This is a genomic window from Caulobacter sp. AP07 (genome assembly GCF_000281955.1).
GTDB lineage: Bacteria > Pseudomonadota > Alphaproteobacteria > Caulobacterales > Caulobacteraceae > Caulobacter.
On sequence record NZ_AKKF01000037.1, the window covers coordinates 1 to 44,745 of the forward strand.

The 44,745-nt window shown below is 64.8% G+C and carries 33 protein-coding genes; 14 read left to right on the forward strand and 19 right to left on the reverse strand.

Annotated features, from left to right (window positions below; translation table 11 throughout):
• Positions 1 to 75: 75 nt before the first annotated feature.
• Positions 76 to 1,824 carry a GMC oxidoreductase gene (locus tag PMI01_RS03350; protein ID WP_007663009.1) on the reverse strand — a complete coding sequence of 583 codons (1,749 nt, stop codon included), beginning with the start codon at positions 1,822 to 1,824 and terminating at the stop codon, positions 76 to 78.
• Between the two features lie 176 nt (positions 1,825 to 2,000).
• Between PMI01_RS03350 and PMI01_RS03355 the strand changes: the two genes are divergently transcribed.
• Complete coding sequence (locus PMI01_RS03355; protein ID WP_007663011.1) at positions 2,001 to 2,855, forward strand: 3-keto-disaccharide hydrolase; 855 nt, start codon at positions 2,001 to 2,003, stop codon at positions 2,853 to 2,855.
• Between the two features lie 35 nt (positions 2,856 to 2,890).
• On the opposite strand, the gene PMI01_RS03360 is transcribed toward PMI01_RS03355, so the two are convergent.
• Genes PMI01_RS03360 through PMI01_RS03380 form a run of 5 tightly spaced genes read right to left on the reverse strand, consistent with a single transcriptional unit; the run spans position 2,891 to position 7,745 of the window.
• The gene (locus PMI01_RS03360; RefSeq protein WP_007663013.1) at positions 2,891 to 3,253 is read right to left on the reverse strand and encodes a c-type cytochrome; all 363 of its coding nucleotides are present in this window, start codon (positions 3,251 to 3,253) and stop codon (positions 2,891 to 2,893) included.
• Positions 3,254 to 3,280: 27 nt separating this feature from the next.
• A complete protein-coding gene (locus PMI01_RS03365; protein WP_007663015.1) occupies positions 3,281 to 4,336 on the reverse strand; it encodes a sugar phosphate isomerase/epimerase family protein in 1,056 nt (351 codons plus the stop codon).
• Positions 4,333 to 5,475 carry a Gfo/Idh/MocA family protein gene (locus PMI01_RS03370; RefSeq protein WP_007663016.1) on the reverse strand — a complete coding sequence of 381 codons (1,143 nt, stop codon included), beginning with the start codon at positions 5,473 to 5,475 and terminating at the stop codon, positions 4,333 to 4,335. Before PMI01_RS03370 ends, PMI01_RS03365 begins: the two co-directional genes overlap by 4 nt.
• Positions 5,475 to 6,479, reverse strand: coding sequence for a sugar phosphate isomerase/epimerase family protein (locus PMI01_RS03375; protein WP_007663017.1), 1,005 nt, complete (start codon positions 6,477 to 6,479; stop codon positions 5,475 to 5,477). Before PMI01_RS03375 ends, PMI01_RS03370 begins: the two co-directional genes overlap by 1 nt.
• 3 nt (positions 6,480 to 6,482) lie before the next feature.
• Positions 6,483 to 7,745 carry an MFS transporter gene (locus tag PMI01_RS03380; protein WP_007663029.1) on the reverse strand — a complete coding sequence of 421 codons (1,263 nt, stop codon included), beginning with the start codon at positions 7,743 to 7,745 and terminating at the stop codon, positions 6,483 to 6,485.
• A 182-nt stretch (positions 7,746 to 7,927) separates the two neighbouring features.
• Between PMI01_RS03380 and PMI01_RS03385 the strand changes: the two genes are divergently transcribed.
• Positions 7,928 to 8,941 carry a LacI family DNA-binding transcriptional regulator gene (locus PMI01_RS03385; RefSeq protein WP_007663030.1) on the forward strand — a complete coding sequence of 338 codons (1,014 nt, stop codon included), beginning with the start codon at positions 7,928 to 7,930 and terminating at the stop codon, positions 8,939 to 8,941.
• Here the strand turns inward: PMI01_RS03385 and PMI01_RS03390 are convergent.
• From PMI01_RS03390 to PMI01_RS25970, 6 genes are all read right to left on the reverse strand, one after another.
• Positions 8,938 to 9,729, reverse strand: coding sequence for a 3-keto-disaccharide hydrolase (locus PMI01_RS03390; protein ID WP_007663031.1), 792 nt, complete (start codon positions 9,727 to 9,729; stop codon positions 8,938 to 8,940). The two genes, PMI01_RS03385 and PMI01_RS03390, sit on opposite strands and share 4 nt — an antisense overlap.
• 181 nt (positions 9,730 to 9,910) lie before the next feature.
• Entirely contained in the window at positions 9,911 to 11,014 is a 1,104-nt protein-coding gene (locus PMI01_RS03395; protein ID WP_007663032.1) for a hypothetical protein, read from the reverse strand.
• Between the two features lie 14 nt (positions 11,015 to 11,028).
• Positions 11,029 to 11,643, reverse strand: a complete 615-nt coding sequence (locus tag PMI01_RS03400; protein ID WP_007663033.1) for a 5-bromo-4-chloroindolyl phosphate hydrolysis family protein — start codon at positions 11,641 to 11,643, stop codon at positions 11,029 to 11,031.
• A gap of 83 nt (positions 11,644 to 11,726) precedes the next feature.
• Positions 11,727 to 13,286 (reverse strand): substrate-binding domain-containing protein, encoded by a 1,560-nt coding sequence (locus tag PMI01_RS03405; RefSeq protein ID WP_007663034.1) that lies wholly within the window; start codon positions 13,284 to 13,286, stop codon positions 11,727 to 11,729.
• A complete protein-coding gene (locus tag PMI01_RS03410; protein ID WP_007663035.1) occupies positions 13,283 to 14,368 on the reverse strand; it encodes a toxic anion resistance protein in 1,086 nt (361 codons plus the stop codon). Before PMI01_RS03410 ends, PMI01_RS03405 begins: the two co-directional genes overlap by 4 nt.
• A gap of 112 nt (positions 14,369 to 14,480) precedes the next feature.
• Positions 14,481 to 20,138 carry a M10 family metallopeptidase C-terminal domain-containing protein gene (locus PMI01_RS25970; protein WP_007663036.1) on the reverse strand — a complete coding sequence of 1,886 codons (5,658 nt, stop codon included), beginning with the start codon at positions 20,136 to 20,138 and terminating at the stop codon, positions 14,481 to 14,483.
• Between the two features lie 564 nt (positions 20,139 to 20,702).
• Between PMI01_RS25970 and PMI01_RS03420 the strand changes: the two genes are divergently transcribed.
• Entirely contained in the window at positions 20,703 to 21,254 is a 552-nt protein-coding gene (locus tag PMI01_RS03420) for an antitoxin Xre/MbcA/ParS toxin-binding domain-containing protein (RefSeq protein WP_081497631.1), read from the forward strand.
• A gap of 62 nt (positions 21,255 to 21,316) precedes the next feature.
• Here the strand turns inward: PMI01_RS03420 and PMI01_RS03425 are convergent, their stop codons facing one another.
• Together PMI01_RS03425 and PMI01_RS03430 are read right to left on the reverse strand one after the other, a co-directional pair.
• Positions 21,317 to 21,616, reverse strand: coding sequence for a helix-turn-helix domain-containing protein (locus tag PMI01_RS03425; protein ID WP_035034305.1), 300 nt, complete (start codon positions 21,614 to 21,616; stop codon positions 21,317 to 21,319).
• Positions 21,617 to 21,815: 199 nt separating this feature from the next.
• Entirely contained in the window at positions 21,816 to 22,199 is a 384-nt protein-coding gene (locus PMI01_RS03430) for a hypothetical protein (RefSeq protein ID WP_007663038.1), read from the reverse strand.
• A 72-nt stretch (positions 22,200 to 22,271) separates the two neighbouring features.
• On the opposite strand from PMI01_RS03430, the gene PMI01_RS03435 reads away from it, so the two are divergent.
• The 3 genes from PMI01_RS03435 to PMI01_RS03445 are packed head-to-tail and all read left to right on the forward strand — an operon-like array spanning position 22,272 to position 25,614.
• Positions 22,272 to 23,837: a recombinase family protein gene (locus PMI01_RS03435; RefSeq protein WP_007663039.1), complete on the forward strand. Its 1,566-nt coding sequence runs from the start codon at positions 22,272 to 22,274 to the stop codon at positions 23,835 to 23,837.
• Positions 23,834 to 24,715: a plasmid partitioning protein RepB C-terminal domain-containing protein gene (locus PMI01_RS03440; RefSeq protein WP_007663040.1), complete on the forward strand. Its 882-nt coding sequence runs from the start codon at positions 23,834 to 23,836 to the stop codon at positions 24,713 to 24,715. Before PMI01_RS03435 ends, PMI01_RS03440 begins: the two co-directional genes overlap by 4 nt.
• A gap of 2 nt (positions 24,716 to 24,717) precedes the next feature.
• The gene (locus PMI01_RS03445; RefSeq protein WP_007663053.1) at positions 24,718 to 25,614 is read left to right on the forward strand and encodes a plasmid partitioning protein RepB C-terminal domain-containing protein; all 897 of its coding nucleotides are present in this window, start codon (positions 24,718 to 24,720) and stop codon (positions 25,612 to 25,614) included.
• Positions 25,615 to 25,994: 380 nt separating this feature from the next.
• Here the strand turns inward: PMI01_RS03445 and PMI01_RS26925 are convergent, their stop codons facing one another.
• The 5 genes from PMI01_RS26925 to PMI01_RS28165 form a co-directional block, all read right to left on the reverse strand.
• On the reverse strand, positions 25,995 to 27,947 hold the full coding sequence (locus tag PMI01_RS26925) for a hypothetical protein (protein WP_007663064.1): 1,953 nt from the start codon (positions 27,945 to 27,947) through the stop codon (positions 25,995 to 25,997).
• Positions 27,947 to 28,909, reverse strand: coding sequence for an ATP-binding protein (locus tag PMI01_RS03450; RefSeq protein WP_007663074.1), 963 nt, complete (start codon positions 28,907 to 28,909; stop codon positions 27,947 to 27,949). Before PMI01_RS03450 ends, PMI01_RS26925 begins: the two co-directional genes overlap by 1 nt.
• Complete coding sequence (locus PMI01_RS03455; protein ID WP_035034307.1) at positions 28,902 to 31,091, reverse strand: Mu transposase C-terminal domain-containing protein; 2,190 nt, start codon at positions 31,089 to 31,091, stop codon at positions 28,902 to 28,904. Before PMI01_RS03455 ends, PMI01_RS03450 begins: the two co-directional genes overlap by 8 nt.
• On the reverse strand, positions 31,088 to 31,945 hold the full coding sequence (locus PMI01_RS26340; protein ID WP_157223660.1) for a TnsA endonuclease N-terminal domain-containing protein: 858 nt from the start codon (positions 31,943 to 31,945) through the stop codon (positions 31,088 to 31,090). The genes PMI01_RS03455 and PMI01_RS26340 overlap by 4 nt, the downstream gene beginning before the upstream one ends.
• Positions 31,946 to 32,170: 225 nt before the next feature.
• A complete protein-coding gene (locus tag PMI01_RS28165) occupies positions 32,171 to 32,458 on the reverse strand; it encodes a helix-turn-helix domain-containing protein (protein ID WP_081497630.1) in 288 nt (95 codons plus the stop codon).
• Between the two features lie 297 nt (positions 32,459 to 32,755).
• On the opposite strand from PMI01_RS28165, the gene PMI01_RS03465 reads away from it, so the two are divergent.
• The 8 genes from PMI01_RS03465 to PMI01_RS03500 form a co-directional block, all read left to right on the forward strand.
• Complete coding sequence (locus tag PMI01_RS03465) at positions 32,756 to 37,525, forward strand: DUF3320 domain-containing protein (RefSeq protein WP_007663086.1); 4,770 nt, start codon at positions 32,756 to 32,758, stop codon at positions 37,523 to 37,525.
• Positions 37,522 to 38,280, forward strand: coding sequence for a tellurite resistance TerB family protein (locus PMI01_RS03470; RefSeq protein ID WP_007663089.1), 759 nt, complete (start codon positions 37,522 to 37,524; stop codon positions 38,278 to 38,280). The genes PMI01_RS03465 and PMI01_RS03470 overlap by 4 nt, the downstream gene beginning before the upstream one ends.
• Before the next feature lie 230 nt (positions 38,281 to 38,510).
• Positions 38,511 to 39,302, forward strand: a complete 792-nt coding sequence (locus PMI01_RS03475; RefSeq protein WP_007663092.1) for a hypothetical protein — start codon at positions 38,511 to 38,513, stop codon at positions 39,300 to 39,302.
• Positions 39,299 to 39,877, forward strand: a complete 579-nt coding sequence (locus tag PMI01_RS03480) for a hypothetical protein (RefSeq protein WP_007663103.1) — start codon at positions 39,299 to 39,301, stop codon at positions 39,875 to 39,877. The genes PMI01_RS03475 and PMI01_RS03480 overlap by 4 nt, the downstream gene beginning before the upstream one ends.
• Position 39,878: 1 nt before the next feature.
• On the forward strand, positions 39,879 to 43,271 hold the full coding sequence (locus PMI01_RS03485) for a UvrD-helicase domain-containing protein (protein WP_007663108.1): 3,393 nt from the start codon (positions 39,879 to 39,881) through the stop codon (positions 43,269 to 43,271).
• A 57-nt stretch (positions 43,272 to 43,328) separates the two neighbouring features.
• Positions 43,329 to 44,054, forward strand: coding sequence for a multiubiquitin domain-containing protein (locus tag PMI01_RS03490; protein ID WP_051989886.1), 726 nt, complete (start codon positions 43,329 to 43,331; stop codon positions 44,052 to 44,054).
• Between the two features lie 4 nt (positions 44,055 to 44,058).
• Positions 44,059 to 44,499, forward strand: a complete 441-nt coding sequence (locus tag PMI01_RS03495) for a Mov34/MPN/PAD-1 family protein (protein WP_007663116.1) — start codon at positions 44,059 to 44,061, stop codon at positions 44,497 to 44,499.
• Positions 44,499 to 44,745: hypothetical protein (locus PMI01_RS03500; RefSeq protein ID WP_007663119.1), on the forward strand; the 247-nt coding region annotated here is incomplete at its 3' end. The genes PMI01_RS03495 and PMI01_RS03500, both read left to right, overlap by 1 nt.

Below are 44,745 nucleotides of genomic sequence, written 5' to 3' on the forward strand. Positions count from 1 at the left end.
CTCGTCCGCCCCAGCCGGTCGCCGCCACCCCGATCGTCAGGGTCAGGCCGCGGATCGCATCGCGTCGGCTCAGCATCAGAGATCACCCCTCTTGCGCGCCTGGACGGCATGGTCGCAGGCCCTGGCGGTCAGCGCCATATAGGTCAGGGACGGGTTCACGCAGGACGCCGAGGTCATCGCCGCGCCGTCGGTGACATAGACGTTCTTGCACTCATGAACCTGGTTGTGGGCGTTGAGCACCGAGGTCTTCGGATCCCGGCCCATGCGCGCCGTGCCCATCTCGTGGATGCCCAGCCCCGGCGCATAGCCGTCGTCGCGTCCACGAACGTTCTTGAAGCCCGCCGCCTCCAGCATCTCCACGGCCGCGGCCTGCATGTCGCGGCGCATGGCCAGTTCGTTCTCGCGGATCGTGACGTTCATCGACAGGGTCGGCAGGCCGAACTCGTCCTTCTTGTCGTGGTTCAGGGTGATCCGGTTGTCTTCGTAGGGCAGGATCTCGCCGAACCCGCCCAGCCCCATGGTCCATGGTCCGGGCTGGCTGAGGGCGGCCTTGCGCGCCGCCCCGAAGCCGCTGCCGTCAGGACCGCGCCTGTTGAGGTCGCGGTCCCATCCGGGCCGGCTGGCGCCGCCCTGGTAGCCGAAGCCGCGCAGGTAGTCGCTACGCTTGGTGGCCGCGTCGCCCAGGTTGCGGAAACGCGGCACATAGATCCCGTTCGGCCGGCGGCCCGAATAGTACATCTCGGCGAACTCGGGCGCTTCCGCGCTGGCCCCGACGCCCAGGTGATGGTCCATGACGTTGCGGCCCAGCTGGTCACTGCCGTTGCCGAAGCCGTTCGGGAACCGCGAACTGGTCGAGTTCATCATGATCCAGGCCGAGTTGAAGGCCGAGGCGCACAGGAACACGACGTCGGCGTAGAACTCCTCCTCCTGGCGCGTCGTCGCGTCGAGGATGCGCACGCCGGTCGCCTTGCCAGCCTTCTCGTCATAGATCAGCGAGGTGACGATCGAGCCCGGGCGGATCACCAGGTTGCCGGTGCGCTCGGCCGCCACGAGCCCTCCGGAGTTGGAGCTGTAGTAGCCGCCGAACGGGCAGCCGCGGATGCACATGTTGCGGTACTGGCACTTGGTCCGGCCGAGGCTGAGCTGCTCCTCGGTGGGCTCGGTCAGGTGCGCGGTCCGGCCCATGGTGATCCGCCGCTCGGGGAATCGCGCCTCGGACTTGGCCTTGAAGGCCTTCTCGACGCAGTTCATCTCCATCGGCGGCTGGTATTGGCCGTCGGGGAGCTGGGCCAGGCCCTCGCGCTGGCCCGAGACCCCGATGAACCGCTCGACATGGTCGTACCAGGGCGCGAGTTCCTCGTAGCGGATCGGCCAGTCGACGCCTATGCCGTCGCGGGCGTTGGCCTCGAAGTCGATGGGGCTGTGGCGATAGCTCTGGCGCCCCCAGGTCAACGACCGCCCGCCCACCTGATAGCCGCGGATCCAGTCGTAGCGGCTTTCCTCGGTATAGGGGTTCTGGTCGTCGCGGACGAAGAAGTGCTTGGTGTATTCCGTCAGCGTGTAGCCGGTGCGCTGCTGCACCGGATAGTGAGCGTTCAGCTCGTCCGACGGCAGCTGCCCTCGCGGGTACTTGGTCTGCCAGGGGTCCATGACGGCGGTGGGATAGTCCTCCAGGTGGCGCACCATCGGGCCGCGCTCGAGCACCAGCGTCTTCAGGCCCTTCTGGGTCAGCTCCTTGGCCGCCCAGCCACCGGTTATGCCGCTGCCCACGACGATCGCGTCGTAGGTGTTCTCTTGGCGCGCGCGACCATTGAGGTTGGCCATGTTTTCTCCCCGTTTGGCGCGCCCGGTGGTACGGCGCCGCTGCTTCGCAGCGGGACGCATCGCCCTCGGGGAACCCTTCATTGTTGGCCTGGAAGCTTCCATGAAATGGGTTACATTGCAAGAAAGCTCGCTAATCTGCTGCAAAATCGTCGAGCCAGGGAGGAAGACGGAAAACCATGATCCAGCTGAGCCAGTTCGTTCGCGCGCGCCGCGCGCCCATGATGGGCCTTGTCAGAATGGGGGCGCTGCTCGGCGGCCTGGCGCTGTTGGCCGGTCCGCAAGCCAACGCCGAGACGGTGAAGGCCGGGCCGTGGCGCTCGATCTTCGACGGGCGCACCCTGAACGGCTGGACGCCGAAGATCGCCAAGCATCCGGCCGGGGAAAACTACCGCCAGACCTTCGTGGTCGACCACGGCGCGATCCGGGTTTCCTATGCCGGCTATGAAAAGCTCGACGGCCAGTTCGGGCACCTGTTCTACAAGACCCCCTTCAAGGCCTACAGGCTGCGCCTGACCTACCGCTTCCTGCCCGAGGGCGGCCTGCCGGACACGCCCGTCTGGGCGCGCAGCAACAGCGGGATCATGTTCGCCAGCCAGAGCCCGGAGAGCATGACGGTGGAGCAGCCCTTCCCCGTCTCGGTCGAGTTCCAGTTGCTGGGCAAGGAAGGCGATGCGCCCCGCCCCACCGGCGCGGTCTGCACGCCGGGCACCACCATCACCATCGACGGCGCCAAGGTCAAAGAGCACTGCACGCCGCCGGCCAACGCCCCGACGATCCCCAACGGAACCTGGGTCAAGGCCGAGCTGGAAGTCCTGCCCAGCGGCGCGATCACCGAGAAGATCAACGGCGTGGCCGTCCACCACTATGCGGACGTGGCCCTGGACCCCGACGACACGGTCGCCGGCGGGGCCAAGCCCTACATCCTTGCCAAGGGCGCGCAGCCGGTGACCGAGGGCTATATCGCCCTGCAGAGCGAGGGCCACCCGATCGCGTTCAAGGACATCGAGATCCAGGAACTGACGGCGCACTGAGGCGGCCGCGGGTCCCTTGGGGGGCTCCCTCGAGGCTATTTCTTGAGGGAGCCCAGATACTGGACCACGGCGGCGCGTTGCGTCGCGTCCGGCGCCCCGATCAGCATCTTGGTGCCGGGAACCATCTTCCCCGGTCCCTTCAGGAAGGTGTCGAGCGCCTCGGGGGTCCAGGTGACGCCCGAGGCCTTCAGCGCGCTGCTGTAGGCGTAGCCGCCGGCCGTGCCCGCCTTGCGGCCGGCGACCCCGGCCAGGGGCGGACCCATCTTGCCCGGGGCCGGCTGGACGGAATGGCAGACCGAACAGCGCTGCTCGAACACGGCCTGTCCGGGGGACGGCGCGGCGGCGGCGCTGGTCGCCGTGGCGACCAGAACGGCGGCGAGCATGAACTGGAACTTCATCAAGTGATCTCCCTCGGAGGTAATGCTTCAGAGGCCCAGGAGCCGTCGGTTGCGGTCGGCGTCGGGGGCGCTGCCGGCGAAGTCGTCGAACGCCCGGTCGGTCACCTGGATGATGTGGTCGCGAATGAACGGCGCGCCTTCGCGGGCGCCCTGCTCGGGATGTTTCAGGGCGCATTCCCATTCGAGCACCGCCCAGCCGGGATAGTCGTACTGGGCCAGCTTCGAGAAGATCGCCTTGAAGTCCACCTGGCCGTCGCCCAGCGAGCGGAACCGGCCGGGACGGTCGACCCAGCCCTGGTAGCCGCCATAGACGCCGGACCGGGCCGACGGCCGGAACTCGGCGTCCTTGACGTGGAAGGCGCGGATCCGCTCGTGGTAGCGGTCGATATAGCCGAGGTAGTCCAACTGCTGCAGCACGAAGTGGCTGGGGTCGTAGAGGATGTTGGCCCGGGCGTGGCCGTCGACCTCGTCCAGGAAACGCTCGAAGCTGGCCCCGTCGTGCAGGTCTTCGCCCGGATGGATTTCGTAGCAGACATCGACGCCCTCCTGCTCGAAGGCGTCGAGGATCGGACGCCAGCGGCGGCCGAGTTCGGCGAAGGCTTCCTCGACCAGACCCGCCGGTCGCTGCGGCCAGGGGTAGAAATACGGCCAGGCCAGGGCGCCCGAGAAGGTGGCGTGGGCGTTCAGGCCCAGCCGCCGGCTGGCGACGGCGGCGGCCTTCAGCTGCCCCACCGCCCAGGCCTGGCGCTCGCTGGGCTTGCCGCGAAGTTCGGGCGGCGCGAAGCCGTCGAACAGCTCGTCATAGGCCGGATGGACGGCCACCAGCTGCCCCTGCAGATGGGTCGACAGCTCGGTGATCTGCAAACCATGGCTGGCCAGCAGGCCGGCGATGTCGTCGCAATAGGTCTGACTTTCCGCGGCCAGCGCCAGGTCGAAGAACGAATCCGCGCCGCCGGTCGGCATCTGCACGCCGACATAGCCGAGATCGGCGACCCAGGCGGCCATCGTCTCCAGCCGGTTGAACGGCGGCTCGGCGCCGATGAACTGCGCGAGAAAAATGCCCGGTCCCTTGAGCGTCTTCATCGCCCCTCTCCTTCCAGCGCCACCCAGCCCGCGTCCGCCAGGCTGGCGGCCACGGCGCGCTCGACGAAGGCCATGCCGCGCACGCCTTCCCCGATGTCGGGCACGAGCCCGCCGTCACGCCCCTGAATGGCGTCGGCGAAGTCGCGATAGAGGTTGGCGAAGGCCTCGATGAAGCCTTCGGGATGGCCGGTCGGCAGCCGCGTGGCGGCGTGGGCGCCCGCGCCCAGATAGGCCGAGCCGGCATGCAGCACCTGACTGGGCCCATCGAGCCAGTCCAGGGTCAACTCCGTATGGCGCTCATGCGACCAGGTCAGGCCGCCCTTCTCGCCATAGACGCTGATCTTCAGCCCATTGCGCGCGCCCGCCGAGATCTGCGAGGCGATCAGCACGCCGCGCGCGCCGCCCTCGAACCGCAGCAGCACGTTGCAGTCGTCGTCCAGATTACGGCCAGGAACCACGGTGGCGACGTCGGCGCAAAGGCGCTCCACGCGGCTGCCCGTGATGAACTCGGCGATGTTGAAGGCGTGCACGCCGATGTCGCCGATGCAGCCGCCGACGCCCGACTGGGCCGGATCGGCGCGCCAGTCCGCCTGCTTGTTGCCTTCCCGCTCCAGCGGTCGCGACAGCCAGCCTTGCGAATATTCGACGACGACCTTGCGCACTGGGCCCAGGTCGCCGCGCGCCACGATCTCCCGCGCCTCGCGGACCATCGGATAGCCCGTATAGGTATAGGTCAGGCCATACAGCTTGCCGGACGCGGCGACGATGTCGGCCAGGTCCCGGGCCTGCCCCAGGTTCAGGGTCGCGGGCTTGTCGCTCATCACGTGCAGGCCGCCACGCAGCGCAGCGGCGGCGACGTCGAAATGCAGATGGTTGGGCGTCACCACCGCGACGAGATCGACCCCGTCGCCGCGCGCCCGCTCGGCCTCGATCATCGTGTGATGATCCGGATAGACCCGGTCGCGCGGCACGCCCCAGCCGTCGGCGGCCTGGGCGTTCTTCTCGGGATCGCGGCTGAACACGCCCGCCGTCAACCGGATACGGCCATCCAGCTCGGCGGCCATCCGGTGCACCGGTCCGATGAACGAGCCGGGGCCGCCGCCGACCATGGCCAACCGCAGGGGTGTCCGACCGCTCATCAGGCCGCGACGCCCGCCAGGTAGTCGAAGCTGATCTTGGCCGACTCCAGCCGGCTATGGGCGAACGGCGGCTCCTGCTCGACGAAGAAACGCCGGACCCCGGCGGCGTAGGCGGCCGGCAACAGCTTGGGCCAGTTGATCATGCCGCCGCCGACCTCGGTCGGATCCTGCTGCAGCACGAAGTTGGGCTTGGTGCTGGCCTTGATGTCCTTGACGTGCATCTGGGTGAACCGCCCCGAGTGCTTTTTCAGCATGGCGAACGGGTCGTGCCCGGCCGCCGTGACCCAGCCCGCGTCCATCTCGAAGGTGACCAGGTTCGGGTCCGTGCCCTTCAGCAGGATGTCCATGCCGTTGGTGTCGCCCCCCTTGGTGTCCTTCAGCGGCGCGAACTCGAAATTGTGGTTGTGGTAGCCCGTCACGATGCCGGCCTTCTTCAGCACGGCGGCCTTGGCGTTGAGGAAGTCGGCGTTCCACTTCCAGTCGTCGGCCGTCATCTGTGCGCCGGCCTGGCGCAGATCGGCGCCGCTGAAGCGATCGGGGATGTAGAGGATCGGCATGATCGCCGACGTCACGCCGATCACGTGCAGCTCGTCGGCCAGCTTGGCGAGATCGCCGCTGAAGCTGGGGCCGTTGGCGCTCTTGGGCGAGATGTGGGCGCTGGGGCAGACCAGGCCCGCGCGGTCGAAGGCGGCGCGCAGCTCGGCCGGCGTGCGGCCCAGATAGCCGGCCAGTTCCACCGACTTGAAGCCGATCTTGGCCACCGTGGCGAGCTGAGCGTCCAGCTCCTTCTGAAGGTCCGGACCCAGGGTGTAGAGCTGGATGCCGAGCGGCAGGTCGCGACGCTGGAAGAACGACTTCCCGGCCGCGCTGGCGACGCCGGCATAGGCCGCGCCCAGAGCGGCGGCGCCGGCGGCCAGAAGGCCGCGCCGCGAAAGGTCGGCGCCGGCGGCCGGGTTCTTGAGAGCTGTTGAGCGCACGAGGCTTTCCTCTTTCTGAATGGGCATGGGTCAGGCCTGGGCCGGGCTGGTCGCGCCGGTGGGCGCGGCTTCGTCGGTTTCTGCGACCGGACCTCGCGTCGGCGGCTTGAAGAACACGGCCAGCAGAACCACCGCCGCCAGGGCCAAGCCGGTGGGAACCATGAACAGGCGGGTATAGTCGACCGTCGCGATCCCATCGGCCCCGGCGTGGGTCAGGCGGCCGATCAGAGTGGGGAACAGGAAGCTGGCCACCACATTGCCGACGCCCAGGATCAGCAGGTTGAACAGCCCTTGGGCGCTGGAGCGGACATCCTTGGGGAAGACCGCGTCGACGAAGATGTAAACCGTGGCGAAGAAGAAGGCGTAGCAGATCCCGTGCAGCAGCTGCACGGCCACGATCACCGGGATGCTGTCGGCGAAGAAGGCGAAGACCGCGAAGCGCGCGGCGTGGCCCAGCACGCCGACCATCATGGTGACCTTCCATCCCAGCCGCACCAGCACGCGGCCCAGCAGGAACATGGTCAGGATCTCGGCCACCTGGCCCAGGCTCAGCACCACCATGCTGAGATTGCCGGCGATCCCGACCCGGTTGGTCAGGAAGGCGTCCGCCATGACGAAATAGCCGTTGTGGATCACGGAATCGATGAAGGTGACGATGAACAGCACCAGCACGAACGGCGCGGCCAGCAGCTTGAAGGCCCGCCGCCAGGCCAGCTTGTCGATGCCCGCCGCGTCCTTGCGGGCCGGCGTGTGCGGCAGGGTCAGGGCGTAGCCGGCGAAGGCGAAGGAGATGATCGCCGCGACCAGGAAGATCCACCGCACCTGCTCGGCCGTGGCGTGGGCGCCCAGCAGGAAGACGAAGGGCCAGCTGACCAGCACCCAGCCGACCGTGCCGCCCATCCGCACCGCGCCGAAGTCGGCCGCCGGATCGCGCAGGTTGGCGAAGGCGATCGAGTTGGTCACCGACAGGGTCGGCACGTAGAGCAGGCTGAAGAGCAGGTAGCAGGCGAAGAACGGCCAGAAACTGGTCGAAAACGCCACCCCGACCAGGGCCAGGCCGCCGATCAGGTGGCTGACCGCCAGGAAGCGCTCGGCCGCGAAATTGCGGTCCGCGAACTGGTTCGAGAAGAAGATGCCGACCAGCGCGGCCACGCCCCAGGCGCTGCCGACCAGCGATTGCTGCCAGGGCGCGAAGCCCAGCATGCCCATGTAGGGGAATATCTTCGGCGCCCAGGCGCCCCAGATCGCCAGCTGCAGCACCATCATCAGGAAGAGTCGGAAGCTCGTCTTCATGTGTCCTGGCCCTCCCCGACCAGCATAGGCGGCCGTTTTCGACCCGTTTGGGTCTCGACCGCTCCAATGTAATCGAAATCATCGATAACAGGGGTCCGCCGAAGCGGCAACCGTCTAACGACGGAGAGGCGCTCCACAGCTGCGCCTTGCAAAGGGGGCGGCATGCCGCCAGTGTCGCGCCGATGGCCACCATTCAAGAAGTTGCGCGCGACGCAGGTGTCTCGACGGCGACGGTTTCGCGAGTGTTCAGCGCGCCCGAACTGGTGCTGGAAGCGACCCGCAAGAAGGTGATCGAGGCGGTCGCCCGCCTAGGCTACGAGCCGAACTTCGCGGCCAAGAGCCTGCGAACCCTGAGAACCGAGAAGATCCTCGTCACCGTGCCGGACATCTCCAACCCCTTCTTCTCGCAGGTCATTCGAGGGGTGGAGGAAGCGGCGATGGCGGCCGGCTACTCCGTTCTGCTGGGCGACACGCGTCACGAGGAAGCGCGCGAGGAACAGTATGCGGCGATGTTCCGGCGCAAGGAGGCCGATGGCCTGATCTTCCTGGGACACCGGCTTCCCGACACCCTAGCCGAGATCGTCGCCGCCAAGGGACCGCGAACGCCCATCGTCAACGGATGTGAATTTCGCCCGGGCCTGGCGGTGTCCAGCGCCCACATCGACAACGAGGGCGCCGCCGCCGAGGTCATGGAGCACCTCTACGGCCTGGGACACACCCGCGTCGGGGTGGTGACCGGCCCGCTGGTCAGTCCGATCAGCAGCGACCGCCTGGCCGGCGTGCTGGCGGCGGCCCAGCGCCATGGCCGGGCCAGCGCCCTGCGCATCGCCATCGGCGACTTCTCCATCGAGTCCGGCGTGCGCCGGACCGGCGAACTGCTCGACGAGCCCGGCCGGCCGACGGCCGTCTTCTGCTTCAGCGACGAGATGGCGATGGGCGCGCTCGAGGCGATCCGCCAGCGGGGCCTGCGCTGCCCTCAGGATGTCTCGCTGGTCGGCTTCGACGACATCCGCTTCGCCCAGTACCTGAATCCGCAGCTGACCACGGTCAGCCAGCCGATGGAGCAGATCGGCCACGAGGTCGTCCGGCTGCTGCTCGACATCCTGGCGGACCGCGCCGGCGCCCTGCAGAACGTCACCCTGCCCCACCGCCTCGTCGTCCGATCGAGCACGGCCCCGCCGCCCGGCCCGGGTTAACCCCGCGGCGGCAGTTCGCGGACCCAGATGTCGCGGAAGCTGATCGGCGCGCTGGGGTCGCCATGGGCCTGAAGCTTGATCGGCGCCGGCCCGTGGGGCCGATAAGCGGGCTTGCCGACGTACACGGTCTCGCCGGCCAGGACCGCGTTGTCCTGCACCAGCACGCCGTTGTGGAGCACGGTCGCCGTGGCGGGCGAGACCAGCGCGCCGTCCGCGCCGAACACCGGCGCCCTCCAGACCACGTCATAGGTCTGCCACTCCCCCGGCTTGCGGCTGGCGTTCGCCAGGGGCGGATGCTGCTTGTAGAGACTGGCGGCCTGGCCGTTCACATAGGTCGGATTGTCATGCGAATCGAGAATTTGCAGCTCGTAGCCCCGGTCGCCGGGGCCGGTGGACGCCAGGAAGACGCCGCTGTTGCCCCGCGCCTGTCCCGTCCCGGCGATATCCGCCGGGATCCGCCATTCCAGATGCAGCTGGTAGTCCCGGAAGCTTCGCCTGGTCTCGATGTTCCCGCGCGCCTTGTTCACGGTCAGCACGCCGTCCACGACGGTCCAGCCGGCCGGCGACTTGTCCTGGGTCGAGACCCATTCGTCCTGGTCATGGCCATCGAACAGCACGATGGCGTCCGACGGCGCGCCGCCGGCCTGGCTCGCCGGGGGGACCACCGCCGGGGCGGGCTTCCAGACCTCGGTGTCCTCCGGCCGGGTCTGGGCCAGGGCCAGCGATCCCGCCAACAGCCCGCCAAGGCCAAGCATCACGGATGGGAGAATGGCGCGCTTCAGCTTCATTTCCGTTCGTCACTCCACAGCGAGACGCCGACACTATGGGACCAACTCAACGTCTCCTAGGGGGCGTTGACGCTCAAGGTCAGGCGATCGTCCCCAGCCCGTCGCGGCGACGCGCGCTGTCTTCTCACTTCATGTCGACCGCGGCGGGCCGGAAGGTGCTCGTCCCGTACCATTCCGGCGTTCAGACCAGGGCCTTGAGAATACTCAGCATGACTTCGATGTCGGGCATCGGCGCGACGGCGGCGATCTGGGCCGGCATGCGGCCGGCGATCATCGGATCGGTCTCGGCCCCGACCGCGCCGAGCGGCCCGCGAAAGCCGTGGTCGCGCCAGCCGATCTCCTGCAGCGGCCGCGCCATCAGGGCGTCGATCAGCGGCAAGGCGTGCGGGTCCAGGGCGATCAGGGGGTGGGCGGAATAGACCGTCGGCCTGGGATAGAGGGCCACCGGCTTGGCCGGCCCGGCGGCGCCGGCGATGCGCTTCCAGCGCTCCTTATCGGCCAGGATCCATTCGACCAGCTGGTTCTCGTAGCCGACCACCATCGGCTGGGCGCCCGGACCGCCGGCCACGTAGTCGTCGAACACCTTGCCGGAAGAACTGGACTTGAAGCCCATGCCCCGGAACAGGTCGACCAGCTTGGGCAGGATCGCCGGCAGGGTGTCGGCGGTGGCGACGTCGCCGGCCAGCAGGTTGGCGGCCAGGCCGGCGAACATGAACCCTGAGTTGGACTTGTTGGGGTCCGACGCGATCAGCCGCACCCGGCCGTAGAGGTCGGGCTGGCCCAGCTCGCTCCAGGATCGGCGGGCCAGGACGGCGTCGATCAGGCCCCGGGCGTCGATATAGTAATGGGCGCCCTCCTTGGTCGCCAGGCCGGCGCGGACCAGGCCCTCGGCGATCGGGGCCCAGGAATAGATGACGATGGGCGAGTTGAAGATCACCTCGTCCTTGAGGATCTTGACCTGGCGACGGGCCAGGTCGACCAGCGGGCTGGAGCTGGGCCACAGGAACTGCGGCTTGGCGGCCAGCAGGGTCGGGTCGCGGACCTGTTCCACCGAACCGGCGCGTTCGGCCGCCAGGGCCAGGCCGTGCTGCTTGAGGGCGGCGACGGTGCGGGGGTTCTGGATGAAGCCGATCTTCTCGCCGCCGGCATAGCCCTTGACCAGGTCGACATCGCCCAGCGCCCCGCGAACCTCGGGCCGGTCGCGAAACAGCACCACCCCGCCGGTGACCGCCGCGCTGACCCCCAGGACGCCCAGCCCCGCCATCGCCCGCCTGCTCATGGCCATGCCTCAGGTCTCCTTCACGGGGTGTTGCTCAGATCGGCCTTGAGGGCGTCCTTCAACACCTTCAGGTCCAGGTCGAGCGTCTGCAGTTCGGGTTCGGCAACGTCGTCGGCATATTTGGCGAAGGCCTGGGACAGCCCGCCCATCACCTCGCGGGTCTGGGTCATGCGCTCGGTGGAAGGAACCGCCCGGGCTTCCAGCGTGCGCCAGCCGTCGGCGACGCTGGCGGCGTTGGGCAGGTAGAAGGTCAGCAGGCGGCGCACGGCCATGGCGCGGTTCGGATCCTCGCGCACCTCGCGCACCACCTTGTCGCCGACCTCCAGCAGGTGGGCGATCTCGGTGCGCATGGGGGCGTCCTTGATCTCGCGACGGGCCTTGCGCAGGCGGTCGATGGCGTTGGCGGCTTCGAGCAACAGGCCCTGGGCCGTGGCGCTCCGCGCGTCCAGGACCGCCTCGTCGGTGAGCCCGGGCCCCAGGCCGCCGCCCGGCTTCAGCACCAGCCAGATCCCGCCGAACACCGCCACGGCGACCACCAGGGCCAACCACCACGGCAGGTTCAGGCCCAGCGCCAGCAGCGGCAGGGCCAGGGCCGCCGCCACCGCCGCCAGCAGGGTCGCGGTTCCCCGCCCCATCAGCACGACTCCGGGACAAGGCCAGGCCGCTCAACCAACCGCGCATCCACCCGCAAAACCGCCGCGCCCCTCATCGAACCGGCTCAGTTATAGCCCCTGGCGGATCGGAACGCTTCCGTCAGGTTCTTGCCGCCGTCGAACACCCGCGCCCGGGTCAGTTTCGCCACCCGATCCAGCTGATCCTTGTTGGCGTCGCCGAAGGTCACGCCGAACACGGGCAGGTCGTGGCCGCCCCGCCGCCAGACGGCGTCGAAGCCTTCGGCATGGTCCGACTCGCCGTCGGTCATCAGCACCACCGCCGGCAGGTAGCCCTTGTCGAGATAGGGTTGCATGGCGGCGAAGGCGGCGTTGGCGCAGGCGTACATGTCGGTGCCGCCGCCTGAGCTTTCGGCCTCGATCGCGGCGAGCAGCCGGGCCTGGGAGGCGGGACCGCCGTCGCCTTCGAAGGTCTTTCGCGGACCGTCGTCAAAGGGGATGACGATGATGCGATCGGCCGGAGACCACTGGATCAGCGACTTGGAGGCTTCGGCGGGGGTGAGCAGGGTCCGCATGGCGGTCTTCAACTGGGCCTCGCCCTCGCCGTCCATCGAGCCGGAGAAATCCAGGCACAGGGCGGTGAGGGACGGGCGGCGCAGCACCTCCTGATAGAGGGTCAGGGCCCGGGAGATGACCGGCGGTTCCGGCAGGGCGATGGACGGCACGACGCGCGAGGGGTCGAAATTCCAGTCCGGTTCGGCGCGGGCCGGCGCGGCCATGCCGGGGGCGGTGCGGCGACCGTCGGCGGCGATGCGGGTCTGGGCCTCGGCGCTTAGCAGATAGGTTTGCAGGGCGTCGAAGAAGGCCCGGGCCTTCTTGTCCTGGCCGCGTTCGACATAGCCCAGCGGCGCATCGGCATAGGCGACGCCCTCGGCGGGGTAGACGGCGTACAGCAGCTCGCCGCCGTCCTGGCGCAGGGCGTCGTTGGTCTCCTTCAGCACCGCCTCGTAGTTCCACATGGCGTCGTAGGGCTTCCCGGCCCGGGCGGTCTCCAGATAGAGGTCCTTCAGCCAGCCCGAGGAACCGGAGGAGCGCGCCACGCCCTTCAGCAGGGCCTTGACCTTGGCCCGCGCCGCCGGGTCGTCGAGCGCTGCCGGATCCAGCCGCGAGCCGTCGCCGAAGGCCGCCGCCAGCATGGCCAGATAGGCCGCCGCGCCGGAATTGGACTGGGTGGCCGAGGTCATCAGGAACGACAGCTTGCCGGCCTGGACCGCCTGGAGGATGTCGTCCATCCGCACCGGCTTGCCCACCCAGCCCAGCTTGCGGGCCTTGCTGGCCCGGACCCCGAGGATCACCGGCGTGGTGTCGATGGACTTCAGGTCCTTGACGCGGCGGTGGGTGTCGTAGAGCTCGATCCACAGGCTGGAGGCCGGCCAGACCGCGTCCACCTCGGGCGGCGCGTCATTGGCCAGCATCAGGCCGATGTCGAGCGAGCCCTTGTAGTCGATCTGGCACTTGACGTGCTGGCGCTTGCAGAACGCCTGAACCAGGGGCTCCAGCGACTTCTGCTCCGAGCCGGCGACGATGTGGAAGTCCGGCGCCCGCGATCCGCAGCCGGCCAGCAGCCCGGCCAGGACGGCGACCGCCAGGACGGCCAGCCGCCTCACCGGGCGGGCCCCTGCGACAGCGCCTTCTTCAGGGCGTCGGTCTGGCGGTCCATCTCGATCTCGACCAGTTCGCGCTTCTTGCGGCCCTCGGCTTGGACCTGCAGCACGCCGGAAATGGTGTCGATCAGGTCCTGGTTGGTCTTCTGCAGGGTTTCGATGTCGACGATGCCGCGCTGCGACTGGGTCTCGATGTCGATGGCCTGGGTCTTCATCATGTCCGAGGCCTGGCGCAGCATCTCGTTGGTGGTGTCGGTGACCGTCTTCTGCAGGGCCAGGGCCTCGCGCTGGCGGGTCAGGCCCAGCAGCAGCACCATCTTCTGCTTCCAGGCCGGGACGGTGAGGTTGATCGACGCCGCCAGGCTCTCGATCAGGGTGGCGTCGCCGTTCTGGACGATGCGGATCTGCGGCAGCTGCTGGATGGCGATCTGGCGGGCCTGCTGCAGGTACAGCACGCGCTTTTCCAGCCGGTCCAGCGCCTGGACGGCGTCCTGATAGGCCTGGGCCGCCATCAGATCCTGGCTGCCGCCGTCGGAACCCGTGGCCTTGGCCTTGGTTTCCAGCTCGGCCAGCGGGCCCTTCTGGAATTCCCGGGCAAAGGCCTTGCCGGCGGCGATGTAGGCGTCGAGGTCGCCGATCGAGTCGCGGGTCTGGTCGTGCAGGCCGTCCAGCATGGTGACATCGCGGCGCAGGCGGTCGACCCGCTTCTCCAGTTCGACGGTGATGCGGTCGATCTGGGCCGCCACCGTCTCGAACTTGGAGGTGAAGCGGTGCAGTCGCCGGCGCAGGCCGCCGAACAGCCGCGTCAGGAAGCCGGCGTTCTGCAGGTCGGCGGGGTCCAGGCCCTTGGCCTTGGCGATGATGTCGCTGAGCAGCTCGCCCGTGTCGCCCAGTTCGCGGTTGCGGGTCTGCTCCAGGATCCGGTCGGCGAACCCGGCCACCTGCTGCTGGGCGCGCTCGCCGAAGGCGGTGATCTGGGCGGTGTCGGCGATGTCGATGGTCGCCTGGATCGCCGCCACCTTGCCGCCGTCGGCCGGCGCGATGATCGGCGCCATCGCCTGAGCCGTCTTGTCGATCTCGCTCATTCCTGCCTCCCAAACCCGACAGGAAGTATGCGGAGCGTTGCACGCAAGACGAGTGACAGTTTTATTACAGCTCGAAGCGGCGGGAGACGGGAGCGTCCGGAACGCAAGACGCCTAGAGGAACCAGCTGCTCGCGATGGTCTGGTCCGAGAAGGTCAGGGCCTCGATGCCCAGCAGGACGTCCGTGCCTTCCAGGGCGCTGGTCACGACGAGGTACTCGCCCTGGCGCGTGACCGCGTAGTCGGCGAAGGCGCCGTCGAAATAGGCGGTGTCGAAGCCGTTCTGGCCGTTGAGGAAGTCGTCTCCTTGCCGGCCGGCCAGGATGTCGTCGCCGTCGCCGCCGAACAGCTGGTCGCCCCAGACCGAGCCGAGCACGATATCCGCGCCGCTGGTGGCCTGGATGCGCTCGACGCTGTCGAAGGTGTCGCCAAGGGCGTCGCCGGTGGCGATGCCTGGCACCAGCATGTCGATGGTCAGGCCGCCGCCGCCCGGCAGCGTATCGTAGAGGGCGATGTCGAAGCCGTCGCCGCCGACCAGGAAATCGGCGCCGCCGCGCCCGGTCAGCTCGTCGTTGCCCAGTGACCCGTCCAGGGTGTTGGCGGCGTTGTCGCCGAAGACCTGATCGTGGCCCACGGTCGACACCACGCCCTCGATGTTGAGCAGCGTGACGCCAAGCGCCACGCCGTTGCTGGCGGTCGGCGACATCATGTCGATGCGCAGGCCACCGCCGTTGGCCGGGCTGCCGGGCAGGAGGGTCTCGAAATGGACGGTGTCGATTCCCGCGCCGCCGTCGAAGGTGTCCTTAGCGCCCTGGGCGTAGAACAGGTCCTGGCCGCCCGCGCCCACGAACAGGATCCGGTAAAAGGAGCCGATCCCGCCCCTGAAGGTAAAGTCGCCGTCGTCGCGGGCCATGACTCGTTCGATGCTGTTGAAGCTGTCGCCAGCGCCTTCCCCCGTGCCGAGCCCGCTGTTGCGGATATCGATCACCGTTCGGGCCAGGCCGACCGTCGAGTGATAGGACGCGGTGTCGAAGCCGTCGCCGCCGATCAGGTCGTCGGCCCCGCCCGCGCCTGACAGGTCGTCGTCCCCGTCGCCGCCTGACAAGGTTTCGACGCCCGTCGTACCACGCATGACGTCCGCGCCGGACGTCGCGACGATCGTCTCGATGCCAATCATCGTCACGCCGAACGCGTCGCCAGTGCTCAACTGGCTGTTGGCGAGATCGATGATCAGGCCGCCGCCTCCAGCCGGAGCGTTGAAGTTGATGGTGTCGTCGCCGGCGCCGCCGATGAACGTGTCGCCGCCGCCACGTCCGTTGAAGGTGTCGGCCCCGTCGCTGCCGATCAGGGTCTCGGTTCCCGTCGTGCCGAAGAACGAGAAGTTGAACGCGCCCAACCCCATCACCGCTTCGATGCCCTGGTAGGTGTCGCCGGCGCCCTCGAAGGTTCCCAGGCCTGGATTGAGCATGTCGATGACCGTAGGCACGAAGCTAGTCCCGAAATACAGGGCGATGTCGAAGCCCGCGCCGCCGATCAGCGTGTCGGCGCCCAACTTGCCAATCAGTTGATCGTCGCCATCGCCGCCCACCAGCGTCTCGGCGTAGTTCGTGCCGCGGATCGAGTCGTCGCCGGTGGTGCCGATCACCCGTTCGATCGACTGGAAGCTGTCGCCTTGCGCTTCGCCGGTGCCATAGGCGCCGTACAGCATGTCGATCAGCAGACCGCCGCCGCCCGGCAGAGCCTGGTAGTTGGCCGTGTCGAAGCCGGCCCCGCCGAACAGAGTGTCGCCCTCGGTCCCACCGAAGAGCTGGTCGTCGCCGGCGTCGCCATAGAGGATGTCGGCGCCGGCGTCGCCGTACACCGCGTCCTGGCCGTCATTGCCATACAGCGTGTCGTCGCCGCCCAGGCCATGGATGATGTCGTCGCCCGCCAGGCCGTCGATGATGTTGGCGCTGCTCGTGCCATTGAGCGTGTCAGGACCCGGCGTGCCCGTCACGGGCGGCGGCGCGTCCAACACGACGATGGCGTCGGAGAACTGCAACCGCTCGACATGGGTCAAGGTGTCGGTTCCGTCGCTGCCGCCCGAAACCGTCGTCACCCCGTTCGTCGTGGTGATGGTGTAGCCCGCCCTCGCGCCGGAGAAGAAGGCGATGTCGTCGCCGTCGCCGCCGTCGATGACGTCGTTGCCGCCTCGGCCGGTGAACTGGTCCGCGCCGCCCAACCCGCTCAGGGTGTTGGCGAAGCCGTCGCCCAGGAACGAGAAGTCGCCGTCGTCCAGCGCGATCATGCGCTCCATGGAAAGGATGACGTCGCCCGCCGCCTGGCCCGTGTTGGCCGCGCCCGAATACATGTCCGCGATCGTTCGGGCGACCCCGGCGGTCGAGGCGTAGTAGAGCGTGTCCGTACCCGCGTCGCCTCGCATCAGATCCGCGCCGGCGCTGCCGTAGAAGATGTCGTCGCCTCCCGCGCCCTGCAAATCCGGATCCGCGCCGGATGTGCCGCGGAAGGTGTCGCCGCCGGCCGAGCCTACAACGATCTGTATGTCGATCAGGGTGACGTTGGCGGCGTCGCCGGTGCTGAGGCTGGAGTCGGCCAGATTGATCGTCAGGCCACCGCCGCCGGGGAGGGCGTCGAAGGTGACGGTGTCGTTGCCGGCGCCGCCGATGAAGGTGTCGCCGCCGCCGCGCCCCACGAAGAAGTCGTTGGCGGTCGAGCCGACAAAGGTCTCGGTTGCGGCCGTGCCGAAGAACGAAAAGCTGGCATTGCCCACCGCGATCACGCGCTCGATGCTCGAGAAGGTGTCGCCGGCCGCCTCGCCCTTGCTCGCGCCGGGGTTCAGCATGTCGATGATGGCGTTGCCGGTGAAGTCGTAATAGTAGGCGGTGTCGTAGCCGTCGCCGCCGATCAGCGCGTCGGCTCCGCGACGGCCCACCAGCGCGTCGTCGCCGCCCAGACCGGACAAGGTTTCGGCGCCGTCGGTCCCGCGAATGGAGTCCGCGCCCGAGGTTCCGATCACCTGCTCGATGTTGACGAACACGTCGCCCGTCGCGTCGCCGGTGGAGGCGGTGGCATAGACCATGTCGATCAACAGGCCGCCACCGCCCGCCGGGTCGTCATAGACGGCGGTGTCGAAACCCAGGCCGCCATACAGGTTGTCGGCTCCAGCGCCGCCCCGCAGGGTGTCGGCGCCGTCGCCGCCTTCCAGCGTATCGTCGCCGCCCAGGCCCGCGAGGATGTCGTCGCCGGCCAGGCCCTCGATGGTGTCGTGGTCGGGGGTTCCGGTCAGCGTGTCGGCCCCGGGCGTTCCGACCATGTGCGCGGCGCCCGCGCCGCCGAGCTTGATGGTGATGTCGCTGAATTCCAGCCGATCGACATGGGTCACCGTGGAGACGCCGTCGACCCGGCTGACGCTGATCGTGTCGCCGTAGGTGATCGTGAACGCCGACCGGGCGCCGGCGAACACTGCCACGTTGGACCCCGCGCCGCCATCGATCGTGTCGCCGCCGCCGCCGCTGATCAACCGATCGTCGCCGGCCCCGCCGTTCAGCGTGTCGGGTCCCTTGCTGCCGGTCAGGACGTCATTGCCGTCCTCGCCGTTCAGGGTCGATCCCACCAGGGTGACCGGCGTGACCGCGTGGTCGCTGATCGACACGTCCAGGGTGTAGGTGCGTGAGGTGAGCGTGAGCGGCTGAACGGTGAAGCCGCCCGCCCCATCGCTCGCCCGGTCCCCGACCTCGAGATAGTAGGTCCCGGCGTCGGCGAAGGTGTAGCTGGCCACCTCGCCGCTCGAGATACCGCCAAACGCGGCGACCTGGCCGCCATCCGCGCGCAGGATCTTGAGCGCCGGCGTGAAGGTGGTGATGTTGCGGAGATTGAACACCGCCGTCGCGCCGGCAGTGACCGTGAAGCTGGTATATTCGCGGCCCGCGGCCGAGGGCGTGAAGCGCACCGTGGCGTGCGGCACGGTGATGTCGTTGGCGATGAAGATGGACGGAGCCCGGTCGAACGCGCCGTCCACCGAAAAGGCCGTGGCGAACGAGGTGGCCTGCAGGCTACTGGATTTTGTCAGGTCGGGCGCGCCGCCGGTCTCGACCGGCGCCCCGGCGAACAGCTGATCGTCGCCAGCCCCACCGTTCAGGATGTCGGACCCGCCGCCGCCGCGCAGCACGTCGGCGTTGACGCCGCCGGTCAGGTGGTCGTTGTAGATCGAGCCGCCCAGCGCCTCGATGCTCGTCAGGGTGTCCGTCCCCGCCGCGATGGTGTCCTGCGGGCCGGTGATGGCCAGGCTGACGGTGACGCCGGCCGGCGCGGTCGAATAGTCGGCGCTGTCGACGCCGTCATCGCCGAACAGGGCGTCGTCGCCCAGGCCGCCGATCAGGCGATCGCCGCCGCCGCCGCCGTGGAGGGTGTCGTTGCCCGCGCCGCCGTTGAGGATGTCGGCCCCGCCTTGACCGTTCAGCACGTCGTCGCCACCGAACCCGTTCAGCGTGCTTAGGTTGACGCCGCCGTTGATGACGCCGCCGTTGATGACGTTGTCGGTGACGTCGCCGTTCTGGATCGCCGTCGGCGTCGCCGTGAACGCGACAGTCTGGTCGCTGAACTGCAGGAACTCGACATTGGTCAGGCTGACGACCCCGGGGGTTCCGTCGCCGGCGACCGAGACGGAGTCGCTGAATGTAAAGATCGAATAGGCGGACCTGGCGCCGCTGAAGACCACCGTGTCGACGCCCAGGCCGCCATCGATCCTGTCGGCCCCGCCACCGGTGGCGATGCGGTTATCGGCGGCGTTGCCGTAGATGGTGTCGGATCCGGACCCGCCGATCACGTTCTCGATCACCGCGCCCAGCGCGATGGCGACGTTGCCCGTCGCGCCGCCGACATTGGAAAAGGCTCCCTGCCGCAGGTCGATGACCTGTTGCTGACCGTAGCCCGAGAAATCCAGCGTATCGGAGCCGCCCGCGTCCCAAACGGCGAAGACCGCGGTCGCGCTGGCGTTCGCGATGCTGAACCACGGCCGGTCGGCGGTGGAATTGAAGCCGTAGACCGTGTCTCCGGTCCGGGTGGTCAGGTTGGCGCCGTACAGGCGCTGGGCGGCGGCGATGTCGTCGAGCTGCGGCGCCGCGGCGTATCCGCTGAGGTTACCGCCGGCGCTGTTGGCGCTGAACGGACTCATCACGGTGTACTGGAGCGTGTCTTCGTTATAGGCGGCGTTGGCGGCGTAGGTCAGGGGTCCGGCGGGATAGTCGCCGGGCGATTCCAGGCCGATGGCCCGGGCGATGTCGCGCACCAGTTCGAACTGGCCGGCACGGTTCATCACCGGCGTGGTGTTGGTCGCCAGCGAGGCGTTGATCCACACGTCGCCGGCGCTGGAATCGGCCGACGCATTGGCCGGTCCGAAGGCCAGGCCCGCGTCGCCCGACGCGCCGCCGGTGTAGCCGCCGAACAGCAGCGTCGCCGAGTCGGTATAGGCGCCTTCGCCCGTGGTCCCGGCGCCGACTCGCGTGAAGGTGATGTTGGCGACGTCGGACCAGGCTTGCAGGGCCAGCTCGGTCGCGGCGATCTGAGCGGCGCTGAACCGGACGAAGTCGGTCACGCCCGTCGGCAGGCTCGCGGGCGCGGTCGATCGAAAGCCGATCGTCACCGTCGCGGCGGTTCCCAGGATTCCGCCCGGCGACCAGTTGAGGTCCGACCGGGTCAGCTGGGCGCCAGCGTCCGTGATGGTCAGCGACCCCGCATTGTCCGGCGCGACCGGTCCGCGTTGATCCCCGTTCACGATCGCGATCCTTCGAGACCGGCGCAAAGTGTCTGGGCTTGGCTGACAGGACGCATGGTGACTCCAGATCGGCGATACGGCGTCGAGAGTCCTCGGATCGTTTTAGGGAGATATCCTGGTCCCGACGCCACTCGATCATTACGAAAGACAGGTGGCGAAGTCACGCAATCCGAGCGCGGTTGCGGGACGAACGCGACGCGGGTCGGCTAGGGCGTTGAAATCCCTCAGAAGGGCATTTTCACAACCTGCGGCGCCAGCTCAAGATCGGCCGTGTCGCGACCGATCCAACTTCAGGCCGTCCGCAAATCTCGTGTCGGGCCCACTTAAGACCGACCGGCTAAGCTATTGATCTAATGGAATGGGCGTATTTCGCCAACTTGGGCTTCCCAACTTAACGCTGGCCCAAACCCCGGGGTCGACAACTTAACACTGGCCCAAGCTGAAAAAGGCGCCGTTCTGGACGTTGGCCCGGAGCGTCAGTAGACGTGCAGATGGCCGATGGCGTGAACTAAAGCATCGAGCTGAGGGCCCGGACACGCTATGTTATCGCCCGAAGGGGCCGTCATGACGTCTACCGGCAAATCCACGTCCAAGGGTCCAAGCGCTCAAGGAGGGAGGACCAGGACGCCCGTCAAGGGCGGCTTTGTTACAGGCAACTCCACCAGTATAGACAAGTTCGACCTCTCCGATCTGAACTATCTCGCAATTTACCACGCATCCGCCGAAGATAGACTCTGGATCATTAGGGCTGGAATCAAGGCCTCGCTGGCAAAGCGAATAGTAGACGACTTAGATATGCCGGTAGCTTTGACCTACAAGGCCCTGCATATTCCCATTTCGATGACCAACCGCAAGGCCACGGCCGACGCAGTGCTGCGTTCTGACGAGGGCGAGCGGATGCTCGGCTTGGCGAAGCTAGTGGGCCAGGTGGAGGCCATGGCCCAAGGCATGGAGGAAGTCGAAGGATTCGACGCGCGGGCGTGGACGTCCCGTTGGCTCAGAGAGCCTGTGCCAGCTCTCGGTGGAGCGACGCCATTGGATTATATGGACACCATGGAAGGGCAGGCTCTCGTGTCCGACACCCTGGCCCGGATCCAAAGCGGGGCCTATGGGTGACGCGCCAGTGATCATAAAGGACGCCGATGGCGTAAACTAGAGCATCGCGCTTGCGCCATCCGTCATGGCGCCGTGAGCGCCCGTTCTACGGCCTCGGGCTCGCGAGCGATCACCATCAAAAGGGTTCTGGCCGCCGCCTCGGGCCTACGGCGCCGTTGCTCCCAATCCGCCACCGCTGACGCGGAAAACCCGAACCGAGCAGCAAACTGGCTTTGGCTCAGGCCCAGCCGCTTACGGACGGCCTGGACATCCACCTCCGCAGGAACGTGAACGCGAAAGCTCCCTGCCTTAGCGCGGCCCTCGGCAACTTCCAGCGCCTCACCAAGGCCTTCCATTATCCGCCCGAAATTCTTCTTCGTCATCCGCTTACCTCCTGCCCTCGGCCTTCGCTCGCCGATGGAGGGCCCGAAGCTCGACGACAGTGTGGCGGGCTTGTCCATGGGTTGAAGGTACGGCGTTGCCGTAGTTTGGTCAATCAAACCGTGAAGAAGACCATGCGGCCAAGCGCTCAAGGTGGGAGGACTATGGCGCCTATCAAGGGCGGCTTTGTTGCAGGCAACGTCACCCTCGCCCCTGGCACCGATCGATGGCGTTGACGGCGCGGACCAGTGCTGGTCGCAAGCTCATGATGCTGGAGGCTGGCACGAGATCATGGCGCCCGCAAAGCGCCAGCACTGTGGTCAGCACTTCGTCGGAGCAGCGCATCAGGGCCACGAGGTTTTCGCCGCTTGGGCCGTTGCGGCCGTCGACCCAGTTGCGCACCGTCCGCTGGTTGGTGCGGGTGATACGGCCAATTTCCTTAAGCGCCGAAGGGGTTTGGCCCCATTCGATTAGCATGGCCGCGGCGATCGCATCGCTGAACGGCGGGTCGTCCACGACGCTTTCGACGTGAAAAGTTTTTCCGGATTCTGACCGAAAATTTCGGTCGTTCTTGGGAAAAGACATTCCTAAATCCCTCGTCTAACCTCGACGCCATGAGACTTACTGGCCCCTGTCCGACAGCAATCGGCGTTGACGATGATCGTGGCTTCTCCCGCAACGGATGTCGGATCTGAGCGGAAAATCATCCGCGCGGCGCAGTACGTGCGCATGTCGACCGAGCACCAACGGTACAGCACTTCCAACCAGGAAGACGCTATTGCTCAATACGCTGGACGGCGCGGCTTCGAAATTGTCCGTACCTATGCTGATGAGGGAAAGAGTGGGCTACGCCTTGACGGCCGCCAGGCGCTTCAAAAACTGATCGCGGACGTCCGCGCGGGCTTGGCCGACTTCGAAGCGATCCTGGTCTACGACGTCAGCCGATGGGGCCGCTTCCAGGACGCCGATGAAAGCGGCTTCTATGAGTACGTTTGCCGTGAAGCAGGTATCTCCGTCCACTACTGCGCCGAGCAGTTCGAGAACGACGGGAGCCTGAGCTCGACGATCATCAAGAGCATGAAGCGGGCGATGGCTGGCGAGTATAGCCGCGAGCTGTCGGTCAAAGTGTTCAGCGGCCAATGCCGTCTTATCACTCTAGGATTCCGGCAGGGTGGGCCGGCGGGCTACGGACTCCGCCGCCAGCTTGTTGACGAACATCGCGCGCCCAAGGCGGAACTCTCCCGCGGCGAGCATAAGAGCCTGCAGACCGACCGCGTCATTCTACAGCCCGGTCCACCGGCCGAGGTCGAGGTTGTGCGCCGGCTCTATCGAATGTTCGTGCTGCAGCGGCGATCAGAAACCGAGATCGCCGCGCAGCTCAACACCGAGGGTCTCGTCACCGATCTGGGGCGCCCCTGGACACGAGGTGTCGTCCACCAGGTGCTGACCAACGAAAAGTACATCGGCAACAACGTCTACAATCGCGTCTCCTTCAAGCTGAAGGCTAAGCGGGTCACCAACGATCCGGACATGTGGGTGCGCGCTGATGGCGCGTTCGAAGGGATCGTCGATCCAGATTTCTTCGAGGCTGCGCAACGGATCATCTTCGATCGCAGCCGGCGCTTCACCGACGAACAGTTACTGGAGCGGCTTTCGTCACTGTTAAGCCAGCGAGGCTGGCTCTCGGGTCTGGTGATCGACGAGATCGAGGACATGCCGTCCAGTTCGACGTTCCGGCACCGGTTCGGCAGCTTGCTTCGCGCCTACCAGCTGGTCGGCTTTTCCCCGGCGCGGGACTATCGGTACGTCGAGACCAACCGCGCGCTGCGGGCCCTCCACCCCGATGTCGTCGCCGGCATTATCGCGGACATTCGGAGCGCGGGCGCCAGTGTTGAACGCGATCAACACACCGACTTGCTGCACATCAATGACGAGTTCACCGCGTCGCTCGTGATCGTGCGATGTCACCTGACGCCGGCCGGCAGCCTTCGCTGGAAAGTACGGTTGGACCAGGGCCTGAGGCCGGACATCACGATCGCCGCCAGGATGACCTCCGACAACGCCACGGTTCGCGACTACTACTTGCTGCCCTGGATCGACCTGGGCGCTGCGGCAAACCTCAAGCTGGCGCCCGACAATCACATCGGACTGGACGCATACCGCTTTGATGATCTCGACGGCTTCGTCGACCTCACACGGCGGACGGCGCTGCGTGCCGCATGACCCAGACAGCGCCCGACGTTCGGATGGTGCCGGTGGACGCTATCACGGTCATCAACCCTCGAATTCGTAATCGCCGGATCTTCCAAGAGCTGGTGACCAGCATCGCGCACCTGGGGCTCAAGAAACCGATCACGGTCAGCCAGCGGCCCGGCAAGCAACGCTACGACCTGGTCTGCGGGCAAGGACGCCTAGAAGCCTTCATGGCCCTGGGCCAGCCCGAGATTCCAGCCATCATAATCGAAGCCAGCGAGGACGACTGCTTCGTGATGAGCCTGGTGGAGAACCTAGCCCGCCGGCAGCAGACGCCGCTGGAGCTCGTCCGCTCGATCGGCGCCCTGCGCGAGCGTGGTTACAGCTACCAGGAGATCGCCGGCAAGGTCGATTTCAGTCCCGAATACGTCTACGCGATTTGCTATCTCCTCGAGAACGGCGAGGAAAAGCTGATCAACGCCGTCGAGCGCGGCGTCATCCCCCACACCGTCGCGATGGAGATCGCCAAGGCCAAAGAGGGCGAAGTCCAGCAGGCGCTTGCCAAGGCCTACGAAGAGAAAGCGATCCCCGGAAACCAGGTGCTGGCGATCCGGCAAATCATCGAACAACGCAACGCCAGTGGCAAAGGCCTACATCACCGCAATGGCCCTCACCGTCCAAAGGGCCGGGTGACTTCCGAGGCTTTGATCCGTGCCTATCAGCGCGAAACCGATCGGCAGCGGCAGCTCGTGAAGCGCGCCTCGCTCACACAGAGCCGCTTGATGTTCGTGACCAATGCGCTGAAGCGTCTGCTGGCTGACGATCACTTCGTCACCTTGATGAGGGCCGAAGGCGTTGGCTCGGTGCCCACCGCGCTGGCTGAGCGCATCGGATACGATCGGGGCTGAGGATGGGTGACCAGGTCAAGATCGCGTTCGAAAAGCAGATCGTGATCTTGGCGCTCAATGACATCCTGCCCTCCAAAATGTTGCCGCCCGCAGTCAAGGAGTCCGCGAAGTATCGGCGCATCGCTGCATCCGTCGCGCAGCTGGGCTTGGTTGAACCCCTTGTCGTCTCACGGCCGAAGGGCGGCGGGCCCTACCTTCTCCTGGATGGCCATGTGCGCTTCAGCGCCATGCGCGATCAGGGTTCTAGCGAAGCGCGCTGCCTGATCGCGTCGGACGATGAAGGGTTCACCTACAACAAGCGGGTCAACCGCCTGGCGACGATCCAAGAGCACTACATGATCGTCCGAGCCCTCGAACGCGGCGTCTCTGAGGAGAAGCTGGCCAGGGCGCTGAACGTCGATGTCGGAGTGATCCGCCAGCGACGCCATCTGCTCAATGGCATCAGCGCCGACGTCGCCGAACTTCTGAAGGACAAGCCGGTAGGGACCCACACCTTCACGAAGCTGCGGAAGATGAAGCCGATCCGTCAGCTAGAGGTCGCCGAGTTGATGGTCTCGGCCAACAACTACAGCGCCAATTACGCCAAGGCGCTGCTGGCGACGACAAAATCCGTGGACCTTCACCATCCCGAGGATCTGAAGAGGGCCACGGGCCTCAACACTGAGCAGATGGCGCGGCTTGAGCGCGAGATGGCCTCGGTCAGCCACGACTACAAAGAGCTCGAAGCCTCCTACGGCGATGATATGCTGCTGCTGGTGATCGCCGCCGGCTTTTTGGAGCGGCTGCTTTCAAAGCACGAGGTCGAGCGGTTCCTGGCCGTGCGCCACGCCGAAATCTTGGAGACCTTCAGATCGATCGTCGCAGCGGCTTCGCTGGACCAGGTCCAGGCCGCGGCGTGATCCATAGGATGGGGACCGGGACCCGAAAGCGCCGGGACCGTCGGAGAAGCCGCCGGAGGGGCGGATCAATGACGGTGGCGGGAATGGCGGCGACCCCGCCGAAGCCCGCCAGGCCTGCCGTCATCAGGCAGGCCGCCCTCCCGACCGCGGACAGCGTGCCAGCAAATCAAGTTGATCACCTTGCCCGGCAATCCATCCAAGATCCAAGGCCAACCTGCTGCACCGGCAAGTCCTAGAGCTGCACTCCTGGTCGATTGGCGGCATTCAACTCGTCCCAGCGCGCTATGGAAACCAAAACGAGCGGCTCGCCCTGCGACCTAATGATCTGCACATCGCCTCGGGCTGCATAGGCCAGACACTGATCGAGCGCCAATTCCAGATCACGCCTGGTGATCTGGCGAATGAAGGGTGACTTTGCTGCACGTCCAACGATCATTGCCCGTTCCTGTTCTCAAGTTACTAGCAAACTGCTTTTCCGAGCGCGAAGCCACGCGTGATGCAAGCGGTCCTGAAATTGAACGACTCTCGGTGAGGTGTTGCGGCAGCAAGGCGTCAGCCTCGTCTCGCATCCAGAACCCTATGCCCCAATAGGGGCGCTTAAGGCTCCTAACGTTTGCCAAAGCAGAGACGTCCATCGGGTCTACACCGACACTTTCGGCAAGTTCACGCGAGCTCATGAGCATCCGCCCGCAGCTCGTGACGCTACGACGGCAAAGGCCCTTCCCACGCCGTATAAGCAGACCAACCTTGATCAAGCGCTGGATGTCTCGTGGGTTGGACTTCAAGCGAACTTCGGCGTCCTTCAAGGTCATGGGTGCGCTTTCAAGCTCAGCGGGAAAAGCCGGCAAGCCTCCTGCTTCAAGCATTGCCGCGCCCCTCAGACTAACATGCAGATGAAGGGGATCGAGGCCATAGGGCGCATTTGATCCAATGCCATCTGGTACATCTTCAGCCACCAGGACAGCAGCCCACATTGCATCCAAGTGCGCCTCCTTACCGAAGACCTCAGACAGAAGCACGCGGCATTCTCCACGCTGTGAAATTCTCTCAACTGATCGCTCAATTTCTTTAAAGAGATCCATAACTTGTTTATTATGATATTGAGGCTCCTTATAGATCAGCCTGATAGACTCACCATCAAGCGGCTCGATCTCTTTGTCCGCCAAAATTTTTTCGACAACACCAGAAGGTAATTTAAAACCACGCGATAGTTGCCTGATTGAAATCCTTGATCTTATCAGGCTTTTGATTTCTGCCAGGCTGGCGACATCTACGTCATCATGTCGACGCTCATCGCCCCCGCCTGACGGATAAGCAAGAACCAGCCCATGCCGGATAAGCCGCCGCATTGTGCTTCGGCCTAGGCGTGCAGAGGCGGCCGCCGCAGTTATGGAAAGTGTGCTGGCGCGGCCAAACAATCTCGTGGTTCGCCGCGCCTCTTGAAGAGCATGGAACACTGGTTCGGCGGCTTCCCGAGCACGCCAACTCAGATTTTTTCTAGCTTTTACAATAACGTCAGATGACACACCCCGCATCGTGCCTTCTGCGCCACCAGCGGCTCCATCGAGAATGAACCGCATGCCTGTCAGCATCGTAGCCGGATAGGTTGGGGCAGCACTTGATACCTTGCCGAGGGGATGGCCCGCGCAGCGTAGGCTTTGGCCGATCGCTACGGCCACGGACAATACGTCCTCCGGAGCAAGTGGGCGCAGGTAGTTTGGGAGCTGCTCAAGCGCACTTTGCCGAACCTGAAGCTCAAAGGAGACCAGATTGGCCGCGACGGAGAGATAAGGCCGATCAGGCGATTGGATATACGACACAGTGCCATCACGCAGGTCGAGATGGCACGATGAACATTCATGAATTGGGCCAGAATGCCACCGCAGCTGGGCCCGGCATCTAAGGCAATGCCCAACCAATAGGCTCCAATCTTCCGCGCAGAATGACAGGCGCCGCAACGACCAGGAGAAACGATGGTGCGGCGACCGCCTCAGTCCGCTTGGCGATATCGGGCACGGGGTCTGACGAAACGAATAAGGCGCGCCGTCGAGACCATAAACCGTCGTCCAATGCTCGCGCGACGCCAAACCCTTCGGGACCATTGGGTCGAGTTGATCGACACCGACACCATAGATTTTCGCTAGAACTCTTGGATCAGCTCTACCTCGGCGGAGGTCGTTCAGACTTAAGCCTGCTGGGAGGAGGAGATCGGATGGATTGCCGTAGACGTTGTGCTGGGCAACCCGACCAGCGTAGCCACGAATTGTTTCCCCTGGGATTGGGTCCAGCGGAAACAGCACCGGCTTTATGCGGGCGAGATCGAGGGCGGCCATCAGGCCGCCCCCAACAGACGAAACGGATTTCGTTGGGCAAAGTTTTGCTGAAGCGCCCACCGATCCACCGCGACCAGAAGGTCCTGCACCTCGAGGCTTTGCGCACTCCGACGTAACGCAATTTCAGTAGCGGCTTCGAATAGACGTGATACACGCCCGATAACGCCAGCGCTTACCTCAAGCAAGCACGCCAAAACATCTTCCGTAAGCAGGTCGTTTGACTGTGTAAATACCTGCCTATTATGCATTTCCGCACATAAATCATGCACAAAGGTCGCAAAAAGGTCGCGCTCTTCACCCTTGCTGGCGTCGAGCGCAGGCATGTCGAACGGTGCCAGCAGGCGCCCATTCAATTGAAGGTTTCGCTCGAATAGGTCCTTACCCTCATCGGTGCCCAAGAAGACAATCGGCACCACGCCTGCATCTAAGAACGACTTTAGGGTATCGGTGACGTCGCTGTTGGCTGACGAGCGAGCATTTAGATGTTGGACCTCGTCAATAATCAGCAGCTCGATGCCGCGCCGCTCCAGATACTGCATCACCCTGTAGGTCAGGGTCTCCTCTGTACCCCGATCCGGGTAGGGATCGCCCAGCTTCCGGAGAATTTGCACCATCAGGCGCTTGCTGGTCGTCGCGGCCTTGAGCGGCAAAAAAAGGACAGACGATGTGTTGGCGCTGTCACCGCGACGCCGATCGACAAGCGCCTTGTATTCGAGGCCGGCGGTCGACTTACCTGAGCCAGACGGGGCCAAGACCCGCAGCCCCATCTGCGGCTTGCCCCTGTTTAGGGCGCCGAGTTTTTGCAGGTAGTCGCATCGGGAGTGAAAGTTTACATGCTTCGTGTATGGGATAAATGTTGATCTAAAAAACGCTATCTTTCCTGATACGACGTTGTTCATTTCCTCCGAAAAGTCTTCGATCATTTCGATATTTTTTGCAGGGACTTTTGACCGCTTAAGCATTGCCGAATCCTTTGAATTTCTTGATGCTGAAGCCGCCAAATTTGGCCACGCCTTCTGCACTCGACTTGATCGCCGCCGACGGCTTGGAAGGTTTGGGAGCTTTACGTTTGGTGCCGCCGCGGGGTGGCCGTGAGGAAGTCAGCCCCCCATCCGCCCGATGCGCGGCCAGGGTGTCGTTCTCGATTGCAGGCGCCAGGCCGTCATGCCGCGCTGGCGCAAAGGCCAGCGCCACGCCTTCACCCTGCAGCCCCTGAACCATCGGCGACTGCAGAAGACGAGCGATCGTCCTGCGGTTCTTCAGCTTGAGCCCAGGCACCAGGCGCTCGACCCGCTGACAGAGTTCAGCCCGCCAGCGATAGCGATCTTCTCGACTGAAGAACGCCTCGTTCTCTTGGTCAGCAAGCTTGCGAAGGAATTCGTGCTGGGTCTTCGAAAGCCCTGAGGCGTAGTCGAGGTCCGTGCACGGCAAGGTGACGTAACGGTTACGCCGATCGTTCCAGACGTGAATTTCCTGCAGATTTGCAGGATTGTACTTGATCTTTACCCTTACAGACGCCGACCCCTTCGGTTGACCGGTGCGCGGCGCCAAGCCGGCAAGATCATTCAACAGGCCGCCTGTCCGGGTTTGGTCGTGGTACTGCAACCCAAGGAATTCGATCCCAGCCTTGGTGAGGCGGCGGTTGGGCTCCATCGCACCGGCCATCTTATCGAGCTGGCGAACATCACCGATAACGTTGATGGCAAACGCCTTGAGATCACGATCCCATAAATTCGCCGGCGCGGCACCGACGCCGTCGTGGACGTCCATGTGATAAAAGCTGATCGCCTCCCAGATGAGATCCTCAAGGTCCTCCAACGTGAGGATGGCGTCCTTGTGCGGGTCGATCTCAAGGTCGCGCAGAGTCTTCGGGTCGAGGGTCGACCCAGGAAGCTTGTGAAGGATGCGATCGTCGATCGTGCGGAAGAACCGTTCGATTACGGCCTTGTGGGTTGGAGATCTGATTGGCGCCCAGCGGACCGAGGTCCCCACATCGGCCATGGCGTCTTCGAAGGCGTTGCCGGCTAGCTCTAGACCGTTGTCGACAACGATTTCATCGAAGCGGCCGAAGATGTTGACCAAAATCGCGTATCGCCCACCTCTTCGACTGAGGAGGTGAAGCTTCGGCGCGTTCGCTCGCTTGATGCACTCGGTAACGGAATAGAGCGACGGAGGCTCGAATGAGAGTACGAAGCCGACGATGCAGCGCGTTTTGACATCGATGACAGCCGTCAACCAGGGCCGCCCCATAGGCAACATCTGGTCCAGGTTCATGACAACGACGTTGTCGAGAAGCTTGTGGTCTAGACATCCAAGCTCAAGGAACCGTTCAGCCTTGAGGCTCTCCCCGCAGGGTTTGAAGCGCAACGTTGCCGCCTTCTCGCCGTAACGAGCGCGGTAGGTCTCAAAGCACTCGAGCTTGCGGACGCGTTTTCGAAACGCCTCCTCGGACGGGATTTTTAGGACCGGCTGGTCGGACTTGCTTCTCCGCCGGTTCAGATAGGAAATCAGCCTGTGGAGACGCGCGAAGGCCGAAGCGATGTCTTTGGCGCGATCGCTCCAGTACAGCAGTACGAAATGCTGCATTACCGCGAGCACCGTCGGATCAAGCGGACTCCTTCGCTCAACCCGCCCGCTCATGGACAGCATCTGGCGGAGCGGTCGATCGCCTTGCTGACCCCGCTCCATAAGCCAGCGGCGGACTGTTCGCGGGGTGGGCTTTTCGCCCAGCGCTAGGACTTTCTCCGGGGCGTCAGCCCAGATTTTGGAGAGCTCTATTGCCATCCGCCGGTCGCCGAGGGCACCGACGCCGCGCTTATCAAGAGCATCCAAGACGAAACGACGCCGAGCGGCGTAACGATCGCGGCGGTGGATTTCAGCGGCGTCATACTCACGCCTTTGAGCAAGCTCCCGAACCGTTTGCTCTTTGAAATTCAGGATCCTGATGAGATCGCCATTCGCATAGGCCCTGATAGCCCAGCCCATGTCTGGCATGACGGTGAGCCCGTCAGCATTCTCGACAAGGAACGGTGTGAAGGTTCGCAGGCAGGTGAAGTGAAGGAGGCCACCGCCCAGATGGCGCTCGAACGCGACCTTTCGGTCTTGCGTGCTCCAGATCTCCCCGGGTTTAAAATTGATGGTCACGCGCGCGCCTCCGACGAGGTGAGCGACGAGCCAGGCGAGCGAACGACACTGTTGTCATTCAGCGCGCTCTGGAGATCGATACGAACGATGCGTCCGACCATCATCGCACAAATCTGGGCGCGCCCGATGCGGCGTTCACCCAAGATTTCAGCCAAGCGGCCAAAGGCGATTTCGCCGCCAGCTTGAGCCAAGGCCTCGCCCGCGAGATGAATCTCGCGAGCGCCGAACTTCACGAAGCGGTACTGCTGAACGATGCCCACGTTCGTGTTGAAGGTGGATTTCGCTCTAAGCGGCGCTCCGTGCACAACACGGAATGACCACTGCAGCGCCTGGCAAACCTTGGCCACGGCCTGGATCTTGAGCGCGTAGTCGGGATCGCGCAGCGCTCGCTGATCGTGCTTGACCTCGACCAGCTCCAAGCTGCCGTCGAACTTTTGGCGCAGGCAGTCGGCGATATAGGTGCGGCGCCGGCCGTCGAGCACGAACTCCAGACGCAAGGGCTGACTCTGATAATCGATGATCTCGGTATCGACCTCGCTGTGCACGAAGAGTGCGCGCTCATTCATGCTTTCGTGCACCAAGGCCCGCCGGGCTTTTCGACTGGCATAACTGCCAGTCACAATGCATCGCCGCCCAGTGATGATCGAGCGAATGGGCTTGCCATCGGGCGTAGTGACAAGGCGAGCGAAACTGCTGATCGCCGCCCACGAATCCGGATCAGCCGGGCGTCGAAGCCCCGCCAGCATCGTTCGACGCAATGATGGATGCCCTCCAGGTGGGGGGCTCGCCGGGTCGAAGGCAAACGTGTTCGTGTAGGCGCCGGCCGCAGCCGCTGCGCTCGTAGTCTTGTTCATGATCTCGTTCCAATTTTGAGAATTTTGGGAACGAGCACCGGCGCGCGTCAGCATTCCCCCGCTTTCGCGGGCGGTTGACTTTTGGCGCGCCTGGGAGGAAATTCAGATTGTCGGGTCCAATCGACGAATCTGGGGTTTCCCCGGCAAAAGGGTTCAAGCTTAGCTTGGGCCCTTTTGTCGTTCCACTAGCGCTCTAGGTCTTAGACTTAGTCCTAGTTCGTGGCTTTAATTCTCCTGCTCTTGAATATAGCGATCCGGCCAGAGCGTTTGCGGTGTGGAGTCCACTGCCTTAGCAATGGCGAGCTCAAGTCGCCTGGAACGCCTGTAACCACGGCTGACGATCGACACCGTGCTCGTGGCAACACCTTCAGATCTAGCAACTTGACCGAGGGATGACCCCTTGGCGGCGAGTGCCTGCTTGATCCAAAGATGAGTCTTTTCGTCGAGCACAATAAGTCCAATCCGCATACCGCGAATCGCTTGATAACATTGTTCCCAATCTCGCCGAAACATCGAATCTTAATAATTGTGCTCCGCGTCGAGAGGACGCGAGTAATAATGGGCCGTGAGGTCGTGGAATTGCCAAGGGGGTCTTGGCAATTCTGCCAAGGGGGTCTTGGCGGAATTTTAGGCCATCGCGCCAGTTACTCATCTCTAGGCGCAGCCTTTAACCCAGGCTGGGCGCCTCAACTCATTGAGATCGAACAATCAATTCACTGGACCCGTTTTCGGTCAACGCCAAGCTGATTTGATTGCCTTCCCGCTACATATACGACATCGATGGGAAGATTCCTCGGGGGAGGCACGAGCGTGGCAGACGGCGCAACCATCGTTTCTATTCGTGAGCGGCTGCTCAAAGAGCGCCATGCATTGCTGGACCTATCCAGCCGCAACAGGCTCCTCAACACGCCCCTGCGCACGCGAAACAACCGGGCGATTGAAGTCGTCGACGAAAAGTCGAGTGAGGTCTTTCGCCTTCTGACGTCGGGCAAGGCGCTTACCTTCCTGCCCGGCGTGCAGTTGACCGACGAGGAGAAGGCCGAACTCGATCCTGACGACGATGTCACCGGCGGCATCCCGCAACCCGACGATGACGTCATTGATGAGAAAGGCGTCGCATCCCGGCACGTCGATCTGCGTCTGCAAACTCGCCTGACGTCAGAAGGTCTTCAGAAGCGGCTGTTCGATGTTTGGTACGATGCTCTCACGCTCGAGCAGGAACAGGGCGTCAACGTCCTCTATCTCGCCGTCGGGCTCTTGCGTTGGTTCGACAGCGACAGCTCCGACGTCGCGCGTCACGCGCCGCTTGTGTTGTTGCCAGTCAAGCTCGAGCGCAGCAGCGCGGCCGACAAATTCAAGTTGAAATGGCGGGACGAACCACCTTCGCCGAACTTGACCCTCCAAGCCAAGATGAAGGCGGAGTTCTCGCTGACGATCGAGGACTTTACCGATGAAGACGAGGTCGATCTCGCCGCCTATTGCGCCAAGGTCGCCGCGACGGTGGCCAACCAGAAGCGCTGGGAAGTCCTGCCCGACGCCATGGTGTTGGGCTTCTTCTCTTTCTCCAAGTTCCTGATGTACCGGGACCTGGATCCCGACAACTGGCCCGAAGACGGCAATATCGACGCCCACCCAATGGTGTCGGGTTTGCTGCGAGACGGCTTCCCTGAGAGCTCTCCGCTGGTTGAGGACGGGGCGGTGATCGACGAGGCCATCCCGCCGATCGAGCTACACCACGTCGTCGACGCCGATAGCTCCCAGACAGTGGCGATCGCCGAGGCGGCGGGCGGGCGGACGCTCGTGGTCAAGGGCCCGCCCGGCACCGGCAAGTCTCAGACCATCACCAACATCATCGCCGCGGCCGTGGCGCGCGGCAAGAAGGTGCTGTTCGTCGCCGAGAAGATGGCGGCCCTGGATGTGGTCCACCGCCGACTTCGGCAGGTTGGGCTGGGTCCCCTGACCTTGGAGCTTCACTCCAATAAGGTGAACAAGCGCACTGTGCTCGAGGAGTTGAAGCGTACGCGCGACGCCCAGCACCGGCCACCGCGTGGCGATCTGTCCGTAATCCAAAAGCTTGGCGACACCGGGACCGCGCTCAACACCTTCGCCAAGCGTCTGCATGCGCCTTTGCAGCCCAGCGAGCTCTCGCCTCAGGCCATTTTGGGTCGGTTGGCCAAAAGCCAGGGCTCCGAAGGGCTGACCGGTTTCGCCCTGGTCGGCGCTGACACATGGAATAAGGAGGCGGTGAAGGAGCGGCGGGTCATGGCTGGCGATGTGGCCGACAGACTGCGAGCAATCGGCCCGCCTCCCGAACATGTCTGGCGGGGTGTGCAAAGAGGACCGATTGACCCCGTGGAACGGGCGACGCTGGCCAAGCAGATCGAAGCTCTTTCGGCGATCTTGGCGGACGCGGTCGCTGAAGCGTCCGTAGCCGAGCTCCTTGGAGCGCCGCCGGCGCAGACCATCGAAGCCCTGGATAGAAGCCTTTCGTTCCTGCGCATCATGCCGGTGCCCAAGAGCGTCGATCGCGCCGCGCTGACGGCGCCGGAATGGCTGACGCCTGGACTGGATGGCCTGAAGGATTTGATCGAGGCGGGGCGAACTTACTCTGCGGCCTGGGCACTCGCCGCGGCGGAATTCAATGATGCTGGCCAGGCGGCGCAACTCGACACCGCGCGTGTCGCCGTTGTCACGAAAGGCAGCAGCTTCCTGCGGTTCCTAGATGGAAATTATCGCGCCCAGATCGCGCTCCTACGTTCCTATCTGAAAGTGCCTCTGCCGAAGACCCAATCGGACCGGATCGGGCTGATCGACAAGATGCTGGCGGCTCAGGCGGCCAAGACGAAGTTCGAGCAGGCTGCGCCGGCGGGGCGCGCTTTTGGCGCGACCTGGAAGGCCGAGCGTTCCGATTGGACGGTGCTCGAGAGCATCATTGATTGGCGAGGCGTCCACGCGGCCTTGCCCGCCGAGGTCTGGCGTCGCCTGGCCGAGACGACCGAGCCTGAGAAATTGGAACGCGCGTGCGCCGCTCTTTCAGCCCGATTGGCTGAACTGAAGGCGGCGTTGGATGGCCTGTTTGTTGAGTTGGAGCTGAACCTGCCGCGGGCGTTTGGCGTCGTCGATGCAAAGGCGATCGCGATCGGTGAGCTCGCTGAGCGCTTCAGCGCTTGGAATGCCGATCTCGAAGCGCTTAGCGGCTTCATCGCTTTTGCTACGGTCGCCGGCAAATTCGCAGAAGCGGGTTGCGTGATGTTGGTCGACGCTGTCCACGATGGTCGGCTGAAACCCGACGAGATCGTCCCCGCGCTCGATCGCGCCTATTCCGAAGTGTTGCGGCTGGCCTTATTCGCGGCGTGGCCTGAACTGCGCGGCTTCGATGGCGACACGCATAACAACGCTGTCTCGCTGTTTCGCCAATTGGACCGCGCCCGGATCGAGCTGGCGCAGGAACAGATCGTCGCCGCTCACGCGGAGGGGCGTCCGCGCGGCGCCGCCGGCATCGGGCCGCTCGGCGTGTTGAACGCCGAAATGGCGCGCAAGCGAGGTCACTTGCCGATCCGTGTGCTGCTTGAGCGCGCGGGGCCGGCGGTCCAGCAGTTGAAGCCTGTCTTTATGATGAGCCCACTGTCAGTGGCCCAATTCCTCAAGCCCGGTGGATTGACCTTCGATATCCTCGTTATGGACGAAGCCAGTCAGATCGAGCCCGTCGACGCCTTGGGATCAGTTGCCCGCGCCAGTCAGTTGGTTGTCGTCGGCGACGAACGTCAGCTGCCGCCAACGGCCTTCTTCAAGAAACTCACCGGCGAAGAAGATCCCGAGGAGACCGCCGACGGCGTCACCATCCAGGCCAAGGACGCCGAGAGCATCCTAGAGCTATGCCTGGCCAAGGGCGTACCTCATCGAATGCTGAGCTGGCACTACAGGTCCAAACACCAGTCTCTGATCGCGGTGTCGAACCGCGAGTTCTACGAGAACAAACTCTTCATCGTCCCAAGCCCGTATGACGCCGTGGCTGGCATGGGACTTAAGTTCAACCTACTGAAAGACGCGCCTTATGATCGGGGCGGGACACGAACCAACCCCGGTGAGGCGCGGATCATTGCCGAAGCCGTCATAACCCATGCGCGCAGCCATCCAGAACAGAGCCTGGGCGTCGCGACCTTTTCGGTCTCGCAGCGTCAAGCCGTCCTGAAGGAGCTGGAGCTGCTGCGCCGAGCCAATCCCGACGTGGAAGAATTCTTCGGCGGCGGAACAAACGAGCCATTCTTCGTCAAAAACCTGGAGAACATCCAGGGCGACGAACGCGATGTGATCTTCATCTCGGTAGGTTACGGCAAGACCGAGCAAGGCTATCTCGCGCATGCCTTTGGGCCACTTAGCGGCGAAGGCGGTGAGCGCCGCCTAAACGTGCTGATCTCTCGCGCCAAGCTGCGTTGCGAGGTGTTCTGCAACTTCACGGGCGCAGACATAGATCTCGAGCGCACGAGAGCCCGGGGTGTCGCCGCCCTGAAGTTGTTCCTGACCTTCGCCGAGACCGGGCATTTCGGTTTGGGTGAAACGACGGGAGAGGATTTCGACAGCGAGTTCGAAATCCAGGTCTGCGAACGCCTCCAGGCGCTCGGCTACGATGTGAAACGTCAGATTGGCGCCTCGGGCTTCCGAGTCGATCTAGCGATCTCGGACCCGGAGAAGCCTGGCCGGTTCGTGCTCGGCATCGAATGCGATGGCGCTCAATATCACTCGTCACGCTCGGCCCGGGATCGTGATCGGTTACGCCAACAAGTACTGGAAGCGCACGGCTGGATCATCCATCGCGTCTGGAGCGCCGATTGGTATCTTCGCCCCCAGCAAGAGCTCAAGAAGATCGAGGCCGCCATCGCCGCTGCCAAGGGCGTCTGGCATGATCGGGACGAGGAGGGTTTCCGCCCGGCTCGTGCGGTCCCGGTCTCCTTCGAAGGTGAGCGCATCGACGATACCGAGGTCGTCACCGCGTTCATGGAGATCGGAGCGACCTTTACCCATGAACCTGAGCGCACGCCCTATGTGGAAGCCGAGTTCCCCGTTAACGCACGCGTCGAGCCTCACGAGGCGCCACTAGCCGAAATGGCCGCCTATGTGATCAAGATCGTGGAGATCGAGGGACCTATTCACCTGGACGAGATCACGGCGAGGGTTCGTATTTTGTGGGGCCTGGCCAGAGCCGGCTCTCGTATCCGGGCCGCCGTGGCGTCGGCGGCTTCGGTCGCCACCCAAAGAGGCCTGATCCAAGGCGGACCGTTCTTCGTGGCGCCGGATAAGCCAGTGATCGTTCGCGATCGTTCGCTGGTCGGGTCGGCCACGCTTCGCAAGCCCGAGATGCTGCCACCGGCCGAGATCGACGAAGCCCTTTTGCGGGTCGTCGATGATAACTTTGGAGCCGCGAGCGGCGACCTGGTGCAGGCCGTTTCGAGACTCTTTGGCTATTCCGCCACCAGCGCCCAACTGCGCGGGGTCCTTTTGGAAGGTGTCGAGCGACTGGTCGGTATCGGCGCGCTCGTGCAGAAGGGCGAGCTGCTGGTACGCGCGAAGGTGTCGACATGAACTGGCTTGGCGTCGATCATTTCGTGAAGGTGCGGAGCGCGCTGGCGCTTCGCACCGCCGAAGCCCGTTTTCTCGAAATCGGCGGCAAACGCTCGCATGCGGCGCTAGACGACGACGAAGGCATGGTGCTGGGCGATCTCGCTTCCGACGCGCCGCCTATGGTGTTCCATCTGACCTACGAGGATAGCGCGGGCGCGATCTCTCAGCGGATCGTGACTTTGAGGCGCATCGAGGTGCGAAGCGACAAGGCCATGCTCTTGTGCTTGTGCCATCTAAGGTCGGCGCCGCGTCGCTTCTCCCTGGATCGAATCAGCGAGGTCTTCGACGCCTCCACTGGGGAGGTCCACGCTGACGCCCGAACATTCTTCCTGTCCCATCCCTTGCTCTACCAGCCTGAAACCCATGAAGATCGGGCGTTTCATCTCTGCGCCGATGAACTGACTATCCTGACCGTAGTCGGCGCGGCTGACGGCCGGTTTGATCCTGGCGAGCAAGACCAGCTTCTCGTCCACGTCTTCGACCGTTATCTCGATGGCCCACTCGAGGAGGACATCGTGCGCCGCCAACTGGCGTTGATGACACCCGATGAAGCCGCCTTTCAGACTTCGCTGAGACGAATTGCTTCGGGGAGCCGAGGGGACGCGCGCATGCTGACGCGGACGTTGCGTCGGGTGGTTGAGGCCGACGGAGTTTTGGACTCCGCCGAATTGGCATTCGTCAGTGCCATCCAATCGGAACTCAAGCAGCCTACCTAATTCTTCTCTGACCTTGGAGAGTCTGCTTGGGCATGGGCGACACCGTCGCCGGCGCGGCTCCGATCCTGACTTATCGCGGACGTTGGGAAGGTCCGCTTCGGGGCTCACTATTATCCCGAGCTACAAAGCGCTAAGGGGGCCTTGCTATTTGCCGTTCAATCCAAGGGAGCGAATCGCTGCTATAACACTAATGAAGCGTGGCCTCTGGGGTGCGCGCAACGCACCGACCCATGGCGACGCCGCTTACAAAAAGAAGAAAAAGGGACCAAAGTCTCTATACGCGACCGGCGGAGATCGAAGCGTCGATCGACCGTCTTCTAGCGACGCCTCGCGCGGAGATACTCGAACGACTTCTTGTCCGTTCACGCACCGACCCCGACCATATCCCGTCGGAGGCAATCATCCACCTGATCCGCGCGACCAGGTCGGACAATGACCATGCCTATTTCGACGCCTTGTACGCCGAACTCCTACGCCGCATCGCCAGAGTGTTACCGCGAGCCGAGGAGCGGACGTCCGACGGGCGGGATGGCAAGAACGTTTCGCGCGAGCAGGTTCGCGACGACGTGGCCGACAAGTTCACCGAGGCCTTGGCTGAGGATCTGAACCACCAAGGCGACGCGCTCGATATTTTCGAATGCCGGTTTGACTATGCGATCGACAAACTCAGAAGCAGCGCCTGGCGCCGGTTGGGTACGGAGCGCGATCGGCGGGATATCAAGACGGTCGAGGAGCTGAGTCTGGCGGTAGAGAATGGCGACAAGGAATTTCTCGCCCTTCGCGATAAACTTTTTTCAGATCCAACTTCCCGGATACGTCTCCATGCGATGATTGACAGCCTGCAAGACAAGGATCGCAGGATCATGCAGATGCTCATCGCGGATTTTACAATCCATTCGACAAAGCCTGACGAAGTGACAATCAGTGGCGTACTCGGCTGTGACGAGAGCACCGTGCGCAATCGGCGCGACGCTTTCATCAAAGCCATGCGCGCTGTCGGCAGCGCGGAAGACAAATCATGATCCGCCGCATTGAACCCGACGAACGTGATGTTCTGGATGATTTCCTGTCGGAGCCATCTACGGGCCGGGATACGCTCGAGCTCTATCTGCGGCTCTACCCGAGCCATGCCGACGCGATTCTCGATCTTTATCATTCGATCCAGCGGCCAATCGAAGCCGCCTCGGGCGCCGAGGTGGACGAGGCGTGGGTCGCGCGCGGCGTGGCTAAGTTGCGCCAACGCCTCCACACGCATGACGTGGTGGACCCGTTCAAGGGCCTAAAGCCGGCGCGCTTCAACGCCATCAAGGCTAAGCTTGGTATCCGCTCCAGCACCTTGACGGGTTTTCGCGATCGCCTCGTGGCCGTGGCGACCGTGCCTTCCCACGTGCTGCGCGCCTTGGCCGAGGCGCTTGAGGTGGCGCTTGAGGACTTCATGGCGTTCCTGGAGCTTCCGCCGCGCCAGGCGGTCGGAAGGAGCTATCGCGCCGACGGCAAGCCTCAGGCGTCGGGCGAGAAGGTTTCGTTCGAGGAATTGCTCCAGGCCTCCAACGAACCGGCCGAGGTCCGCGCCCGTCTGCTGAAAACGGACACCTGAGATGAGCGCCGTCGAGCTGGGAAGGCAGACGGCGTCTCGGCTTCACCGCGAAGCCCTCGCGGCCGGAGCCATCGCGTTCAATCCGCTGGAGGTGGTCGCCAAGGTCGCCGAGGCTCTCGAGGTTTGCCTGGAGGATCTCGACGCCGGCGCGCCGCAGCTTCAGTCCGCGCAGGCCCTTTATGATCCAGGGTCGCGCACGATCTTCTATCCGCGCGGGGCGGAGCCGTTCTGGGCGGCCTTTCTGATCGGCCACGAGCTGGGTCATGTTTGCCTGGGCGACGACCAGGTCGAGGATCTTGCCCAGGAGGTTGATCCGACCCGGTGCGCGGAGGCCGCACCCGTGGGCGAGGACCGGGTGATCGACTACAGCCGGCGCTCTCGCCGGGAGGTCCAGATGGACCTGTTCTCCCGCGAATTGCTCCTGCCACGGTTTTGGGCCCGGCGACTGCACATAGACGATGGCCTGTCAGCGAGCGACATCGCCGCGAGGCTTGGTGCGCCCTTTGACGTCGTGGCCCAGCAGCTTCTCGACGCGTTGCTGTTGCCCGAGATCGTCCTGTCGACCAAACCGGCCGAGGAAAAGCCGTTGAACCCCGCCCAGCAGCGCGCGGCCGACCATCAGGAAGGTCCGTTTGCGCTGGAAGCGGGTCCAGGGACGGGAAAGACCCAGACCCTGGCGGCGCGTGTAGGCGTTCTGCTGGATCGGGGTGTCGATCCACGATCCATCCTGATCCTCACCTTCTCCAACAAGGCCGCCGGCGAGCTGGCCGAGCGGATCGCCAGTCAATCGCCCGAGGCGGCCGTGTCTGCCTGGATCGGCACCTTCCACGGTTTTGGACTGGATCTTCTCAAGACCTATTTCGATCGGCTCGGCTATCTTCGTGAGCCCTCCCTGATGGATCGGACCGAGGCTATCGCGCTTCTGGAGGCGGAGGTTTCGCGCCTGGGGCTGAGCCATTATCGTGATCTTTGGGACCCGACCGACAATTTGCGGGCGATCCTCAACGCGGTGTCGCGCGCGCAGGACGAGGTCGCCGGGCCGGAGCGCTATGCCGAGTGCGCCGAGGGCATGAAAGCCGCCGATCCGGAGGCGGCCGAGAAGGCCATCGAGGTCGCCGCCGTTTACCGACGCTACCAGGAGATCAAGCAGGAGCGGCAAGCTGTCGATTTCGGTGACCTTGTCACGCTTCCGGTGCGGTTGCTTCGTGAGCATCCAGATGTCCGCCAAGCCCTACAGGCCCGCTACCAGCATATCCTCGTCGATGAGTATCAGGACGTGAACCGAAGCAGCGTCGCGCTGCTGGAACTGCTGCTGGGGCCGCAACGCAATCTCTGGGTCGTCGGTGACGCGCGGCAGGCCATCTACCGTTTTCGCGGTGCCTCGTCCTTCAACATGGCCCGGTTCGGCGCGCCCGACTTCGCGCCCGCCAAGCGCGATCGCCTTGAGGTCAATTATAGGTCCCACAAGGAGATCGTCGACGCGTTTGGTGACTTTGGCGTGGCGATGAAAGCCGGGGCGGGGAGCGACGAACGGCTGGAGGCGTCCCGGGGGCGATGCGGAACCGGTCCCGTCCATCATACAGTCGGCACCAAGGACGAAGAGGGCGCAGGCGCGGCTGCGGCGATCGAGGCGGCTCGCAAGGAGGGCTACGCCTATCGTCAGCAAGCCGTCTTGTGCAAAGGCAATGACCGTCTGGCGCGCATCGGCGAGGACCTCGAGCGGCGCGGTATTCCCGTCCTTTTCCTGGGCAGCCTCTTCGAGCGGCCCGAAATCAAGGATTTGCTTTCCTGGCTCACGCTCCTGGTGGACGGGCGCGCCATGGGTCTGGTCCGTCGAAGGGCGCCCTTGGCGCTCAATCTCCAGCTCGCGGACGCGCACATCGTCGTCTCCAGCCTGCGCGCGATCGACGCCAAGCCGCTCGCCTGGAAACATGAGGCCTTCGAAAAGCTGAGCCCGGAAGGGCGAGCCGGGCTCGACCGCATCGCCTCGGCGCTGGAGGGCTTTGGACCCGACGCCCAGCCCTGGGCCGTGCTGACGCACCTGCTGCTCGACCGCACGCGGGTAGCCGCCGATCTTGCGTCCAACGACACGGTGGCCGCGCGCGCTCAGTCGGCGGCGATATGGCAGTTCATGAATTTCCTGCGTGTCCAGCCCGCTGGACAAGGCCTCCCCATTCGACGGCTGCTCGATCGTATTCGACGGCTGGTGCGCCTGGCTGACGATCGCGAGCTTCGGCAGTTGCCGGAGGCGGCTCAGACCATCGACGCGGTACGACTGATGACAATCCACGGCAGCAAGGGGTTGCAGTTCGACGTCGTCCACGTCCTGGGTCTCAATCAGCAGAGCTTGCCAAGGACCGGTGGGCCGCCCCCATCATGCCCGCCGCCCGACGGCTTGATCGTCGGGGCGACCGAGGCGGGAAGCACTTTCGTTAAGGCCTCCGACGCCGAGGAGCAGGAGTGCCTGTTTTATGTCGCACTCTCCCGCGCGCGCGACCGGCTGACCATCCACTCGGTTCGTCGCAACGCCGCCGGGGCGTCGCGACCGGCATCGAGCTTCCTCGTCCGGATTGGTGGCCTGACCAGGACGGATTTGGACCTGTCGTCGAGCGTTCTGCCAGATGAGGACGGCCGGCCACTTGCGGTGGATCTTGGCCAGCCGATCGCCATGACCCTGGAACACCTCGAATCCTATGGGCGGTGTCCACGAAGATTTCTCTATACCCACGTCCTTCAGATTGGCGGCCGCCGCGCCGAGACGCCGTTCACGGACATGCACACCGTCGTGCAGGCCACGGTGGCGCGCCTCTGCGCCGGGGACTGCGGGGAAGCCGATATCGTCTTCGCGGAGGTTTGGGCCCAGTCACGCGTCGCCGACCATGTCTACGCCGACGACTATCGCCTGATGGGATTGGGACTGGTCCGGGCGTTCGTGAGTTCGCGCAGCGCCGCGGTGCTGGCCGAGGCGGTCGAGTTGCGCCACGCATCGACCGCGGCGGTGATTCACGTCCGGCCCGACGAGGTTTTGGATGCAAGCGGGACCCGGATCGCCCGCCGTGTACGGACGGGCAAGAGACCCTCCAAGGAGCGACGGCTGGGTGAGGAGGCCTTCGCGCTCGCCGCGCTGGCCCTCGGCTCGGTGACCGCTGCGGAGGTCGTCTACCTCGCGGACGGGGCCGAACCTGCGCGCCTGGAGTTCAAGGACGCTGCCGCCCGGAAGAAAAAGGCGGATCAGGTGGCGGCTTTGCTCGCGGGCCTGGCCGCCGGTTGCTTTCCGATGAAGGAATCCGAGCGATCGTGCCCGTCCTGTCCGGCCTTTTTCGTCTGCGGACCGGTCGTGCCCGGCGCTCTCGAAAAAAAGTTGGAAGGCCCGTTCCCGGTTTCGGCGGGCTGACGGGATTGCCCTTGTAAGGCCGTCATGGGGCGGCCGAGCAAGAAGGTATCCCTTACTATGAACACCGAAGATCTCCAGGACGATCGCACCGACGTCCAAGAACGCTACGCCTATCAGCTGGCGGTCGGCGACCTCGCCTTCCGTCAGTTCCACACGCTCGACCCGGCTCCCGCCGGGGTGCAGATCCTGGCGGCGGCGGCGCTGCGACCGGCCAGCGCTTATAGCCTGGTGGCGCTCCTGCCCTCGGGCGACTTCGAGGACATCCGCCTTAACGAACCCTATGACCTGCGCGGCAAGGGTGTGGAGCGGCTGATCGCTTTCCAGACCGACCGCCTCTACCGTCTGGACGCCAACGGCGCCCAGGTGCTGTGGGGCGTGGCCTCGATCCCCGCGACGGTGCTGCGGGAGTTGACGGGCGCGTCCCCGGACCAAGCCATCTTCCTGGATGTGCCGGGCGGTCAGGACCGCCTGATCCCGGACGATGGCGCGCTCGACCTCAACCCGGTCGGCGTGGAGCGTGTCATCCTCGCGCCCAAGCCGAACCCGGGCTTCGAGGTGGTCGTGATCTACAATGGCCAGCCCACCACGGTCCGCGTCACGCCGCACGAGCTGATCCAGGCCGTGCTGGACGCCGCGCGCGCCGCCTTCGGGCATCCGCCCGGCGAGCTGGCCCTCTTCAACGAGGCCGGCGGCGAGCTGAACCCCGGTCAGACGGTGCAAGCGGCCGGCGTTCACCCGCACGACCGCCTCCTGCTGCGCCCGCGCGTCGTCCAGGGGGGCTAAGGCCATGCGCTTCCAGCTCCCCATCGCCTTGCTTGAGGAAACCTTCGAGCATCTGCGGTCGTGCGGGGCGGGGCGTCGCGAGTGCCAGGCGCTCTGGGTCAGCCCTTGGGCCGATCCGGAGCGTCTGAGCGCCGTGGTGCATCCGCGCCATGTCGCCAGCGCCGTGGGCTTCCAGGTCGACGACGCCTGGCTGAATGCCTTCTGGGGTCGTTTGGCCGATGAGGGCCTGGGCGTTCGCGTCCAGGTCCACACCCATCCAGGCGCGGCCTTCCACTCGGCGACCGACGACGCCTTTCCGCTCATCCACACGCCGGGCTTCCTGAGCCTGGTCATCCCCCGGTTCGCGCAAGGCCCGGTCGGTTTCGACCAGGCCTTTCTTGCCGAAATCCAACCTGGCGGCGGCTGGCGCGCCAGGCTTATCCAAGACGCACTGGAGTTGGTGTAATGTTGATCGAAGCCCTGAACCGGACCCTGCTGCTGATGGGCACGGCCCTGGATTCGGCCTGTTCGCTCGAGACCCGGTTGAGCGCCCTGACCTCGACACGGGTGTTGATCCGCGCTGAACCGGCCGTCCTGGCCACGGCCTCGGGGCAGACCGCCCTGGTCACCGCCGCCACCCTGATGGCCCGCAGCGGCCATGAGGTGTGGATCGAGGCTCAGGAGGCGGCGCTGGCGGCCCCCCAACCGCCGC

Bases quoted from the DNA above. Each gene is read 5' to 3' on its own strand.
- PMI01_RS03445 (WP_007663053.1), top strand. From the start codon at position 24,718: ATGGGTGACCAGGTCAAGATCGCGTTCGAAAAGCAGATCGTGATCTTG.
- PMI01_RS03350 (WP_007663009.1), bottom strand. From the start codon at position 1,824: ATGGCCAACCTCAATGGTCGCGCGCGCCAAGAGAACACCTACGACGCG.
- PMI01_RS03375 (WP_007663017.1), bottom strand. From the start codon at position 6,479: ATGCCCATTCAGAAAGAGGAAAGCCTCGTGCGCTCAACAGCTCTCAAG.
- PMI01_RS03355 (WP_007663011.1), top strand. From the start codon at position 2,001: ATGATCCAGCTGAGCCAGTTCGTTCGCGCGCGCCGCGCGCCCATGATG.
- PMI01_RS03365 (WP_007663015.1), bottom strand. From the start codon at position 4,336: ATGAAGACGCTCAAGGGACCGGGCATTTTTCTCGCGCAGTTCATCGGC.
- PMI01_RS03440 (WP_007663040.1), top strand. From the start codon at position 23,834: ATGACCCAGACAGCGCCCGACGTTCGGATGGTGCCGGTGGACGCTATC.
- PMI01_RS03485 (WP_007663108.1), top strand. From the start codon at position 39,879: ATGAGCGCCGTCGAGCTGGGAAGGCAGACGGCGTCTCGGCTTCACCGC.
- PMI01_RS03410 (WP_007663035.1), bottom strand. From the start codon at position 14,368: ATGAGCGAGATCGACAAGACGGCTCAGGCGATGGCGCCGATCATCGCG.
- PMI01_RS03435 (WP_007663039.1), top strand. From the start codon at position 22,272: ATGATCGTGGCTTCTCCCGCAACGGATGTCGGATCTGAGCGGAAAATC.
- PMI01_RS03480 (WP_007663103.1), top strand. From the start codon at position 39,299: ATGATCCGCCGCATTGAACCCGACGAACGTGATGTTCTGGATGATTTC.
- PMI01_RS03420 (WP_081497631.1), top strand. From the start codon at position 20,703: ATGACGTCTACCGGCAAATCCACGTCCAAGGGTCCAAGCGCTCAAGGA.
- PMI01_RS03360 (WP_007663013.1), bottom strand. From the start codon at position 3,253: ATGAAGTTCCAGTTCATGCTCGCCGCCGTTCTGGTCGCCACGGCGACC.
- PMI01_RS28165 (WP_081497630.1), bottom strand. From the start codon at position 32,458: ATGTTTCGGCGAGATTGGGAACAATGTTATCAAGCGATTCGCGGTATG.
- PMI01_RS03395 (WP_007663032.1), bottom strand. From the start codon at position 11,014: ATGGCCATGAGCAGGCGGGCGATGGCGGGGCTGGGCGTCCTGGGGGTC.
- PMI01_RS03380 (WP_007663029.1), bottom strand. From the start codon at position 7,745: ATGAAGACGAGCTTCCGACTCTTCCTGATGATGGTGCTGCAGCTGGCG.
- PMI01_RS26340 (WP_157223660.1), bottom strand. From the start codon at position 31,945: ATGAACAAGACTACGAGCGCAGCGGCTGCGGCCGGCGCCTACACGAAC.
- PMI01_RS03400 (WP_007663033.1), bottom strand. From the start codon at position 11,643: ATGGGGCGGGGAACCGCGACCCTGCTGGCGGCGGTGGCGGCGGCCCTG.
- PMI01_RS03430 (WP_007663038.1), bottom strand. From the start codon at position 22,199: ATGTCTTTTCCCAAGAACGACCGAAATTTTCGGTCAGAATCCGGAAAA.
- PMI01_RS03470 (WP_007663089.1), top strand. From the start codon at position 37,522: ATGAACTGGCTTGGCGTCGATCATTTCGTGAAGGTGCGGAGCGCGCTG.
- PMI01_RS03495 (WP_007663116.1), top strand. From the start codon at position 44,059: ATGCGCTTCCAGCTCCCCATCGCCTTGCTTGAGGAAACCTTCGAGCAT.
- PMI01_RS03450 (WP_007663074.1), bottom strand. From the start codon at position 28,909: ATGCTTAAGCGGTCAAAAGTCCCTGCAAAAAATATCGAAATGATCGAA.
- PMI01_RS03385 (WP_007663030.1), top strand. From the start codon at position 7,928: ATGGCCACCATTCAAGAAGTTGCGCGCGACGCAGGTGTCTCGACGGCG.
- PMI01_RS03425 (WP_035034305.1), bottom strand. From the start codon at position 21,616: ATGACGAAGAAGAATTTCGGGCGGATAATGGAAGGCCTTGGTGAGGCG.
- PMI01_RS03475 (WP_007663092.1), top strand. From the start codon at position 38,511: ATGGCGACGCCGCTTACAAAAAGAAGAAAAAGGGACCAAAGTCTCTAT.
- PMI01_RS03490 (WP_051989886.1), top strand. From the start codon at position 43,329: ATGAACACCGAAGATCTCCAGGACGATCGCACCGACGTCCAAGAACGC.
- PMI01_RS03370 (WP_007663016.1), bottom strand. From the start codon at position 5,475: ATGAGCGGTCGGACACCCCTGCGGTTGGCCATGGTCGGCGGCGGCCCC.
- PMI01_RS03390 (WP_007663031.1), bottom strand. From the start codon at position 9,729: ATGAAGCTGAAGCGCGCCATTCTCCCATCCGTGATGCTTGGCCTTGGC.
- PMI01_RS26925 (WP_007663064.1), bottom strand. From the start codon at position 27,947: ATGGCCGCCCTCGATCTCGCCCGCATAAAGCCGGTGCTGTTTCCGCTG.